General features: G+C 45.2%; 43 protein-coding genes and 1 pseudogene (1 of these 44 running past the window's edge). 11 read left to right on the top strand and 33 right to left on the bottom strand.

Features of this window, described 5'->3' with window-relative positions; genetic code table 11:
• From DWW13_RS12065 to DWW13_RS12035, 7 genes are all read right to left on the bottom strand, one after another.
• On the bottom strand, positions 1 to 392 hold the 5' portion of the coding sequence (locus tag DWW13_RS12065) for an SEC-C metal-binding domain-containing protein (protein ID WP_055221393.1). It extends 115 nt beyond the left edge of the window; the window shows 392 of its 507 coding nt (coding positions 1-392); the start codon lies at positions 390 to 392; its stop codon lies beyond the left edge, outside the window.
• A 110-nt stretch (positions 393 to 502) separates the two neighbouring features.
• Positions 503 to 979, bottom strand: a complete 477-nt coding sequence (locus tag DWW13_RS12060; protein WP_118720195.1) for an Lrp/AsnC family transcriptional regulator — start codon at positions 977 to 979, stop codon at positions 503 to 505.
• Positions 980 to 987: 8 nt separating this feature from the next.
• A complete protein-coding gene (locus tag DWW13_RS12055; RefSeq protein ID WP_179964666.1) occupies positions 988 to 2,337 on the bottom strand; it encodes a hemolysin family protein in 1,350 nt (449 codons plus the stop codon).
• Positions 2,338 to 2,362: 25 nt separating this feature from the next.
• Complete coding sequence (locus DWW13_RS12050; RefSeq protein WP_055221450.1) at positions 2,363 to 3,742, bottom strand: aminopeptidase; 1,380 nt, start codon at positions 3,740 to 3,742, stop codon at positions 2,363 to 2,365.
• Positions 3,743 to 4,030: 288 nt separating this feature from the next.
• Positions 4,031 to 4,738 carry a J domain-containing protein gene (locus DWW13_RS12045; protein ID WP_117805014.1) on the bottom strand — a complete coding sequence of 236 codons (708 nt, stop codon included), beginning with the start codon at positions 4,736 to 4,738 and terminating at the stop codon, positions 4,031 to 4,033.
• A 6-nt stretch (positions 4,739 to 4,744) separates the two neighbouring features.
• On the bottom strand, positions 4,745 to 5,584 hold the full coding sequence (locus tag DWW13_RS12040) for a DUF5685 family protein (RefSeq protein ID WP_022463183.1): 840 nt from the start codon (positions 5,582 to 5,584) through the stop codon (positions 4,745 to 4,747).
• 21 nt (positions 5,585 to 5,605) lie between these two features.
• Positions 5,606 to 6,007: a hypothetical protein gene (locus DWW13_RS12035; protein ID WP_117805015.1), complete on the bottom strand. Its 402-nt coding sequence runs from the start codon at positions 6,005 to 6,007 to the stop codon at positions 5,606 to 5,608.
• A gap of 237 nt (positions 6,008 to 6,244) precedes the next feature.
• Between DWW13_RS12035 and DWW13_RS12030 the strand changes: the two genes are divergently transcribed.
• Together DWW13_RS12030 and DWW13_RS12025 are read left to right on the top strand one after the other, a co-directional pair.
• Positions 6,245 to 6,481, top strand: a complete 237-nt coding sequence (locus tag DWW13_RS12030; protein ID WP_022463181.1) for a hypothetical protein — start codon at positions 6,245 to 6,247, stop codon at positions 6,479 to 6,481.
• Complete coding sequence (locus DWW13_RS12025; RefSeq protein WP_055228500.1) at positions 6,478 to 7,080, top strand: HAD family hydrolase; 603 nt, start codon at positions 6,478 to 6,480, stop codon at positions 7,078 to 7,080. The genes DWW13_RS12030 and DWW13_RS12025 overlap by 4 nt, the downstream gene beginning before the upstream one ends.
• Before the next feature lie 48 nt (positions 7,081 to 7,128).
• Here the strand turns inward: DWW13_RS12025 and DWW13_RS12020 are convergent, their stop codons facing one another.
• The 7 genes from DWW13_RS12020 to DWW13_RS11990 form a co-directional block, all read right to left on the bottom strand.
• Positions 7,129 to 9,666, bottom strand: a complete 2,538-nt coding sequence (locus DWW13_RS12020; RefSeq protein ID WP_118720191.1) for a transglutaminase domain-containing protein — start codon at positions 9,664 to 9,666, stop codon at positions 7,129 to 7,131.
• A 153-nt stretch (positions 9,667 to 9,819) separates the two neighbouring features.
• Positions 9,820 to 10,833, bottom strand: a complete 1,014-nt coding sequence (locus DWW13_RS12015) for a glycoside hydrolase family 18 protein (RefSeq protein ID WP_117510263.1) — start codon at positions 10,831 to 10,833, stop codon at positions 9,820 to 9,822.
• A gap of 27 nt (positions 10,834 to 10,860) precedes the next feature.
• Positions 10,861 to 12,159: an alpha-L-fucosidase gene (locus DWW13_RS12010; protein ID WP_256372493.1), complete on the bottom strand. Its 1,299-nt coding sequence runs from the start codon at positions 12,157 to 12,159 to the stop codon at positions 10,861 to 10,863.
• Between the two features lie 184 nt (positions 12,160 to 12,343).
• On the bottom strand, positions 12,344 to 13,984 hold the full coding sequence (locus DWW13_RS12005; RefSeq protein WP_055264780.1) for an extracellular solute-binding protein: 1,641 nt from the start codon (positions 13,982 to 13,984) through the stop codon (positions 12,344 to 12,346).
• Between the two features lie 138 nt (positions 13,985 to 14,122).
• On the bottom strand, positions 14,123 to 15,052 hold the full coding sequence (locus DWW13_RS12000) for a carbohydrate ABC transporter permease (protein WP_022463175.1): 930 nt from the start codon (positions 15,050 to 15,052) through the stop codon (positions 14,123 to 14,125).
• A gap of 14 nt (positions 15,053 to 15,066) precedes the next feature.
• Positions 15,067 to 16,002: an ABC transporter permease gene (locus tag DWW13_RS11995; protein WP_022463174.1), complete on the bottom strand. Its 936-nt coding sequence runs from the start codon at positions 16,000 to 16,002 to the stop codon at positions 15,067 to 15,069.
• 454 nt (positions 16,003 to 16,456) lie between these two features.
• Complete coding sequence (locus tag DWW13_RS11990; RefSeq protein ID WP_147398117.1) at positions 16,457 to 18,697, bottom strand: glycoside hydrolase family 3 N-terminal domain-containing protein; 2,241 nt, start codon at positions 18,695 to 18,697, stop codon at positions 16,457 to 16,459.
• A 242-nt stretch (positions 18,698 to 18,939) separates the two neighbouring features.
• On the opposite strand from DWW13_RS11990, the gene DWW13_RS11985 reads away from it, so the two are divergent.
• Positions 18,940 to 20,007: a carbohydrate-binding family 9-like protein gene (locus DWW13_RS11985; RefSeq protein ID WP_055221380.1), complete on the top strand. Its 1,068-nt coding sequence runs from the start codon at positions 18,940 to 18,942 to the stop codon at positions 20,005 to 20,007.
• 51 nt (positions 20,008 to 20,058) lie between these two features.
• Entirely contained in the window at positions 20,059 to 21,081 is a 1,023-nt protein-coding gene (locus DWW13_RS11980; protein ID WP_055221378.1) for a LacI family DNA-binding transcriptional regulator, read from the top strand.
• 84 nt (positions 21,082 to 21,165) lie between these two features.
• Here DWW13_RS11980 and DWW13_RS11975 read toward each other — a convergent pair whose 3' ends face one another.
• The 3 genes from DWW13_RS11975 to DWW13_RS11965 all read right to left on the bottom strand — a co-directional run bounded on the left by DWW13_RS11975 (position 21,166) and on the right by DWW13_RS11965 (position 27,469).
• On the bottom strand, positions 21,166 to 24,276 hold the full coding sequence (locus DWW13_RS11975) for an alpha-mannosidase (RefSeq protein WP_118666937.1): 3,111 nt from the start codon (positions 24,274 to 24,276) through the stop codon (positions 21,166 to 21,168).
• 115 nt (positions 24,277 to 24,391) lie between these two features.
• A complete protein-coding gene (locus DWW13_RS11970; RefSeq protein ID WP_055221374.1) occupies positions 24,392 to 25,381 on the bottom strand; it encodes a glycoside hydrolase family 130 protein in 990 nt (329 codons plus the stop codon).
• A gap of 216 nt (positions 25,382 to 25,597) precedes the next feature.
• Complete coding sequence (locus tag DWW13_RS11965) at positions 25,598 to 27,469, bottom strand: beta-N-acetylhexosaminidase (protein WP_117762250.1); 1,872 nt, start codon at positions 27,467 to 27,469, stop codon at positions 25,598 to 25,600.
• A 417-nt stretch (positions 27,470 to 27,886) separates the two neighbouring features.
• Between DWW13_RS11965 and DWW13_RS11960 the strand changes: the two are divergent.
• From DWW13_RS11960 to DWW13_RS11955, 3 genes and pseudogenes are all read left to right on the top strand, one after another.
• Positions 27,887 to 28,180, top strand: a pseudogene (locus DWW13_RS11960) (sensor histidine kinase); the annotation flags it as partial.
• A 77-nt stretch (positions 28,181 to 28,257) separates the two neighbouring features.
• On the top strand, positions 28,258 to 28,386 hold the full coding sequence (locus tag DWW13_RS19885; RefSeq protein ID WP_330418118.1) for a hypothetical protein: 129 nt from the start codon (positions 28,258 to 28,260) through the stop codon (positions 28,384 to 28,386).
• Between the two features lie 147 nt (positions 28,387 to 28,533).
• Complete coding sequence (locus DWW13_RS11955; RefSeq protein WP_022463164.1) at positions 28,534 to 29,424, top strand: LysR family transcriptional regulator; 891 nt, start codon at positions 28,534 to 28,536, stop codon at positions 29,422 to 29,424.
• A 93-nt stretch (positions 29,425 to 29,517) separates the two neighbouring features.
• On the opposite strand, the gene DWW13_RS11950 is transcribed toward DWW13_RS11955, so the two are convergent.
• The 3 genes from DWW13_RS11950 to pflA form a co-directional block, all read right to left on the bottom strand.
• Entirely contained in the window at positions 29,518 to 31,095 is a 1,578-nt protein-coding gene (locus DWW13_RS11950; RefSeq protein ID WP_022463163.1) for a flotillin family protein, read from the bottom strand.
• Between the two features lie 247 nt (positions 31,096 to 31,342).
• Complete coding sequence (locus DWW13_RS11945; protein ID WP_022463162.1) at positions 31,343 to 31,690, bottom strand: HEAT repeat domain-containing protein; 348 nt, start codon at positions 31,688 to 31,690, stop codon at positions 31,343 to 31,345.
• A 235-nt stretch (positions 31,691 to 31,925) separates the two neighbouring features.
• A complete protein-coding gene (pflA, locus tag DWW13_RS11940; protein ID WP_022463161.1) occupies positions 31,926 to 32,705 on the bottom strand; it encodes a pyruvate formate-lyase-activating protein in 780 nt (259 codons plus the stop codon).
• A gap of 213 nt (positions 32,706 to 32,918) precedes the next feature.
• Here pflA and DWW13_RS11935 point away from each other — a divergent pair, with 213 nt between their 5' ends.
• Positions 32,919 to 33,236: a PadR family transcriptional regulator gene (locus DWW13_RS11935; RefSeq protein WP_022463160.1), complete on the top strand. Its 318-nt coding sequence runs from the start codon at positions 32,919 to 32,921 to the stop codon at positions 33,234 to 33,236.
• A 17-nt stretch (positions 33,237 to 33,253) separates the two neighbouring features.
• The gene (locus DWW13_RS11930) at positions 33,254 to 34,309 is read left to right on the top strand and encodes a DUF4097 family beta strand repeat-containing protein (RefSeq protein ID WP_118700592.1); all 1,056 of its coding nucleotides are present in this window, start codon (positions 33,254 to 33,256) and stop codon (positions 34,307 to 34,309) included.
• Positions 34,310 to 34,402: 93 nt separating this feature from the next.
• Here the strand turns inward: DWW13_RS11930 and DWW13_RS11925 are convergent, their stop codons facing one another.
• From DWW13_RS11925 to DWW13_RS11895, 8 genes are all read right to left on the bottom strand, one after another.
• Positions 34,403 to 36,325 (bottom strand): hybrid sensor histidine kinase/response regulator, encoded by a 1,923-nt coding sequence (locus DWW13_RS11925; protein ID WP_055221365.1) that lies wholly within the window; start codon positions 36,323 to 36,325, stop codon positions 34,403 to 34,405.
• A 78-nt stretch (positions 36,326 to 36,403) separates the two neighbouring features.
• A complete protein-coding gene (locus tag DWW13_RS11920) occupies positions 36,404 to 36,607 on the bottom strand; it encodes a hypothetical protein (RefSeq protein ID WP_022462380.1) in 204 nt (67 codons plus the stop codon).
• A gap of 80 nt (positions 36,608 to 36,687) precedes the next feature.
• Complete coding sequence (locus DWW13_RS11915) at positions 36,688 to 39,561, bottom strand: response regulator (protein WP_118720177.1); 2,874 nt, start codon at positions 39,559 to 39,561, stop codon at positions 36,688 to 36,690.
• A gap of 432 nt (positions 39,562 to 39,993) precedes the next feature.
• Entirely contained in the window at positions 39,994 to 40,173 is a 180-nt protein-coding gene (locus tag DWW13_RS11910) for a hypothetical protein (protein WP_028086473.1), read from the bottom strand.
• Between the two features lie 124 nt (positions 40,174 to 40,297).
• Positions 40,298 to 41,305, bottom strand: a complete 1,008-nt coding sequence (locus DWW13_RS11905; protein ID WP_243026125.1) for an ATP-binding protein — start codon at positions 41,303 to 41,305, stop codon at positions 40,298 to 40,300.
• A gap of 30 nt (positions 41,306 to 41,335) precedes the next feature.
• Positions 41,336 to 41,719, bottom strand: a complete 384-nt coding sequence (locus DWW13_RS19415) for an AlbA family DNA-binding domain-containing protein (protein ID WP_243026123.1) — start codon at positions 41,717 to 41,719, stop codon at positions 41,336 to 41,338.
• A gap of 129 nt (positions 41,720 to 41,848) precedes the next feature.
• Positions 41,849 to 42,031, bottom strand: a complete 183-nt coding sequence (locus DWW13_RS11900; protein WP_147398327.1) for a hypothetical protein — start codon at positions 42,029 to 42,031, stop codon at positions 41,849 to 41,851.
• A 23-nt stretch (positions 42,032 to 42,054) separates the two neighbouring features.
• Positions 42,055 to 42,738 (bottom strand): 8-oxo-dGTP diphosphatase, encoded by a 684-nt coding sequence (locus tag DWW13_RS11895; RefSeq protein WP_243026121.1) that lies wholly within the window; start codon positions 42,736 to 42,738, stop codon positions 42,055 to 42,057.
• A 355-nt stretch (positions 42,739 to 43,093) separates the two neighbouring features.
• On the opposite strand from DWW13_RS11895, the gene DWW13_RS11890 reads away from it, so the two are divergent.
• Positions 43,094 to 43,417: a MobC family plasmid mobilization relaxosome protein gene (locus DWW13_RS11890; protein WP_118720171.1), complete on the top strand. Its 324-nt coding sequence runs from the start codon at positions 43,094 to 43,096 to the stop codon at positions 43,415 to 43,417.
• On the top strand, positions 43,384 to 44,754 hold the full coding sequence (locus DWW13_RS11885; RefSeq protein WP_118720169.1) for a relaxase/mobilization nuclease domain-containing protein: 1,371 nt from the start codon (positions 43,384 to 43,386) through the stop codon (positions 44,752 to 44,754). The genes DWW13_RS11890 and DWW13_RS11885 overlap by 34 nt, the downstream gene beginning before the upstream one ends.
• Positions 44,755 to 44,829: 75 nt before the next feature.
• Here DWW13_RS11885 and DWW13_RS11880 read toward each other — a convergent pair whose 3' ends face one another.
• The 5 genes from DWW13_RS11880 to DWW13_RS11860 all read right to left on the bottom strand — a co-directional run.
• Positions 44,830 to 45,561: a hypothetical protein gene (locus DWW13_RS11880; protein ID WP_118720167.1), complete on the bottom strand. Its 732-nt coding sequence runs from the start codon at positions 45,559 to 45,561 to the stop codon at positions 44,830 to 44,832.
• The gene (locus tag DWW13_RS11875; protein WP_117805386.1) at positions 45,546 to 46,427 is read right to left on the bottom strand and encodes a class C sortase; all 882 of its coding nucleotides are present in this window, start codon (positions 46,425 to 46,427) and stop codon (positions 45,546 to 45,548) included. The genes DWW13_RS11880 and DWW13_RS11875 overlap by 16 nt, the downstream gene beginning before the upstream one ends.
• Before the next feature lie 97 nt (positions 46,428 to 46,524).
• Positions 46,525 to 48,111: a SpaH/EbpB family LPXTG-anchored major pilin gene (locus DWW13_RS11870; protein WP_118720165.1), complete on the bottom strand. Its 1,587-nt coding sequence runs from the start codon at positions 48,109 to 48,111 to the stop codon at positions 46,525 to 46,527.
• 33 nt (positions 48,112 to 48,144) lie between these two features.
• The gene (locus DWW13_RS11865; RefSeq protein WP_118720163.1) at positions 48,145 to 56,256 is read right to left on the bottom strand and encodes a Cna B-type domain-containing protein; all 8,112 of its coding nucleotides are present in this window, start codon (positions 56,254 to 56,256) and stop codon (positions 48,145 to 48,147) included.
• Between the two features lie 36 nt (positions 56,257 to 56,292).
• Positions 56,293 to 57,671 (bottom strand): Rrf2 family transcriptional regulator (locus DWW13_RS11860; protein WP_118720161.1); only part of this gene is annotated, 1,379 nt, incomplete at its 5' end.

Raw genomic sequence — 57,671 nt, 5'->3', positions numbered from 1 at the left:
TAAAGCGTTTTCTTCTGCTCTTCTGTGAAGATCTCATCCCACATCGGCAGGTTGTACAGCCAGTCTGCTTTTGCGTCTACCATGTTTTTGTACAGAAGCTCTTTATCGTAAGCCAGTGTAACAACGGTATCCTCTTCCATCTCCTCGATCGGGTTCGGGATCACAAGGCTGTCGTTGATGCCGTCCAGGAAACCAACCATGGTCATAACGTCCACTTTGTATTTCTCTGCCAGCTCTTTTACGGTTCCTTTTACCACTTCATCCGGGTTGGAAAGAAGCTGCTCGTAAATGTTTTTCTCAATCAGGAAATAATTGGTCCAGAACTGCTGGAGCTGTTTTTTGTCTGCTTCCTGATTATAGGCGATATCACGCCAATTCTGTAATAAACTCATGTTATTATCCATCCTTTATCTGTTTCTCTGAGCGCGTTTTTTCGCGCCGTCCCCTAGCGGGATTCCGGTTTTTGTAACACGCTTTAGTATATCGGAAAGTCCGCAGAAAATCAACCTTTTTCTTCTTCCTGCTCCAGAATCGGGATTCTGGTATCGCCGAGCGGAATTCCTCTGTGTTCCACCGATGTAGAGAACACGATCTGCGTCTTCGTTCTTCCAAAATGCTGAAGCTGGCCGATAAACTGATCCAGCTCAGATGTCGTGTGGAACACAACCTCCATCAGCATCGAATAGTCGCCGGTCACGCAGTTGCACTCGATCACATTCGGGCAGTCGGTGATGTACGGATAGAATTCCTTTTTCCGCACCGGCTCAACCTCCAGATTGATGAATGCCTTGATCCGATAGTCGAAAACCTCCGGGTTCACACTCGCGCGGTAGCCGGTGATCACCCTGTCCTTTTCCAGGCGGTCGATTCTCGCCGAAACCGTCGGCGAAGTGAGACTTACCTTGTCTGCAATACTTTTGAGCGGAAGCCTTGCATCTTCCTGCAGCAGTTCCACAATTTTCCGGTCTGCTGTATCCAATTCACGTTTCATTCCCTCTCCTTACGTTCCTCCTGCTCTCCTTTTTCTTTCGGAGGCAGTTTCTTTACCACCGTATTTTCCACGCGGTGTTCTTTGACCCGCATGACCTTGATCCAGAGATCGTCGGTCTCGAGTTCAAACTGGCTGCCGTCATCCGGAACCGCACCGAGTTCGCCGAAAATGTAGCCGCCGAACGTTTCATATTCATCGACCGGCAGTTTGATCTTCAGTTCCTCCGCCACATCATCCAACGAGGCACTTCCCATGATTTTCCAGGTATCTGTGGAAATCAGCTCAATTTCCGATGGCTGCCCGATCTCCGCCTCATCATTCAAGTCCCCGACAAGCTGCTCGATCAGGTTACGCACGGTGATAATTCCATCCATGCCGCCGTACTCATCCAGAACCACGGCAAAATAGTTGCCGGTCTTTTTCATGTTCTGGAACAGCGTGGCAGCCTTGATGTTTTCAGGAACAAAATAAGGCTGTTTGATTGCTTCTTTCATGACATGATCGCGGTCCTTGGTGCGAAGCCGGAAATAATCCTTGGCATCCAGAACGCCGATGATATCGTCCACAGTTTCGCCGCAGACCGGGTAATACGAGTGGCGGCTCTCATGGATGAGCTGTTCCCACTCCTCAATCGAATCCTCCATCCACAGAAGATCCACATCGGTCCTGTGGACGCAGATTTCGTCGATCGTCAGATCATCGAACTCAAATACGTTCTGAATCATATCTTTTTCTTCGTTGTCGATGGTACCTTTTTCGCTGCCGGCATCTACCATCATCCGGATTTCTTCCTCTGTTACCTGATCGTCGTCCTCGTTCGGGTCAATGCCGAAAAGGCGCAGGATACCGTTTGTCGATACCGTTAAAAGTCCGACCAGCGGGGCAAAAATTTTCGAGGCGGCGGTCACAAGACCGGATACGCCAAGTGCGATTTTCTCAGCGTTGTGCATCGCAAGACGCTTTGGCACGAGTTCGCCGAAAATCAGGGTAATATAGGATAAAAGCAGCGTAATCAGCACAACGGCAATGGCATCCAGCGTCTTTTCCGGGATCTGCACGCCCGCATCCACCAGGACCGAGACGAATCTGCCCGAAAAGTTTTCTGCCGCAAAAGCACTTCCTAAAAATCCGGAGAGAGTGATGACAACCTGTATGGTTGCGAGGAAACGCGACGGCTGCTCCGTCAGACGGAACAGCTTTGCCGCTTTCTTGTTTCCCTCCTGTGCCATTTTTTCCAGTTTAGCGTCGTTACAGGAGACCACAGCGATCTCCGCGCAGGCAAATACCGCATTGACCGCTATCAATACGACCTGCAAAAGAATACTGCCGACTATGTCACTGTCCAAACGTTTCAAACCTCCTCAATATTATTTATGCGTTTTTCAAAAATGCCACATAGGCCTTCTTGGCCTCGTAAACATCTGCTTTGCTGGTTACTTCCCATGGAGCATGCATGCTGAGAACCGGTACACCGGAATCAATCACTTCCATACCGTACAGAGACATGATGTAGGCGATGGTTCCGCCGCCTCCGACATCAACTTTACCAAGCTCTGCTGTCTGCCAATTTACTTTTGCATCATCAAAGATAGCGCGAAGAGCTCCGACGTACTCTGCATTGGCATCGTTTGAGCCACTCTTTCCGCCTGCTCCTGTAAATTTGTTAATTACGATACCTTTTCCGAAAAATGCAGCGTTTTTCTTCTCAAATGCTGCTGCATACAACGGATCAAACGCTGCACTTACATCGGAAGAAAGCATTCTGGAAGAAGCCAGACATCTCCGAAGTGCAAGCTCCGTTCCCTCACCTGCAAGTGCAAGTAGCTCTGCCATGGTGTTTTCGAAGAAATGAGACTGCATGCCGGTTGCTCCGACGCTTCCGATCTCCTCTTTGTCTACGAGCAGGCAGCAGGATGTCTTCTCCGGTGCTTCCACCTCGAGCATTGCGACAAGAGAAGTGTATGCGCATACACGGTCATCCTGGCCGTATGCAAGAATCATGCTGGCATCCATACCAAGCTCACGCGCTTTTCCTGCCGGTACAATTTCAAGCTCTGCGGAGAGGAAATCCTCTTCTTCGATGCCATACTTGTCGTTTAAGAGCTTTAAGGTCATGGCTTTCACTGCATCTTTCTCTGTTCCTTCCAGCGGCTGGCTTCCGATCAGAAGATCGAGGTTCTCGCCCTCTACTACCGTACTTGCCGGTTTGGTCTGCTGCTCTCTGGAAAGGTGAATCAGGAGATCTGTCACACAGAATACCGGATCGTTATCATCCTCGCCGATGACTACATCCACTACTTCGCCATCCTTCTTGGCTACAACACCGTGGATTGCAAGCGGAAGCGTTACCCACTGCCATTTTTTGATGCCACCGTAATAATGGGTATCAAGATATGTAAATCCGTTGTCCTCATACAGTGGATTCTGTTTTACGTCAAGACGCGGAGAATCGATGTGCGCACCGAGAATATTCATACCCTCTGTCAGAGGCTTTGTTCCGATCTGGAACAGGGCAATGGCCTTCTTCATGCATACAGCATAAACCTTGTCACCCGGTTTTAACGCACGATTTTCTTTTACATAGGTGTCGAGGCTTACGTATCCGGCCTCTTCTGCCTGACGTACACTTTCCTTTACACACTCGCGCTCCGTTTTTCCGTGATCCAGGAATGCGCGGTAGCCGGCGTTTAATTTTTCCAGCTTTTTCATATCTTTTTTCTTGTACTCATTCCATGCTGTTTTTCGTTCCATAGCTTTTCTCTCTTTCTGTTTTCTTTCTATGATCCGTTCGTATTTTTTTGCTCCGGTCATAATTGCGATCTCTTTCATTATAATCTGTTTTGATGGGAAAAACAAGGACTTTCGGCTGTTAGAAAAAAGCCCCACAGCGAACCGTTTTTTCGGTTGCAGCGGGGCTTTTAAGGGGAGGATAAGTATTTCCTTATTTTTCTTTTGTATCATCGAACAGGGGAATTTCGATGACACTGTTATTCTCCCCTGAATGTTCACTTTTATACATTTCTTGTAATTATTTTTTGATCAACAGCAGAAAAATCCTCTTCCGCCGCAGCAGCAGCAATTGCAGATGGCATTGATTGCCATACATTCACAGCACCATTTTCCGAGATCACCTGCACTTCTCTCGTAGCCGTAGCCGCTTCCCATGTCGGAATACCACTGACCCCCACCCCGGAGTTGGCTTAAAAGCTGCTGGTACTGCAGATTCTGCGGTTCTAATTTGACTGCCATCTCGGCATCCTGCACGGCATTGATGTTGTTGCCGAGGCGCGAATTTGCGATCGCATGCAGGAAATACCATTTTCCGCTGCGGTCGGAAATGTCGTTCAGCACGTTCATCGCCTCGCGGAAGTGGCCGCTGTTGATGTAGTTGGCTGCCGCCTGCAGCCGCATTTCCTGCTCGGAATTTCCATAATCATTCCGTGCGGAGCCGCCGTTTCCGTACGCGCCGCCGAATGGGTCGAAGCCGCCGAACGGGCCATAGCCGCCGTAAGCATCTCCGCCATACGACGAACCTCCGCTCTGGTACGAGGTGCCGTGCTCGCGTTCATCCATGATCTGTTTGTACGCCTGCTGCACCTGTTTGAATTTTTCTTCTGCTTCTGCTTTATTCGGATTATTGATATTGGCATCCGGGTGATACGTCCGGCTGAGTTTTCGGTATGCTTTTTTGATTTCATCGTCCGAAGCCCCGCGGGACACGCCCAGCACCTCATATGGATCTGTCATCAGTCTTTATTTCTCCTCTTTTTGGCGCTCTTTTGCGCTTTTTCGCATTTCGTATTTTTCCCAGATACCAGCATACAATATATTTCGCAGAATGTCTACATTTTCTAGGATCGGAAGTTTTTCAAATGCACGCGACGCTTCCGCCGTCATCATCAGCAGGATTTTTTCTGCGGTTTCCTCGAAGTCCGGCTGATCTGCGATGGACAGAAACGGGTTGTAGTTTCCGCTCTTTTTATCTTTTTCCACGTCATCAAGCGCATCCATCAGGTAAATGAATTTTCCGATGTAAAAGCCGACCTGGCGCAGATCATCGCTCCAGATGTCCTCCTCCGGAATATAGATCTCCGCCATCACCTCTCCGGTATAGCCCGCCGCAAGATCGAGGTCTGGATTGTTTTCCTTCTCGCATGCATGCAGCTTTTCGAGGTAATCCTGCACTGCTTTCGTCTGGCGCGGATACGATGCCTCGATGCGTGTCACAGATTTTTTCAAAGCCTTTGCCACTGTAAACGCCGCGTAGTTTTTCTCGTCCTCCCAGTCATCCAGCAGATTGTAATAGGCGAGCAGCACGTTCATGTCTGCGCAGTATTTTGTGTATTTGTTCCGCAGGCATTTATGTTTTTTGCCGGGATGAAGAAAGCAGTAATGCTCCTCTTCTTTTGTCTCACACTCATAAAGCCCGGTCAGCAGGATGGAAAGAAATGTCATATCAAACGTCAGCATCGCCTGACCCTTTTTTCCATACGCCTCTTTGATATCCTGACACAGACCGCAGTAGTATGCCTGATATTTGTTGTAATCTTTGACTTTCAGGTCATCCTTTCGGATGGTCACATAACCAAACATGAATCGCACTGCTCCTTTTTATCAGGTGTTTTTGATGAATTTTGTTCCGCATTTCGGGCAGCGGATCTCGATATGGCCTTTTCCTTTCGGTACACGCACCTGCTGATGGCAGGACGGGCAGCGGAAGTAGCAGTGCTCTTTATCCTTGAATGCACGGGTTCCGCCTCGGAAGAATCCGGCGACGCGGTTTTTCAGTTCCAGGAATTTCTGGTTTTCCGCATACCGTTTGGAATGGTTCTTGGACATGATGCGCACATCCGCCCAGACGATCAGGACGAGTGCCAGGGTGTAGATAAGGGAGCTCCGTACAACCGCTCCGAAAATCATCATGGCAACTGCCGCCCACATCATAAAATTGCCCAGCTGATCGATGCCGTAGCGGCCGTACATCAGGCGGGAAAGTTTTTCTTTCAGTTTATCCATTTTGTTCTCGTTTCTCCTTTTTCAAAGTATATGCCAATACTCTATCCCTTTTGAGGGAAAAAAGCAATCGAAAGCGCCATTAATTTTTTCTAAAGAATCCTTAAATTTTGCAGTGTCGCATTTTTCAAACACGCTCTGTTTTTTCCTGCAGACAGTTTTTCAATTTTTCATGGATGTTTCAAGGAAGCTGTGCTACACTATACCATGTATTTATTTTTTGATTGGAGAATCCCATCTATGAAACGACTCAAACAGATCGGCGCCCTTCTCGCCATCGCGGTCCTGATCGGATTCGGGCTTGGCGCCATGATTTTTGCGTTTATCGACACGCCGTTTGCACACAAGGCGCTGACGGTCTGCCTCTACTGTGCGATTACCGTACCAGTGCTCATCTATGCCATGATGCTGGTTGCCAAGGTTCTGTCGCACCGCGATGAGAACGACAAATCAGACAAAGGAGAAAAACAGTCATGATTGATACCATTATTTTTGATGTAGGCCGCGTACTCGTCAACTGGGACTACGAGTCCTATCTGAAACGCTTTGCTTTCGGTCCGGAAAAGACGAAAGCAATCGCCGCCGCAACCTTCGAAAGCCCTTACTGGCGCCAGTTCGACCGCGGAATTCTCACACCGGCGGAGATTGTAAAAGGATTCTGCTCCCTCGCCCCGGAATACACCGAAGAAATCAAAGAGGTTTTCGCCCACTGCGAGGAAACCATCACCCCGCTGCCGTATGCAGAAAGCTGGGTACGCTCCTTAAAAGAAAAAGGCTACCGCCTCTACATCCTCTCCAACTACTCCGGAGACCTCTTCGAGCGCACCAAAGAGAAAATGCCCTTCCTCCCCTACATGGACGGAACCCTCTTCTCCTACACCTGCCATTTAACAAAACCGGAACCGGAGATCTACCAGCACCTGATCCAGAAATTCTCCCTCACCCCGGACCGCTGCGTATTCCTTGACGACACCAAAGCAAACGTCGAGGCCGCAGAGCAGGCAGGGATTCATGGAATTCATTTTATGGGATATGAAGATGGCGTAGCACAGTTGAAAAAACTGGGCGTTCTTTAAAAAAACAGGCTGCCGCATTCGTGCGTCAGCCTGTTTTTTAGTATTAACTTACGCTTTCGCCGCCTCTTCCATCAGCCGCAGCATCAGTCCGACGCTGCCGACGTTATATCCGGCATAAGCGCGTCCGCCGATGTTTCCCGGCAATGCGAGGATCAGCAGTGGGAGTTTTTCTGCATCGATTCCCATTTTTTCGGCGATCGCCGGGGCGTCGTCGGATGGGTCGAGGTAGAGGGACATGTTGTGGATTGCTGCGCGGGCTTTCTGGAAAGTCGTGTTTTCCAGGTCGGCTTTCGTGCGGAGCACGGCTGCCATGGCAGTGTCTTTTGCATTCCACTTCTCTGCGATTTCGATCAGCTCATTCAGAACATGCTCGGTCGGCTCCTCTCCGGTTCCGAGGAAGGCCAGAAGGATCGGGCCGTCTTTGGTGAGATCGTTCAGGGTATGCGCCTTTCCATCCAGATCCTCCAGCGTGATCTCCGGCAGTTCGATGTGCTCTAACAGCTCATCCAGCTCTTTTTTCACGGTTTCCAGATAAATCTCTTTTGCTTCTCCCGCCTTCAGTTCAAACACGCGGTATGCGGCATGCTGGTCACCGTTCGGCATACGCATACTTGTAATCAGACGATAGCAGCCCGGCTCCAGGGTCAGAGCCAGTGTTTTGCCATTGAATGCGGTTTCTTCGTAATTCAGCGTCTCAAACACCGTTCCATTCCACTTTCCGATAGTCCACGTCTGATAATACTTCCATACGCTTCCATCCTCCGCATTCAGTGCCAGAACCGCGCTTTCTGTCTCCTCTTCCAAGACAGCAGCTTCTGTTTCCACACTGTGGAAGGCTCCATTATGATAATACTCCGGCTCCAGGGTCACCGGATTCAGTCTTGCCGCTACATTGAGACTCCGGCAGATTGCCACAAACAGAATCTTCTGCGCCAGCGGACTTCCCTGTTTCATCGTAAGGACGCCGACCGGCGTTGCCATGATTGTATCATACTCTTCTTCTGGATGGAAGGTAATATTCTTCTTAAGATAATCCAGGATCCGTTCCGGCTGCTCCGCAAAGCTGCGTTTTGTCTCTTCCTCAAAAAATCCGCGGATCATGCTCCGATATGGCGTCAGCTCCTCGAGGAAAATACGCGGGCAAAGAAGATCCTTCCTGAAAATCTCCTCTGGAAGATCCCCCTGCTCACAGTCGAGATGATCCTCTAAAACGGATGCCTTCAAGTCCTTCGCATCCTTTAATTCCAGCGAAAACAGCAGCTTCTTCCGGTTCGGATTTTCATCTTTGGAAAGGAATGTATAAACCTCCTCAAAATTCTCTCCTGCCCGGTGGAAAATCTCTTCCGCTTCCGGATACGCAGCAGCTTTTTTCTCATCAAAGCATGCTGCAAACCGTGCCTTCCGAAGCCGTTCCGCCTCTGCCATCCGTGCCGCATTGCGCTCCTTCTGCTCCTTTGTGGCAACGACATTCCGTACCGGCACCTCCTTCGGTGCCCGGATTTCCAGCGTCTGCCACGTATCATCCGCTGACGGAACCGCCTCTTCCTGCAGCACCAGTTCCAGCGAATCTTCCTCCTCTATCCTCATCATGGCTTCTGCCCGGCGTATTCCGTCAAATGCCCGTACCCGGATATCGCCAAGGCCAAGTGTCATCTGAACTTCTCCGTCCGCATCCGCAATCATCACTGCAGCCGGGAAAAACTCTGCCATATTCAGGATTTCAACCGCAATATGCGCTCCTGCAGCCGGTTTTCCATTCTCATCCTTCACAAGAATCTTCACCAGCTTCGTTCTGCCATAAAAATCTGTATGGTTAAAGTAGTACAGCGCTCCTTCTTTTCCAAGATACTCCTCGTTACTTTCCTTCACATAATCCGAAAAGTTCCGCGTATGAATCAGAATTGCCCGATTCGCCGGACCGGAAAACCAGCCGGTATCCAGCACCTCTTCCGGCTCGCAGGCGCCGAGAAAATGCCACTCGCCGTCCACAAACACCTCAACCCATGCATGATTGTCATCACAGTGCGCCCATCTTGGTGTATAGACCTGCCGCGCCGCAATACCGACACTCCGATACGCCGTAACTGCAAACGTTGACTCCTCGCCGCAGCGTCCCTTTCCGCTCCGATACATCGTCATCGGAGATGCCGTTCTGCTGTCCGTCGCCTCATACGTTGCATGCTCCGCACACCAGTAATTAATCTCCAGAATTGCCTCCCAAAGACTCATTCCGGCTACACGCCCCATAATCTGCTCGTAAAAAAACGGTCTGCAGTCCGTAATATCCTCGGAATTGATCCGGTCATACAGCACATAATTTACAAACACATCCTCCGGCAGTTCCTTACACCATGCCACCTTCTCCCGCAGCATCAGCGCATGCTTCACGTACGAAAGAAAAAGGTTAAATCCATATTCTCCCGCATCCCTTACCGGCATCGTACCATACAGAAACTTCATCAGCACAACCTCTTCTTCACTGCACTGTTTCAATTTTTCTTCGATAACAGGCATCACCGGAGCCAGAAGCTCTCTCCGTCCCTCAAATTTTTCCGTTGCATATTTTTTCAAATTTTCTGAGATCATGATTCTATCTATCCCTTTCTCTTTTTTCCTATCCGTCTCCACAACGTACATCCGCCCACCGGCGGCAGACGCCATGTGAAAAAGGATTCCTTGCGATTTTTCAGGAACACCGGAGCGAGGAGCCTTTTCACATACCGGCTGTGGGTCACTACGCTACATATTTTTCTTTATAAATGAAAGTAATTCTCCGCTGGGATCGCATTTATACTCCCAGAACATAATGCCCCCCATGCCCTTTTCTTTCAGGTACGCAATTTTCACCCCAAGTGACTCGCAGTCCTCATAGCTGATAAATGTTTCCCCGTCAAACAGATACGGAACCTTTGCCTGCTCATCCCAATACCGGATAAATCCCCTCTTTCCGATCCAGCTCTCTTTGAGCTCGCCATAGTCACCGCCATATCCTCCGACCGTCTCTGCTTCCATTCCAAGCCCGTTGCGGCATCCGGCGCCTTTTACTCCATCCCATTTTCTGGAATAAAACGGTACGCCAAGAATCAGCTTCTCCATTGGAACGCCTGCATTTACAAAACCGTTCACTGCCTTCTGCACACATGCATCAAACAAATTTCCCTCACTGTGATACAGCGCCGCATGATGTCCCGTCACCTTCTGGAAACCGCCCTGCAGATCATACGTCATCAGCTGCACATAATCCAGATACCGGGAGGCCTCCTTCATATCTGTCTGCAGTGCAAAGTAAACATCTCCGCCGACTGCTGTCGTTACAAGCATGCCTTCTCTGTACGCGTCCAGTGTCTTCCGAAGCTCCGCCAGAAGCAGCGTATAATTCTCTTTATCCGATCTGTCCGACGCAATTCCTGCCAGCGATGTGCCCGGATACTCCCAGTCAATGTCAATGCCGTCCAGACCATACTCCTTCACAATTGCAAGTGCACTCGCAGCAAACCGCTCTCTTCCCTCTTTTGTTCTTGCAGCCTGGGAAAAGCCGTCTGCTCCCCAGCCGCCTACGGACAATACAATCTTCAGCTCCGGGTTGCTTTTCCGAATGGATACTATTCCATCCCGTGCATCCTTTGCATCCCATACAACTTCTCCGTCCCGGATCAGACCAAATGCAATATTGATCACGGTAAGTGCCCGCACATCCTCTTCTCGCATATGATTTAAATCCGCCGTATTTACATAGCCAATTATTCTCTTCATCTCATAAGCTCCTCTGTCCGAATCGTTTTACTCATTAAATGTTACGACTTCCCCGTGTCCCAGATTGTAGGTGATCTCATCCTCAAGCTCCACCTTCACAACCGTTGCAAACGGATGAATGCTCATCTCTCCGGCCCAGATCCAGAGCGTTCCCGGAATGCCGCTCCATGGAAGTGAACCTGTGTAGGAGAACCGGAGCTCCTCTCCCGTATGCAGAACCGTCACCCTTTTTACCGGTGTTTTAATGCCTTTCACACACAGTGTCTCCTGCGGCTTATCATAGACGAAAAGATACATCGTCTTCTTATCCGCCGAAATCGTGCTTCCGCCGAGGAAATGATTGTAATCCAGTCCTTTTTCTGTTCCAAATACCGCTTCCTTATGGTCATGAATCCATCCGCCCAGATCCAGAAGAACTTTCTCCTGGCGTTCATCCAGCGTTCCGTCCTCCTTCGGTCCGATATCCAGCAGCATTCTTCCTCCAAGGGTGATACAGTCGCAGAACATGCGCACAATCTGACCGCTGCTCTTGTAATCATTGTCCGATGGACGATATCCCCAGGAATCGTTGATTGTCGTACAGAATTCCCACTCGCCTTTCGGTCCGTACAGCGGAATTCCCTGCTCCGGTGTCTCATAATCTCCATAGCCCTGCATTCTCGAATTCAATACAACGTTCGGATTCAGGGTATGCAGATATTCCCTGAATTCCGGCATCTTCCACTGTGCCGCGCTCCGTTCCCAGTCACCATCAAACCATAAAAGATCCACCGTTCCGTAATTTGACATCAGTTCTTTTAACTGATGATTGTTGAATTCCAGAAACTCCTGCCATTTCTCCGGCTCCTCCTCTTTTCCGGCCGGGGAACCATAGATATCGTTCAGACAGTCTTCTTTTTTCATTCCTTCCGGGTAAACCGTGCGGTACCGCGGATCCGACCAGTCGATCAGCGAATAATAAAGGCCGACCTTCAGACCTGCCTCACGCATGGCAGCTGTATACTCTTTTACAAGGTCGCGCGCTGCCGGTGTTTTCTTCACAACACTTAAATCACTGTATCCGGTATCAAACAGTGCCACGCCGTCATGGTGCTTCGCTGTCATAACCACGTACTGCGCACCTGCTTTTTGAAACAGCTCCGCCCATTTTTTCGCATCAAACTTCGATGCTGTAAAGCCTTCACACTGTTTCATGTAATCTTCATAAGAAATATTTCCGTTGTGGAACGACCATGACTCTGACACATCACCCACCGCATAAATCCCATAATGGATAAAAATGCCCAGCTTCGCGTTCCGAAACCAGTCCTGCATCATCTCTTCCAGCTCCTCCTTTTTTTGTACTCCCGGATTAAAAGACTCCGGGCATAGCTTTTTTATCCGATCTAATTACCCCTTTATTGTTTCTTCCCATTATATCAGTTCTTGCCCAAAAAGAAAGGCATATTACCGTTTTACACTGTAATATGCCTTTTTTCACGCCACAGGAAATATCGTTACCTTTTCCTGTTTATTTCGCGATTTCCTCGATACCCTGAGTTGCTACCCAGTCCTCAAGTCCCAGAGAGTACATACCATCTACATAAGCCTGCCAGTCAGCATCGTTGTCAATGTCAAGCTCGCCGCATACGAACTGCGCCTGCTGCTGCTCAAAGAAATCTTTGATTGCTGTGTTCGTATCAGAGAAGGTATCAATTTTATCCAAGTCAATCCAGTAGGACGGAATAATTTCTTTGGTCAGATTTGCCTCATAAGCTTCCTCTGTTGCTTTTTTCTCATCATACATCGGATGCTCTTCTACAAACTCGAAGTCTACCGGCAGATATTTCGGCAGAGACTGCGGCCACAGATTGCCCCAGGAATATTTTTCCTGATCTTCCTCAGACAGTGTGGTGGTGTCAATCGCATGGTATCCGTCATCCTCTTTGTTTACAATCACACCAACCGGTCCTCTGTTGCAGCCGATGCCGTTCTCCAGTGCGAATGCATTGTCAAACCAGCGGCAGATGATTTCCGGATGCTCTGCCTTGTTTGTGATGACAGCCTGGGTTCTGTATACGCTGAAGCCTTCCGTATCGCGCAGCCAGATTCCGTCTTTGTCTGTGTTCAGAACAGGCATGGAGTCGAAATCGCCTCTTTCCTCTGCAGCCGGGATTCCGGTAAACTCGTTGCTTCCGTATGCGATGGAAACGCCGTACAGGTCCTGATTTCCTTTACCTTCCCATGTGGAGCTGTCCTGTGTGTAAAGCTCTACGTCTACGAGTCCTTCTGCATACAGTTTGTGGAACCAGGAAAGGAACTCACGGTATGTATCGCTGACACCGCCGTAAACAACCTTTTCATTCTGGATTGCAATACCAAGTTTGTTCATCGGAAGTCCGAAGTAACCGGCCATAGCCTCGATATGTTTGTTGTTCGGGTCGGTAGAGAACGGGATTTCATCGGAAGCGTCACCGTTGCCGTTTGCATCCTGCTCTTTGAAGGCTTTCAAGACTGCCTCAAACTCGTCTGTAGTGGTCGGCATGCTCATGCCAACATTCTCCAGCCATTTCGTATTGATGTATGGGCTGTATCCAACGGTTGTATCGGTACATACGTACGGAATTGTGTAGATGTGTCCGTCCGGTGCTGTCATTTTTTCTCTTACACCCGGCAGATCCAGGATCGCAGAAATGTTCGGGCAATATTTCTCAAAATAATCTTCCAGCGGAATGAATACGCCCTGGTTTACACCATAGGTGAGGATTGCATTATCGCTTAAGGTCCATCCGCCGATCACATCCGCGTAATCTCCGGAGTTCAGATCCAGATTCAGTCTCTCCGTTGCTGTTTCGTATGGATAAATTTTCAGGTCAACGTCTACATTGGTCTGTTTTTTGAACTCATCGAGCATGATAAACTCGCCGGATTCGCTGGAATCATCGCAGAAGATGGAGAAGGTGTAATCTCCCTCGTCTACCAGCGGAAGACCTTCCTGATACATAATGCCGTTTACTTTTCCGTCCTCATCCACGGTGTCGTTTGCTGCGGATGCTGCGGATGCTGCAGAAGCACTCTTTGCCGAGCTGCTTCCATTATCACTTCCACATCCGGTAAACATAGATGCCACCATTACTGCAGTTAAAACTGCTGCGACTGCTTTTCTTTTCATGATTTTTCCCTCCTGTGTTGTTCCGGCGGCATTTTCCCGCCGGAAGCGCTTTTGCCTGTCCGTTGTCCGGACTCTTTATTTACATACCGCCGTTTCCCGTGCGGCAGATAAATCGTTAAAAAAACTTCTTCTTGTAAATCAACCCTTCATGGATCCGATCATAACACCCTTTACAAAGTGCTTCTGCACCAGTGGGTACATAACCAGAACCGGGATACTGCTGATGATGATCAGCGAGTATTTCATAACGTCGATCAGCTGCTGTTTTTCCTGCAGTGCTGCTCTTGCTGCCGCAGTTGTTGCTGTCTGGGACAGCGCGGTCTGGTTCGTGATCAGGATGTTACGCAGAACCAGCTGCAACGGATACTTTGCTTTGTCCGAAATATAAACGAGTGCTGAGAAGTATGAGTTCCAGTGACCGACACCATAGTACAGAACCAGAATTGCGATGATCGCTTTGGAAAGCGGAAGTGCAATCTGGAAAAAGAATCTCGCCTGGGTGCAGCCGTCAATTTCAGCTGCCTCATACAGCTCTTCCGAAATGTTCGACTTGAAGAAGGTTCTTGCCACGATCATGTTGTATACGCTTAAGCATCCCGGAAGAATCAGTGCCCAGATCGTGTTCAGCATCTGCAGTCTCTGAATAACCAGATAGGTAGGGATCAGACCGCCGCCGAAGAACATGGTGATCAGGTAAAAAATGGTGATCGGTTTCTTTCCGGAGAAATTGCTTCTGGAAAGTGCATATGATGTCGGAAGCGTTACGATCAGGTTGACCATGACACCGCAGAAGGTGATGATCAGGGAGTTTAAAAAGCCTCTCATAACCTGGTCGTTTTTAAATACTTCTGCGTAGCCCTTCAGGGTAAATCCGATCGGGTGAAGCAGTACTTTACCACTCGATACGGCGCTTGGCGCACTGATGGATGAAATGATAACCCAGTACAGCGGATATGCCACAACAAACAGAACCAGCGTCAGGATAATGAAGCAGGCTGCGTCAAAAACGACGTCCTCTTTGCAGCGTTTTATTTTCTTTTTTGTCACTGCGGTATTTTCTTTACTCATGTTTTTGTTTCCTCCTACCACAGGCTGTTGCCCGAAAGTTTATCAGATATCGTATTGACAATGATCAGCATAACCATGTTTACGATGGTGTTGAACAGACCGATTGCTGAAGAATACGACATATCGTTGTTGATCAGACCGACCTTATAGACGTAGGTGGAAATGATCTCGGATACACTGGCATTCAGGTTGTTCTGCAGAAGGAAGGCTTTTTCGAAGCCGACGGAAAGAATGCTTCCGCAGTTCATAATCAGAAGAATGGTCGCGGTCGGCATGATCAGCGGAAGGTCGATGTGACGGATCAGCTGTAATTTCGTTGCGCCGTCTACCTTTGCCGCCTCATGCAGCTCCGGGCTGATGCCGGCGAGTGCTGCGAAGTAAATAACAGAGCTCCATCCTGTACTCTGCCATACGCCGGTCCACACATAAATGTGTCTCCAGTAGGCTTTTTTCGCCATGAAGTTGACCGCCGGAATTCCGATTGCTTCCAGTACGTGGTTGATAACACCGACGGACGGAGACAGGAACAGAATGATCATACCACACATAACTACGGTGGAAATGAAGTTCGGCGCGTAGGTGACGGTCTGGATCACTTTCCGGTATCTCTTATGGCGGAAGGAGTTCAGCATCAGTGCCAGGATGATCGGAATCGGGAATGATACAACCAGTCCGTACAGACTCAGGATCAATGTGTTCTTGATGGTGGAAGCAAAGTATGGAGAGTTGAAGAATCTCTCAAAGTAGTACATGCCTACCCACGGGCTCTTTGTGATTCCGGCTGTCGCATTAAAGCGGCGGAACGCGATCTGTACACCATACATCGGAATGTAGCTGAAGATGAATGTCAGGATTACGCCCGGAACACAGAAAAGCCAAAGCGAGATGTCTCTCTTAAAGGCGCGGATGGTGCGGCCTTTTTTCTTTGCTTTTGTTGGTTTCTCTTTCATTTCTCTCTTGTCCTCCCTTTTAAAGGTTTCGTGTTTTCCTTGATTGGAGCATCCCTTGTCGTGAACATTTTGAACATTTTGCTTTCGCATCATCCTCGCATGCTGCTTCTTTTTTGTACAACTGCCACAATCAAATCTGTTATTTAAGATTTATCCAACACTGTTTTGATGAATTTATTTTACATTTTGTTTCCTTATTTGTCAATTAATTTTTGAACACAAATATTATTTTGTTACTTTTACGCAATTTAAACCGATACTTTTTAAGCACTTTTCCCATAAATTCTCCTGTTTTTCCCTTTGTTTTTCGTTTCACGGCATCGGAGCATACGATCCATTTATATTTTTATCCATTTTTTGCAAACAAAAAGAAGGAAGCTATGTTTCTTTATTTTGTAATATAGTTTCCTTCTTTGTTCATTTTTATTATATTTTTATGTTTTTTCGTCCGTTCTTACATTTCCGTCACGTTTCCAGTCCACCATTTCTCTGCTCCATCTTCAAGCATCAGCTCGTACTCATGGCAGATGACCTCTGGTTTTCCCGGAATCTGGACAAAATTCAGCTCCTCTTTTGTAAGATGGAACACAGCTTCTTTTTTCTCTCCCGGTGCAAGTGCAATTCTCGTAAAGGCTTTCAGCTCTTTGATTCTTGCCACAACGCCGCCGGAACGTTTCCGCACATACAGGCACGGAACGGAAGTTCCGGCCATATTTCCGGTATTTTCCACGGTAAAGGAAACAGAAATACCATTTTCTTCTTTTGTTACGGAAACATCACTGCCGGTAAACGTTGTGTAGGATCTTCCTTCTCCGAAGGTATGCAGCGGCTGGCTTGTCATATCACAGTACGCCGGGGCAACGGAAGTCCGATAATTGTAGCATACCGGGATCTGTCCCACGTGGCGTGGCATAGAAACCGGAAGACGGCCGGACGGATTGCTGCTTCCATAGAGAAGCTCAGCAACTGCCCTGCCTCCCATCGGTCCCGGGTAGAATGCATATAAAACGGCATCGGAAGCATTTTCGATCTTCTCGATACAGTATGCTCTTCCGGCAATTACAACCGTTACCAGTGGTTTGCCAAGGCGGGCAAGTGCTGCAATCAGTTCTTCCTGCGCGGCCGGAATGTGAACCTTCGCGGTGTCCATTCCCTCGCCGCAGTCCATCGAACGGCTGCCCGTTCCCTTCGAGGCTGCTCCGTTTGCATCGAACACAGCTCCTCCAAACCGTGAGGAGGAACCGCCGACAACGGCCACGATCACATCGCTTTCTTCTGCAAGTGCCATCGCTTTTGCTTTTTCATGCTCATCCGCCTCGGAAAAACCGGACCCCATCGCATAAGAGACTTTCACGCCATCCGGTGCTTCCTGCTTCATGCCCTGCAGAACCGTGACGCACTCGCTTTCCGGCACCGGCGGAGTATAATCGCCGAGCATACAGTAACGGTCTGCCGCATGGTAGCCGATCACTGCTACTTTTTTATATTTCTTTGCAAGCGGAAGCACCGTCTTTTCATTTTTCAGAAGCACAGCAGACTCCCGCGCCAGTGCAAGAGATACCTCCGGGATGCCGGCTTCTTCCGGGGAAAGCATGTTTTCTTCCATATAAGGATGCTCGAACAGACCTTTTTCAAATTTCAGTTTCAGAACGCGGAGCACCGCCTCATCGATCTGGCTCTCCTCCAGAAGTCCCTGATCAACCGCCTCACCGAGACGGCCAAAGGCTTCATCCCACAGGCTCACATCAACACCGGCCTTTCTTGCCGCAACGGCTGCATGCAGCGTATCCCCCTCTGTGTTTTTCAGGAAATCGACAGCCAGTCCGTCTGCCATCACAATGCCGTCAAAGCCCATCTCACCGCGCAGTACATCGCGAAGCAGCCATGCATTTCTGTGGCAGTACACGCCGTCGATCTCGTTATACGCCGCCATGATTCCTTCCACACCGGCTTCGCAGCACGCTTTTGCAGACGGAAAATGGATTTCACGCAGCTCACGCTCCCCGATTCTCGCCGCACTCGCATTCACACCTCCGGTCGTCTCGCCCTGGGCGCAGAAATGTTTTGCCACGCTGCCGACGCCGGTCGACTGCATGCCGGTCACGGCTGCTTTTGCCATTGCGGCTGCAAGGCATGGGTCCTCAGAGTAGCACTCTTCACTTCTTCCCCATCTCGGATCACGCGCCATATCAAGTGCCGACATCAGCGCCAGCTCCACATGACCGCTCTTTAACTGCTTTCCGCATGCCTTGTAGCCTTCCGAAAGAAGCGCCGGATCAAACGTTGCTCCGGCAGCCAGGTTGACCGGAAGCAGACCTCCTCCGAGTGCCTGATGGCCATGGGGGCACTCGCTGCTCATCATCATCGGAATGCCGAGGCGGGAATGTTCCATGACGTAGTGCTGTACCATATTGTAGGCTTTCGCGGAGAGTTCCGGCACGATTCCGGTCTTCTCGTCCTTATCTGCCCACGGGTCGGCACGGTACAGGCCGTACAGAACCCCCAGTCCGCCCATGCGCTCTACTTCTTCTTTGAATTCGTCGGTCAGGGTAAATTCCTCTCCCTGCCGCTCATAGATCCGGAATCCGTACAGACGCTGATTGAGCTGTCCCACTTTTTCCTTTAATGTCATCCTTCCCAGAAGATCCTTTGCTCTCTCTTCCGGTGAAAGGGCTGTATTCTGATATGCTTCCATCTGATTTTCCTCCTTATATGCTTTCTGCCCGGCCGTTTTCTTCCTGCCGGTGTATTTTTGATCTGTTTCCCCCAAAATTCTCTTATGAAACGGCTTTATTGTATCTCATTTTTTTACTTTTGTCCACAATAAGTTATATTTCGTTCATTTTTGTTCATTTTTCATGTTGAAATTTATTACTTTTAGTGTTATGATACCTTTCGCTACTAAATTTTGCAAATTACAAAGGGAGGTTTTTACTTATGAGCAAAAACATCACGATTCCGGTTCCGGCTGTCCCGTTTGCACCGCCAGTTTATACCTGCCACCGCGCAAAAAAAGAGTTCCATCTGGACGGAAATATCAACAAACCATTCTGGGAGGACGCACCGTATACCGATGAATTTCTGGATATCCAGGGCAGCCACATGCCGCTTCCGCGTTTTGTCACCCGCGCAAAAATGCTCTGGGATGATGAAAATCTTTACGTTGCTGCCGACCTTGCCGGCGATGAAATCTGGGGTCATTTAACAGAACGCGATTCTGTCATCTACTTTGACAACGATTTCGAGATCTTCGTTGACCCGGATTCCGATACGTACCATTACTATGAATTTGAAATGAACGTTCTGAACACGGTATGGGATCTGTTTCTCGCAGAGCCGTACCGCGACGGCGGCAGCGGCCTCAATGGCTACGATATGCACGGCCTTCGCACCGCTGTCCATGTGGACGGTTCCATCAACGATCCTTCCGCTGAAAACAAAGGCTGGAGTGTTGAGGTTGTGATTCCGTTCTCCGCTCTCTACGAATACCAGAAAGAGCGCCGCGCACCGAAAAACGGAGAATTTTACCGTATGAACTTCTCCCGTGTGCAGTGGAATGTGGATGTCAAGGACAACACTTACGTAAAACGCACCGATGAAAACGGAAATGTTCTCCCGGAAGACAACTGGGTATGGGCTCCGACCGGCGTCATCAATATTCATTATCCGGAGCTGTGGGCTTTCGTCTTCTTCTCCGAGGACCGCGAGGATGCTCCATGCGACAGCACCATTCCGGAGGACGAGTATCGCAAATGGGAGCTCCGCAAGCTGTATTACGCAGAAAATATTCTGTTTGAGACAACCGGCTCCTACAGCAGCAGCCTCGATGAACTGCAGAAAACGCTGGATGCGTATGCACCGAACGACTGGAATAAATCTGTAAAAGATCTTGGATATACCATTGAAACCACCAGCCGTACGTACCTGATTTCCTGTCCGAGTGCCGATCGTGCACATCTCCTCCTTCTGTATTCCAACGGAAAGGTTGAAAAAATTACACTTTAAGCGTATAATATCGGTTAGTAGTTAAAATTTGTAACAGGATCGGTTGAAACTATGAAAAAAGTCACTTTACAGGAAATTGCAAATTCCCTGGGCATCTCCCGGACCACCGTCTGGAAGGTGTTCAGCGGACACGAAGGTGTCTCCGATTCCCTGCGCACCAAGGTCATCGCCAAAGCCCAGGAGCTTGGCTATGCCATCCCGGAAGATTTTCAATATCCTTCCAGCGCGGAGGAGACCACGCCGGTCAACATTGCAGTTGCCGTCTGCAGACCGGAAACCTCACTTTTCTGGATGACCATCATCCACCAGATTGCAAAAGTATTTTCAACACACAATGTCAATCTCGTTTACACGTATCTTCCGACTTCGGCGGATAAAACGTATTTTCTCCCGCCCACACTTACAAACGGAAGCGTCCACGGCATCATTGTTCTGAACGTGTACAACGAACGTCTTCTGCGTCTGCTCGCAGAGACACAGATTCCCAAAGTGTTCCTGGACACTTCCTCCCTCGTATCCCCGGATGAACTGAACGGCGATCTTCTCCTGATGGAGAGCCGGAACAGCGTCCGCAATATTACCGCCCATCTTCTCGAGAAAGGATGCACTCTTCCGGGCTTCATGGGTGATATCGGCTACGCACAGTCCAACCGCGAACGCTATGAGGGCTTCTGCCAGGCACTGATGGATGCCGGAAAAACACCGAATCCTTCTCTTTGCCTGACCACACCGCTTGGGATTGACTCCTACCGCGAGGAAATCGATTCTTTCCTTTCCTCCCTTTCCCGCATGCCGGACGCTTTTGTCTGCGCCAGCGACTACGTTGCCTGTATTCTGATGCAGCTTCTTGAAAAGCGGGGACTGCGCGTGCCGGAGGACGTTGCCGTATCCGGCTTTGACAACAATATCGAGGATCTTCTGGCAGAAAATCTGACTACCGTTCAGGTCTTCAATGAGGAGCTCGGCTCCCGCCTGGCGCTTCAGATTCTTTACCGGATCAAATATCCGCACACGCCGCATGAAGTCACGTATCTGGAATCCAAAGTTCTGTACCGCGCTTCCACCGGCGACTGATGCATCCGTTTTTTGATTTTGCTTTTTGAAAAGACACCGTATTTCCGTTTTTCGGATACGGTGTCTTTTTTATGTTTCTGTACGTTATTTCTCTGTGCGGATGCGGATCGTACGGATCTCGTACGGTTTGATCGTAAGCGAAATCTCGTTCTCCTTCACATCGATTGCGCCATCTGCCGGCTGCTCCAGCAGATTGGTCTCCTCTGCAGAAAGAATGGATTCTGCGCAGTGCAGTGTCACTTTCGTTCTCGCATTCTCCACCTCGTACAGACGCACAATCATGCCGTCTCCGTCCTCTGCTTTCTTCACGGTCTCAAGCACTACGTTGCGTTTGTCTGCAGACAGGAACTCCATGCGGTCTTTTTCTGCCGCACCAAAAACAGCTTTTGCCGGCACATTCAGATTCAGCGCTTCCTGTACCGTACCTGCCTCACGCCACGTTCCTGCATGCGGATACAAGGAGTACGTAAAGGAATGCTCCTCCTGGTCTGCCGTCAGATTCGGCTCAGTTCCGGATTTAATCAGGGTCTGTGTCATCACGCGATCCTTCATGGAATAGCCGTACTTGCAGTCGTTCATCAGGCTGACACCGTAGCTTCCCTCGGAAAGATCGGCCCATTTGTGGCCACATACCTCGAATTTTGCCTGATCCCAGCTTGTGTTGGTGTGCAGTTTTCTTGTCACGTTACCAAACTGGATATCGTACGTTGCCTCATCGCTGTGAACGTCAACCGGGAAGTGTACTTTGAGCACATGCTCAGCAAATTTCCAGTCAACGTAGGTTTCGAAATCAATTCTGCGGTCTTTTGCGTAGAAGTGGATCTGCTGGCGGATGACGGTATCCATCACTTCGCGCTCGATCTCCAGGGTTGCACGGACCGGACCGTTTTCTGTCCACTCCATGCGGCGCACGCCCTCTACCTTCCAGGATTTCTCGGTATGGAAGATGTCCAGATTCCATGCGCTGTACTGCAGCGGTTTATCCTCATAGATCCGCAGTTCATTTCCTGTTTTTCCGATCTGAAGTACTTCACGGTCATTTTCTTTGTCAAACAGGGAAGTAAATTCGCCGTTTGCATCGATTGCAATGGTGTAAAACGGTGTCTCAAGGGTATATCCCTCTCCTGCTTCTGCTATGGCAAACGGTGTTTTCACAACGGATCCGCTTACCGGGCGCAGTACCTGATATCCCTTGGACGGCAGATTTTCTGCGTAAATAACCGCTCCGTCTTTCGTCTGCTGTACCGGATACACGTTCGTTCCATCGGTCAGTGCCTCAGCGCTGTTTGTGCCCAGCTCTACGATATCGTTTCTTCTGTGGCCCAGCGTATTCCATACGGTCACACTCTCGTCCTTCTTCGCACAGAGTGCATCCAGACGCTCACCGATCAGTTTTGCAGATGTTTCTGCAATTTCCGCATACTCTTTCTTCGTCTGCTCATATACCTCATGGATGGAGGAACCCGGCAGAATATCGTGGAACTGATTTGTCAGGATCATCTCCCACATGCGGTTCAGTTCTTCGGTCGGATATGCTTTTCCGGCCTTTTCTGCCAGAACGGACAGAAGCTCTAATTCCATCATCGCATACTCGCTCTTACGGTTTCCGCGTTTGTTGCGTGCCATCGAAGTATACGTTCCCCGGTGGAACTCGAAATACAGCTCGCCGATCCAGGTTGGAAGGCGTTTGCTGTCTTTTACTTTCTCATGCAGTTCGTCGAAATACGTTCTCGCAAATGCCTGGCGTACTTTCGGCACGCCCTTGATGCCTTTTTCCATTCGTTTGGATGTCTCAAGCATCGTTCTGGTCGGGCCGCCGCCGCCGTCCCCGTAGCCATAACTGATCAGAATATCGTTGTTGATATCCTTATTCTGATAGCGGTCCCAGCCGCCCATGATTGCATCCGGATGCAGCATGCCGTTGTATGTCGTAAAGAAGCTGGTCTCCGGCTGGCCGACGCCGAGCGTTGTGATCATATGCGTGAAAACTTTGCTTCCGTCGATTCCTTCCCAGTTCATGGTATCGTACGGCACTTTGTTAAACTCGTTCCATGCCAGCTTTGTCGTCATGAAGTAATCAATTCCGCATTTTTTCAGAATCTGCGGCATGGCAGCGCTGTATCCGAACACGTCCGGCAGCCACAGAATTTTGTTGTCTACACCGAACTCCTCTTTGAAGAAGCGTTTTCCGAACAGGAACTGACGCACAAGGGACTCTCCTGATGTCAGGTTGCAGTCTGCCTCAACCCACATGCCGCCTTCCGGCTCCCAGCGTCCTTCTTTGACTCTCTGGCGGATTTTCTCGTATACTTCCGGGTGTCTTTCCTTTACAAAGCTGTAGAGCTTCGGCTGGCTTGACATGAAATGATAGTTTGGATACTCATCCATCAGTTTTAATACGGTTGCAAAGCTTCTGCAGGATTTCTGACGCACCTGGTCGATGGTCCACAGCCATGCTACATCGATGTGTGTGTGGCCGATGCACGTTGCCACAACTTCGTCCCAGCCGCCCATTTTTTCATAGATCTCTTCCTGGATGCATTTTTCTGCCTCTTCGATGGAAGCGTAGAACTCTTTACTGTACGGCTTGCGCAGGTCCAGCAGATTGATCGTGTTGGTCAGTGCGGTTTCGAGATCCAGACGCGTTTTATTATCCTCGTCCATACGGTTCAGGCCCTGCATCGGAACGATGAGGTCGTAATAGATCTCCTCGATTTTCGCATCATGCTCCTCAAGGTCTGCCAGCAGACGGAACTCGCTGTGCAGCGTTCCGGTGTAGGACTGCAGGTCAAGCTGGATTTTTTCACCGGCCTTTGCATTTTCTCTTACAAGTACTTCGCGGTGGTTGATATCCATACCCTGGATCACTTCGCCGTTTGCAAACAGCAGGAACTGCGGGTTTCTTCCGTCATCCCATTCGTCCAGTCCTGCATGGACTCTCATCCAGAGATTTTTTCCATCGAAGCTCTCCGGAATGGTGATGGTGGTGCGGAACCAGTAATGTTTGTCCGGTCCGTACCAGCGGTCATTGACCGTATCAAACGATGTCCACGGCTCTTTTGATGCATCGGCCTCTGCCGGTGTGATATAGCATCCATTTTTCACCTGCATATCGGTGATTTTAATTTTCTGTGAAATCGAAAGTCTTGCCAGTTCCTGGCAGATTACGTTCACACGCTCTTTTACAAATTTCATAGTGCCTCCTTATGCTGTCCATGGGGTCATTTTTAAAAAGAAAGTCCGCCGGACCTGCAGGCTTCTTTCACCCGTAAGCCCGGCGGACTTGTCGCTTTTTAAGTTATCTTATAAATCAAAGGCTATTCTCTTTCACATAGTTCAGCAGCTCATCTACGGTTGTGAATGCCATACCGGTTACAGTATCTGCGCATCCGTAGTAGATAGTGATTCTTCCGGTTGCTGCATCGCTTAAGGTTGCGCACGGGAATACTACGTTCGGAACATCACCCATGCACTCGTACTGGGTGATCGGAGCCATAATATAGTCTTTCGTTCTGTATTTTACTTTCCACGGCTCGTCGATATCAAGCAGTGCGCATCCCATACGATATACGTATCCGTTGCAGGTTGTGATAACGCCGTGGTAGATCAGCAGCCATCCCTCATCTGTTTCGATCGGAACCGGGCCGGCACCGATCTTGGTGCACTGCCATGCAGACTCATCGCCGCGGACCGGGCTCATCATGTGACGGTGTCTTCCCCAGAATTCCATATCTTTACTCTGGCTGACAAAGATATCGCCGAACGGTGTATGGCCGTTGTCGCTTGGACGGCTCATCATCATGTAGTAGCCGTTGATCTTTCTCGGGAACAGCACGCCGTTACGGTTGAATGGAAGGAATGCGTTCTCAAGCTGAACGAATTTCTTGAAGTCATAGGTGTAAGCAACACCGATGGTCGGGCCGTGATAGCCGTTGCACCAGGTTACATAGTATTTGTCGTCGATTTTGCAGACACGCGGGTCATAACGGTACTCTCTTGTCAGAATCTCCTCGTCAGCGCCCTCAAATTTGATCGGTTCATCCTCGATCTCCCAGTGGATACCGTCTTTACTTCTTCCAACGAAGATGTCCATGCTGATGGAACGGCTGTCGCAGCGGAATACACCTACGTATCCGTCCTCGAACGGTACGACTGCGCTGTTGAAGATACTGTTGGAACGTTTCTGCTCGTAACGGCCGATGATCGGGTTCTGATCATAGCGCCATACCGGCATGTGCTCTCCTGCTGGTTTTTCCTGCCAAGGCATATCCGGCAGATTGTTTCCGATGATTTTACTCATGATTGTTTCCCTCTGTGAAAATTATTTTTTTCTTTCTCTCTTGTCACGCCATACGGACATTTTTGATCTTTCGATCCGATACTTCTATCTTCGTCCATTTCTGCGCAAAAGTCAAGTGTTTTTGTTCACTTTTATGTAAATTTTCGTTTTCTTTGTTACTTTTATCGTTCATTTATTTTCTATTTGTGTTCATCTTTGTTCACAAATGGATTTTTTCTATTTTTCGTACGGTTTTCTTCCCCGCAGAATGTCGGCATACCAGAATACAATCTCTGAAATGTGGTGCAGATCGCCTTCTTTGCTGATGCTTCTCCAGGACGCTTTATACTTCATAAACCAGGTTTCCAGCCGTCCCGCAAGTGCCGCGCAGGCTGTCTCATCCTTTTCTTTTCCAAGCTCAATGTCACACATTCTCGCGCCCGTCTCATTCCAGATGTCAATCGCTTCCATCGTGAGTTCCAGCACCGGAACCATTGGACGGCAGGATTCTTCCAGAGCACCGGCTGTCTTTTTCAGTTCTTTTTTCAGAGCCGCAATTGTTTCCTTTGCAGCTGCACGCTTCGCCTCATCCTGGATTCTCGCGTCAAACAGCGCATTCCGGTTGTTCGGATGACCGAGCACTTTTTCCTCGTAAACGACGTTGGCATCCCACCAGTCAAAGATGGAGCATTCTGCCGTTTTTGCCATATAGGAAACGAATTTTCCGCTCCGGTCGCCGTAGGCCAGACGGGAAATCTGTTCATTCAGCTCCTCAAAGCTGTCGGTATCGTCTCCCCAGGAGAAGACGGCTCCATAGATCATGCCAGGAAGGGAAAAGTCCGGCTGATTGATGTGGCCGCAGTCACCCCAGTCTGTGTTCAGAACACCTTCCGCATGGTATTTTCTCGCATAGCCGCACATCCGTGCGATATTTTTGTAGCTGTTCTCCACCAGGTTCATCCACTGGTTCCAGCCGCCGACCCCAGGACAGAGATACTGTCTTGCACCAGCTTCCGCCATCACTTTTGCCTCATGCTCTCTCTGCTCGGCTGCATAGCCCCAGGTCAGGCAGACGGTTTCCTCTGGCAGCTCTTTGATCAGCTCCGGCTGTGCGCAGATGATATCGCCCCAGAACATCGGCTTTTTGCCTTTTGCCACGAGAAACTCGCAGAGCTCTTTTACATAGTCGATATACAGGCGGTGAACGCCTTTCTCGTCTGCCAGCGGTTTCGATTTTCCTTTTCCAAGGTCGAACGTTTCGTCCGCGCAGATGTTGAATTTATCCGTGGCAAAAAGCGCCATGTACTCCTCGATCATGGCCTTGATCAGCTCGATCGCTCTGCCGCCGGAGACATCCACCGTGTGATGCTGCATCCGGTCCCAGAAGGAAAACGGCTCTTTCCAGCTGTCTGGGAATTCACAGAGGTCGCCATAGCTCTTTGTGGAGAGCAGCATGTACAGATGGCCGAACGTTGCGATCGACGGCACCAATTCGATATGAAGCTTTGCGCAGTACGCATCCAGCTCGCGGATTTCCTCTGCCGTAAGCGGCGTCTCATCGCGCCACATCTCGGAAAGTCCGGAGAACAGATACGTGTGCTCCACATAGAGCTGCAGCTGGTTCAGCTTGTAGTACGCCATGCGGTCTGCCACCTGTTTTAAATAGGAAAGTGTCAGCACACGGCCTCTCGTCTCATCGAGATAATAGCCGCGCACCGGCAGATCCGGCTCATCCTCGATCCGCACGGCAGGAAGCAGTGCACCGTATTCGTGCATCATCTGGCACAGCGTCTGCACACCGTAGAGCACGCCGGCTCCGTCTCCGCCCTGGATGCGGATTTCCTCCTCTGTCACCTGCAGCACATACTGCTGGCTTTTCCTTGTCTCATCCAGTTCCAGTACAATCGCGCCGGTCTCTTTTCTTCCCGGAACGCCGTATCCGATATCGTACTGCATTCCGGTTTCCTTTTTGATTCCCTTCTGCAGCACTTTCGCATACGTATCCCCATTTCCCAGCAGTCTGCCATCCAGTACAATTCTGCCGTCATAGCAGAGTGCATGTTCCCCCGTCAGGAGTTTTACCTCTTTTGGTTTTGGTAAAAATTTCATTTTCCTTCTCCTCTTGTTTTTTGTTTTCTTTGTAACCATAGAACTTTCACTGAACGTTAAGTAACATTTTGAAACCACTTTTCTCTTCTCCCCCATCCTACCATATTTTTTCCACATATTCCACAATAATTTGTAATTTTCTTCAATTTTTTTCAAAATTTCTTCCTGTTCTGCTCTTTTATATGTAAAGTAACTTTTATTTCTCTTTGTTTCCCATTTCCATTCCGGAACAAAATCTGTTTTTCGGATGCATCGTTCATTCCATTTTTTACTTTTCTTTTACACAAACGCTGGTGAATTTTGTCTGTATCAAGTATAATGAGATATATGTTGGCTTATATTTTCTGCGTTCTGATCACCTCGATGATCTGGATCAGCGCCATTGTCACGAAGCGCTCCGCTGACCGGAGTTACTTCGCACTGAACACGACGGAACACGCCAACCGTGCCAAAACAGCCTTCCTCAACAACATGTCCCACGACATCCGCACTCCGATAAATGCGATCATCGGCTTTACCGCTCTGGCTGCCGCCCACGTCAATCAGCCGGATCAGGTGCAGGAATACCTGAACAAGATTTCCACCTCCGGCCAGCACCTTTTAAGCCTCCTCAACGATGTGCTCGATATGAGCCGGATTGAGAGCGGCCGTGTCAAGATTGAGGAAAAAGAAGTCCATCTGCCGGATGTGATGCACGATCTGCGCGCTATGAGATCATTCCGCAGCTTCAGGGCGTCCGCGTCCTCGTAGCGGATGACGATTCGAACACGGCGATCAGCGTCAGCCATATGGTACAGGAAATCGGCATGGTTGCCGAGTGGACGCTCTCCGGAAAAGAGGCAGTTCTCCGCACCAAAGTTGCTGTCGAGCAGAACCGCGAATTCGGTGCGTACATCATCGCCAAAGTGCTTGGCTGATTCCCCTTTCTTATCTGCAGGAACAGTGAATTTTCTCTTACTCGAAAAAGAGGAGAAAAAGTTCACGGCTCCGGCAGATTTTTTCTTGCATTCTTTCGGGGAAGTGTGCTAGAGTGAAGGTATCATATTTTATAAGAGGTGCTTATTTTGGATATTAATTACGAGTTATATAAGGTTTTCTATTACGTTGCCACCACACTCAGTTTTTCCGAGGCCTCCAAGCTGCTTTTTATCTCGCAGTCGGCGGTCAGCCAGTCGATCAAGGTACTGGAGAAAAAGCTTGGAATCACGCTCTTTATCCGCAGTACAAAGCGCGTGCAGTTAACACCGGAGGGAGAAACGCTGCTGCGCCACGTAGAGCCTGCGATCAACCTGATTGCGCGCGGTGAAGCACAGATTATGGAAGCGGGAACGCTTGGCGGCGGCCAGCTCCGCATCGGCGCGAGCGACACAATCTGCCGCTATTTCCTCGTTCCGTACCTGAACCGTTTCCACCGCTCCTTTCCGAATGTCCACATCAAGGTGACAAACCAGACTTCGACCCAGTGTGTCGATCTGCTGGAATCCGGCCAGGTGGATTTCATCGTGACCAATTATCCAAACTCGCATCTTTCCAGCCGTCTTCACACGATTCCGATTCATTCGTTCCACGATATCTTCATCGCGAACGGCGAATATTACCCGGAACTGGAAAACAGGCCGGTTCACTTAAAAGAGCTGCTGCAGTACCCGATTCTGATGCTCGACCGCAAGAGTACGACGAGTGAGTTCCTGCACAGCCAGTTTCAGCGGTTCCAGCTCGACCTCGTGCCGGAAATTGAGCTTGGCAGCAACGATCTTCTGATCGACCTGGCGAGTATCGGCCTTGGCATCGCGTTTGTGCCGGACTACTGTCTTGTAAAAGAGACGGCGGCCTTCCAGCTCGACCTCGTGGAGGAGCTTCCGCCGCGCCAGCTTGTTGTTGCCCACAGCTCCCATCTGCCGATCCCGCAGGCGGCAAAAGAGTTCATGAGCATGCTGGAAAAAGGCGCCGAATAACTTTTTCCGATCTATACGTCAAAAGAGGCAGGATCCTCAAGAAATTTTTCTGGATCCCTGCCTCTTTTTCTGTTTTTATGATCCGTTCTGGATTTACTGCTCGCTGCCGTCTTTCTGCACCGGTTCGGATGCTTCCGCTTTTTCCGGGCTTTCTGCATCCGCTGCTGCCTTTCCGGCTTCTGCTTTCAGATACTCTTTGAGCTCTTCCGGGCTGGAGATCTGAATGTTGCGGTTTACTTTTGCATCGTATGTATCGGCTCTCATGATTTCGGAGAGATCGACACCGGTCGCCTCTTTCATCGACTCAAACAGCTTTGCCATCACCACCGGCACATTGCCCGCTACGGAGCCGATGCCGTTGTCTTCGCTTCCGCCGCCGATGATCGTAATCTTGTCGATCTGGCTGAGCGGCTCTGCGATCTTTCCGGCGATCTCCGGCAGAACCTTGATCATCATCTCTGCCATTGCGGCTTTGTTGTAGCGCTGGTAAGCCTCAGCTTTCTTCTCCATACCTTCGGCCTCTGCAAGTGCCTGGGCACGGATGGATGCGGCTTCCGCCTCACCTTTTGCCTTGATACCGAGTGCTTCCTGCTCCATCGCATAGCGCTGGGCTTCTGCCTGGGCTTTCTTTGCCTCCGCCTCACGGATTTTTTCGAACTGGTCTGCCTCTGCGTCTTTCTGACGGCGGTACAAATCTGCCTCTGCCTGCTGCTGTTTTGCGTAACGCTCGGCCTCGGCTTTCTTCTTGACTTCTGCCTCGAGGGATTTCTCGGTTACTTCTACTTCTCTGGCACGGAGCTCAACCTCGCGCTCCTGACGGGCGATGTTCGCATTCGCGGAAGTGATTTCCAGCTCTTTTCTCTGCTGCTCTTCCTGAATCTTGTACGCTGCATCTGCCTCTGCCTTTTTGATATCGGACTCTTTTTTCAGCTCTGCCGACTTGATTGCCAGATCATTGTTTTTCTTTGCGATCTCAGTCTCGGCAAGAACGCGCTCATCGTTCGCCTCTTTATTTGCACGCGCCTGGGCAATTTTGATTTCTTTCTCGGAATTGGCACGGGCGATCGCCGCGGATTTCTTGATTTTTACGATATTGTCGATACCGAGGTTTTCAATGACCTGATTGGAATCGACGAAATTCTGTACGTTGAAGCTGATGATGTCAAGTCCCATCGCAGCCAGGTCCGGTTCTGCATTTTCTTTGACCAGCTCCGCAAACTTCTGACGGTCGGAAACCATCTCTTCCAGACGCATCTTTCCAACGATCTCACGCATGTTTCCTTCAAGGACTTCTCTTGCAACCTTGGCAATATATTCGCTGTCGCGGTTCAGGAAGTTCTGGGATGCTTTCTGGAGCTTCTGCGGTTCGTCCCCGACTTTGATGTTGACGGCTGCATCCACCTGAATATTGATGTAGTCAGCGGTCGGAACGGCGTCGCTCGTCTTCACATCGATCGCTACCAGCTTCAGACTCAGCTTGTCCAGCCGCTCAAAGAATGGGAGCTTGATGCCGGCTTTACCGATCAGGATCCGCTGGCCTTTTTTGAAACCGGAAATAATAAATGCGGTATCCGGCGGTGCCTTCACATAACCGCTCGCCAGAATGGCAAGAATGATCACCACAACGGCGATCACGGCAATCATGGTTGCATGTTCGAATACAAATTCCATCTTGTTTCCTCCCTTTTTTCTGCGGATGCTTTTCGCTCCGCGTTCTGCTTTTGTGTCTGTGTTATTTTCACTATAGCATTTTTTGCGGGATAAATACAACTGCATTATTATTACGATTTTGTAAGATTTCTGTTCGGGCAAAAACAATCCGCTGGAGCAGATTCTGATATGCCTTGCAACAAAAAAACGAAGGAGCTTCTTTTTACAGAAACTTCTTCGCCTTTCCTTTTTTTCACTGATCCTGCTCTTATGCTCTTTCGACAATCTTCTCCAGCGCTTTTGTGATCGCTGCTTTCAGCTCCGTCTGATCTGCCGGTGTCTTGACGGCCAGCTGACGGATCAGTGCTGTTACGTGATCGTCTCCAACCTCACCAAGGCTCGTAACGGCCGCGATTTTTACGTCTACATCGTCTACTTCCAGAAGAGAAGTCAGAATATTAACAGAACCATCATTTCTCGAAGCTGCACAGGCTTTTGCAAGCGCTACCTGCGTTGTCTTGTCTGAATCCAGATACTGTTTTCTTAATTTGTCCCATTTTCCTTTTTCCACCATTTTTTTCAGCTTGTCTTCCGATGCCTCTTTTGAACCAAACATTGTAAATCCTTCTTTCTTTTTGCTCTTATTTTTGGTGGATGCAGCAACTGCCGCGGCGAATCAAAAAGGTTCGTAGTGTTTTTGCTGTCGTCCCTGTCATGTCCGCCACATTGCAACCATGCTCTCGTCCATAACAGAAATTATACTCCTTTTCTTCTGGTTTTTGAACAGAAATACTATAAAGTTTTTATAAAAATTGTTACTTTTTCACATTTTTTTCTTGTTGTTCTGCTTTTTATTTCAGATATCCCGTATATTCCGCCGTATGCAGCAGTTTATTGGCGTTTTCCACGCGCTCCTTGGTCGGCGGGTTGATGCCTTCGAGTTTGTATGGGATTCCTAAGGTTTCCCATTTGAATACGCCGAGGGTGTGGTATGGGAGAACCTCTACGCGCTGTACGTTGTGCAGGCTGTGTAAAAACTCATCGAGGCGAATCAGGTATTCATCGTAGTCGCTGCGTTCCGGGACGAGGACGTGGCGGATCCAGACTGGTTTGCCGATCTCGTCAAGGTAGCGCGCCAGGTCGAGGATGTTCTCGTTGGTGCAGCCGGTCAGCTCTCTGTGCGCCTTGTCGTCAATCAACTTGATATCGAGCAGCAGCAGGTCGGTGTATTTCATCAGCTCATTAAATTTGCTGAAATACGGCTCCTCTCTTGTGAACGGATTTCCACTGGTATCCAGCGTTGTGTGAACGCCGTTCTTTTTTGCCTTGCGGAACAGCTCGATCAGGAAGTCGATCTGCAGCAGCGGTTCTCCGCCGCTCACGGTAATGCCGCCTTTTTCTCCCCAATAGTTTTTATAGCGGAGCGCTTTTTTCAGCACCTCGTCTGCGGTCTGCCAGTCGGCATCTTTTGTTGTCCAGGTATCCGGGTTGTGGCAGAACTGGCAGCGCATGTTGCAGCCCTTCACAAAAATCACGTAGCGTACGCCAGGTCCGTCGACGGAACCGAAGCTCTCGATCGAATGGATCGCGCCCTTTACCGGGCCATTGTTGTTCTGATTCATTTCACTCATATTTTTTCCTCTTCTTTCCAACTTACTATCTTTCTATTTTTCTGTATTTTCCGGTCAAATTTCAAGGTTCTGCTTGATTATACGGAAATCCGCGGTTCTTTTCAAGGCTTTTCCATGTACAAAATCGAACACATGGCAGGATAAAAATTTGGTTTGCTATATTGCATTATGATATAGTCTGTGTTATGATCTACTCAACAAGGAGGTGTTCATATGAATCCACAACTCAAAAAGGGCGTCCTCGAGCTCTGTGTCCTCTCCCAGCTGACAAAAGAGGACAAATACGGCTATGAGCTGACAGACGCCATTTCCCGCGAAATGTCCATCGCCGCAGGAACGCTCTATATGATTTTAAAACGACTCAAGGAAGCCGGTTACGTGGAAACGTATCTGCAGGAATCCGCATCCGGCCCTGCCCGGAAATATTACCATCTGACTGAAGCAGGAACAGCTTATCAGCAGGAGAAAAAACAGGAATGGCTGGATTTCACCCAGCAGATCAACCGACTGATTTCAGATGAAACGATCTGACGATAGAAAGGAAAATCATGATGAATACAACGTATGAAACTTATATGAATGCATTGAAACAGGGCCTTGCATCCTTTGATTCTGCCGCCGCAGAGGAAATTTTAAACGATTTCGAATCCCATTTCGCCGACGCCCGCAGCCAGGGTCTCTCCGATGAGGAAATCTGTGCGGAACTCGGCAATGTCGACGATGTCCTCGAATTTTTCCGTCAGGAATATGCCACAACGGAGCAGCCTGTTGCAAACGTGCTGCCACAGGAGAAAATCCACTCCAATTCTGAAGAAACACATCCGAACTACCCGTACGCCCCTTCCACCGCCATCACCGCTATGGAAATCTCCCTGCGGAACGCTTCTGCCGACTTTGCTCCGGGCACTTCCGCTTCGGTTGAGTTTGACTTTTCCGGCGACTTCGATCCGGACCGCTTCGAAGCAGGCATTGAGGGCAATACGTTCTGTCTGCGAGAGAAAAAGCTCATCCCTTCCGTATTCTGGAAACATCTTTTCTGCAATAATCACCAGAAAGAGGTGTTCTCCTTCCAGGTGCCGTCCACCGTACAGAAGCTGACGCTCCGCTCTTTGAACGGCGCGACCGGGCTTGATACCCTCTCCCTTACTACGCTCGAAATTTCCGCCACAAACGGCAAAATCACCGGCGATTCCCTTTCCGCATCCAGCTGCCGCATACAGGCTGCGAACGGAAAGATCGTCCTGACCCGTCTGCGCACAGACAGCCTCGATGTTTCCGCCACAAACGGCAGACTTGAAATCACCGGCGGCTGCTCCCGCGCATCCTTAAACAGTGTCAACGGCAAAGTCCTCTTCGAGGGAACCTGTTCCGAGTACCTGACAGCAAAATCCGTCAACGGTTCCGTAAAACTCCATCTCCCGCACGATCTTGCCGATGCGTCCATTCATGCATCCACGACAACCGGAAAAATCCGCCTCGTCTCCAATGGAAGAACGGAATCCTACACAAAAACATTCACCCGCTCCGGTATTTCTGCATTCACCATTCAGGCAAGTACCGTCAACGGAAATGTCCTGCTCTCTGACTTGCCGGCAGAAAACTGACAAAAAAGAATGGACTGGATAAAATGTTTTTCTTTAGTCGACTGATATGTAAGAAGAACACTGACTACAAAATCAGTGTCCTTCTTTCTTCCTTTACATATATTTCATAATAGTCGGCAATAATACATTCATATCTATTGGTTTTGCAACATGATCATTCATGCCACTTGCCAAAGCCATCTTCTTATCTTCTTCAAACGCATTTGCTGTCATTGCAACAATTGGAATCTGCGATTTGTTACCGTCTTTCAGTTCTCGAATTCTCCTGGATGCTTCATATCCGTTCATAATCGGCATCTGAATATCCATCAGAATCAGACTGTAGTAATTTTGCTTTGCTTTGTTAAACATATCAATACATGCAACGCCGTTCTCCGCTCTTTCTATCATGATTCCCTCTTCCGTCAAAAGTTCCGTTGCAATTTCTGCATTCAAGTCATTATCTTCTACCAGAAGAACCCTTTTTCCTTCCAGTTTTTTGATATTCAACTGACCATCTGCATGTTTCGGATTCCTTTCTTCCGCATTTGCTATTTTTAATGGAAGCGTGATTGTAAAAGTAGAACCTGCTCCCGGTTTGCTCTGAACTGTGATCTTGCCATTCATTAAATCCACCAGTTTCTTCACGATTCCCATGCCAAGTCCGCTACCTTCTATTCCGCTGTCTGACGAAGATCGTTCCTGTGAAAATGATTCAAAAATATGTTTTTGGAATTCTTCTGACATTCCGATTCCGTTGTCTGCTATGATAAGCTCTAATACACTCCAACCTTCTTTTTCGCCGGGATATTGGTTCAATGTACAGCTTATGTTACCGCCTTCACCCGTGTATTTCACAGCATTACTCAAAATGTTAATCGTAATTTCAGATGATCTTGCATCATCCATATGCAGGTATGGATATCGAATGTTCTTATTGACTTTCAGTGTTTGATGTTTTTCTTCTATCGGTTTTCTAAACATATCAATACATAAATCAAAGTTTTTAGAAACATCTGTTATTGTTTCATCCAGCGTTGCTTGGTTGTTTTCGATTCGTGCTAATTCAAGAATGTTATCAATCAAATGCAGCATTTTCTTTCCGCACAATAATATTTTTTCAAAGTAATCCTCTAATATAGTTGGCTCCTTTAAATGTTTCTCTCCCAATTCTGCATATCCAATGATTGCATTCATAGGGGTACGAATATCATGAGACATATTAAATAGAAATGTTGATTTTGCTTTATTAGCTGAATCGGCCAGTCTTGCAGCTTCCTGCAACAGTTTTTGCTGTTTCTGCTCATTTTCTTTTTGCTTCTTATATACAGAATATCCACAGGTACATAATATTACCAAAATACACGCTGTAATGCATCCCAGTACAATACTTAACTTATTCGTCTTCTCAACCATTCCATACGCTTTCTGCATATCCATTTCTATGCAGAAAGCACCTATCACTTCATTAGATTCATCTTCCGCTGTCACAGGATAACAGGCTGTAAAAATAGGTCCCCATGTTGTATCAACAATATCCTGAGAATATACTGTTTTTCCAGAAAGTGCTTTTTCTATATAAGGAACCATCTCCTTTTCAATCGGATCTCCTGGATGTCTGACGTCACCAGCCGATGGATCCAGTCCGTCTACAACGTAAATCAATCTACCGTCTTCATTTCTGGTTGCTGTGTAAATATATCTCGTAGAATTCAGCGTTCTGATTTCATTCATATATGTCGACATATTCTTGAATAGTTCTGTATTCTCATCAGCTTTACTTTTTATTTCATTAAAATCTTTTCGTCCCAGTCTGTCATTTACCAGCTTATGAACCGCATCTGCACTGGAAATATCTCGTTCAATTTCTGTTTTCAGAGCAGTTTTGGTATATGCTTGTTGTAAAATAAAAGTATATGCGACAACAGCCAAAATCACCATTGCCAGAAGGAATACCAACCGTCCCTCAAAAATTTTCCAATGATTTACCGGATTTTGATCTTTTCTTTTTTGTTTTATATAGTTATTTTTCATCATCGTATTTCACATGCCTTTTATCTAATTTTAATTTAATACAAAAACGTCTCAACTCTTCACGTATTTTACAAACATGGGTTACATTTCCAGACTCATCCCTTTTTTTACAGTAAAAAGCATTCTGTGCCAACTGCCATCACACATACGGTATTCTGTGGAAATGCATTCTTCCGCCTTCAATCTTGCTGAAAGTGTAGAGATATCCAGAAATGGACGGATCAGCGAGCGGTATTCAGATGCAGCCATTGTATCACAAAACTGATACAGTTTCTGTTCTGTCATAACAAAATCCTCTCTCTATGTTTCCTGTCTGCTTATCCCATGCACCTAGAAGGCTCCTGATTGCTGCGGTTGCCTCATAATCATTCATGACAGGCATTTTGCTTTCTCAACTCTTCGCTTATGGTCTGCTTAATTTTTTCATCATCCAACGGCTTTGCAAGATGTGCGTTCATTCCTGCTTCCATACACCTTTCGGCATCTTCCCTGAATGCATTTGCAGTCATAGCAATGATAGGAATTGTTTTTGCATCCTGCCGATCCAGAGCTCTTATTGTTCTTGCAGCAGTAAGACCATCCATCACCGGCATCATAACATCCATTAAAATAACATCGTATGTTCCCGGTTCGGAAGCTTCAAAATGCTGAACAGCTTCTAACCCATTGTTCACTGTTTCTACTTTAGCTCCATTTTCCGTCAGCATAAATTCTGCTATTTCCACATTCAGCTCATTATCTTCAACCAGCAATACCCGGATATCTGATATATCTGCATCAAAATCTTCTTTTTCTTCTGGCCGTGCATTCGTATCAATTTTAAATGGAAGTATTACAGTAAAACAGCTTCCTTCACCAAGCTTGCTTTCAACGGTTATGGTTCCGCCCATCTTTTCTACAAGTTGTTTCACAATAGGCATTCCCAGACCTGTCCCATTATAATCAGAACGTGGGGAATTATCTGCCTGTACAAATGGAGTAAACAATTCATTTTTTATAAATTCTTCTGACATTCCAATTCCATTATCTTTTATTTTAAATTCACATGTCATGTGATCTTCTGATCTTTCAATCGTTCTCATACTCATGTAAATAAAACCATTCACCTTATTGTACTTCATACTGTTTGTAAACAGATTCATCAATATTTTTTTCAGATGAACTGCATTGCTCCAAACATATATACCACTGTAATCATCATGTTCTCCTATAACATGAAGTCCTTTTTCTTCTGCCTGAAAGTATAGCGACTCCGTGATTTCTTTACATACCTGATCCAGATTGATGGATTCATCACCAAAAACCACGGTATCCGATTCTAACTTTGCCATATCCAAAACATCATTTACCAATGATAATAGCAGTTTCGAAGACTCATTTATTTTATTCAGGCAATCTTTTGCCCGCTCACCATCATTTCCGCTTTTTTCAAGAATTGTAAGCATGCCCATAATGCCATTGATCGGTGTCCTGATGTCATGAGACATGTTATTTAAAAAGGAAGTCTTAGCCTTATTGGCACTCTGTGCTTCTACAAGTGCATTTTGTAATTCCTGCCGTTTTTCTTCCAGTTCCTGATTCAGTTTTAATGCCTGTTCAGCAGATTTCTTGAATCTTTCCTCCGCACGTTTTGACTTCTTCCAAGAACGAAGAATGATACACAGAACAACGAAAAAAGAAATTCCAACGATAAGTGAAACTGTCAGTAAATTATCCTGAATAAAATCCCTCACTGTAACTTTTCGTGAGGAAGCATTATACGAAACTACTGCACCCGAAAATTGAGCTGTAGGCATAGATGTCAGTGTTTTATTCAGAATGGACAAAAGAACCGGTTCTCCCTGCCGAACAGCAAATGGAACATCGGCTTCTTTTGTCAGGAAAACACTATGAAGCTTATTATTTTTCAAATAGTCAGAAACAGTACCTGAACTGCTTACAATGCAATCTGCCTCCCCTTTCTGCATCGCTTTTACTGCTGCATCTGATGTCCCATATTCTATAATCTCCCATTTTGGATAATTGTATGAAAGATATGCCTTCAATGAAAAATTATCTTTTTCAACGGCAACTGTATTCTCTTTATTTTCATCAAAAGAATCCTTTACCGTAATTGCTGCCATATTGAGAGTCAATAGCGTATCCGACAAAGCAACTCCTTTTGTTTCTGCAAAGTATGGATTCTGGTTTGTATGAAAAATCAGGTCTATTTTTCCATCCTGCAATGCCTGAAGCAGTTCACTTCTTGTATCATACCCCTTTAATTCAAATTCCAGAGTCTGACCTTGCAGACAATTTTCTGCAAGATCCACATAATCTGTAATAACACCTGTCAATTTGCCTGTTGATGGATCTACACTACTGATACCTCCATCCTGATTCAGATACCCTATCCTGATTGCTCCATGCTGCCCGATCCACTCCCTTTCTTCTTTTGAAAGAAACGAGCTGCTCTGTGCAGAAAGATAACGCCTGTAGAGATCATCAGTGTAAAATGGGTTGTCATCCTTGATTCTGCGCATAGCACTATCCAATGCTTCTTTGATATCCGGACGTTCTGGATTTATAGCGAAATAGATTTCTGTCTCTCCAATACTTGTAAGCGGTGAAATATCCGATTCTTCCCAACGGGATTCTTCTACCGAAACGAAGCAGTCAATTTCATGTTTCGACAGTTTGTCCATAATTTCTGTGGTTGTAGAAACATTGATATGCTTCGTATGCAGACCATATTTTGATTCCCATTCATTAAGCACATCCTCCACTATATTATCTTTAGACACACCAATATTTTTTCCCTCAAAAGAATCCAAATTTCCTGCTGTAAGATCCATATTGGATGCATCCGTATAGATGTAGTATTTCTCTTCCCCCATAGGCATATCGGAAAAAAGCATATTTTCAGCACGTTCGTCTGTATAGGAAATGCCACCAAGAATATCAATTTCTCCATTTTCCAACTGTGTAAAGCAGTTTTTCCAATCACTTGTTATGTATTTATATGTCCATCCTGCATAACCTGCAATATCTTGAAGATACTCATAACCATAGCCGCTTCTTTCTCCCTTTTCATTGACTACATTATAAGTTTCCTCAAAAGATCCTACCCGAATAACATGATCAGAATTTTCTTGGGCAGATGTGGAAACAGGAAAAACAACCAAACATATCATTATGCAAAATATAAAATAACAAAATTTGAAATTTCTTATATTCTGTACTAATTTGCACTTCTTCATCTTTCTCCCACCCTCCAGGCTACAGTCGCTTGCTTGCTTGCAGATTTTAATTTTACATTCATTAATGTTCAATACCTCCACAACATTTTTATAAATATCTTTGCGACAGCTTCTGCTGTACTTTTACTATAATTATACTCTACAGCCAACTTGTGTCAATTTACTAACAGAGTAATTACATTCTTTTACTCCTTAATCTTGCTATTACTCTCCCCACAAATAGAGCCGAACTAGAGCCATTCGATAAAACAAATGCCGAAAACCCGCATAAATACAGGCTTTCGGCATTTTAGTCCGTTACTCGAACTCCTTTGCGGACTGCGTTTCATGACACGCAAAGGCTGTTATTAGAGGTTTATGTTTCAAACACGCGTTCTGATTTTTCGTTTTTCGCACCGCTTATGAAGAAATAAACTCCAAAATAACTCCATTTTACTCTTTATTATTTTGTTGTTCTTCTCTTGCGTACAGGAGATCCAATGCCTGACATACAACACCACTCATGCTCTGATAGTGTCTTTCTGCATACTCAACAAGTCTCTGTTTTTGTTCTGGAGTCACCCGTACTCGTATGTTTTCTTCTTTGCCATCTTTTGGTGTTTTTCTAGCCAAACATATCACTTCCCTTCCACAAGTACAGTTTACTACTGATTACTACAAAATGTCAATCTATTTTTGTTATTTATATATATATTCTCTTGGACTAATCTTGAGTTATCTTGGACTAATTTACTTCTCACTCCTGTAGATCTTTATCTACAATCTCCCAGTAACCATTCTTTGGAGATCCATGTCTTATAAGAATACCATACTCTTTTAACTTCTTAATATTGTTCTCAATATTTCGACTGGCAACCCCAATTTTTTCAGCTAACTTAACTGCTGATAATTGATGATCTTCTGAAAGTAACTTTATAATCTTTTGCTGTGTATCGTTGAGGTCTGTTCTCCACACTACCTCCGATGCTTCTCCGATGTTTTCTTTTCCATTTGTCATCGGAAATGAACTACGGAACAGCTCTACCCGAAACATATTATCGAATTCCTGAAATCTCGGCTTCGAAAGTCCATACTCTTCTGCAGCATTAAGGATTCTTTTTATTCCGCTTCCCCATGCTTCTACAAGTCCCATCTGACTGAATATATTGGCAATGCCTTTATTCCGGATCTTCGAATGACCATTCATGACTTCCTCATAAGTTAATCCGTTATATAATCCACCCGGAGAAGTCACCTCCAGTCTTTCATCATAAACTGCGACCTGAATACAAGATTCATCCAACAGGTTACGGTGACAATGGGCGTTAATGATCATTTCCCTGATTGCTTCCGGTGGTAGCTCATATTTCTCTTTTCGCACCAAACCGTCAATTGTTGCTCCAAGTCGAATATTTCTCAATACAAAATCTACTGCTTCTTCGATTTGTGTATAGATTGGTCCTATAAATTCTCTCTTATCAAGAAATACTGCGCGATCTATTCCCTTGAATACCGCACATTGGGTTTTAGAAAATGAGAAATAATCTGATGTCAGCAACGCATAGGCATTCGTTGCCAGAAGCTGTCCCTCACTCTGCTTTAAGATCTTCCAGTTTATCAGCTGCTCTTTCTTCACAGAATGCTCTGACATTCCTGCTTTTTTCCGGAACTTTTCAATATCCTGGCAAAGTTTCTCTGTAGCTTCTTCTGAAACTGGATATCCTACACAGGTAAGTTCATCCCAGGAGATTCTGTCTCCTTCCATCTCCAGTTCTTTTATTTTCTCTGAAAATGCCTACCTTGATGTACCTGCAACACGGATATAAGTACCATTATCTTTTCCCTTTGATTTTAGATAATATGGTCTATTCTTTCCTGCTTCTACTGATACAACAATAACTGTTTTCCCGTTTACCGTCTGCGGCTCAATATCAGGAATGATCTGTGGCACACAGGAATCAGAAACTGCATTGGCAATTCCATCCATCAGCTGAAACAACACATCATTTTCCACACCAACAATCTGGTGTGTTTTATCATCTACTCCAACAATCAGCTTGCCACCTTGTGTATTGGCAAAAGCTACGATTGTCTTCATGTACTTTCCACTTTTATCAGGTAAGGATACCTTGTACTCAATATTTTTCGATTCCCCGGAAAACATAGTATCTTCTACCATCCTTTCACTCCTAATCTATACTCGCACCATTGGTGCGAATAATTCTATTTCCAGAGTAAACCTCTCTGGATCATTAACACTATTATACGTTCTATCCTTCTTTTCTAGCAAGCAAGAAAACAAAACAGTTCATTTTTTCTTACCATTTTCTTCTGTTCTTTTAGATGCCAGATAAAGTCTCGTCATCTCATCCATGAAAGTAGTTTTGTCCTCATTGTTCATAGTTCCACTGGCAAATAAAGCAGCTGCCTGTTCAAGAATCTTCCTTGCCTGTTTAGCACCAGAATATTCACTTGGCTCATCATTACCCAAGCACACATTTCTCATGTAATTCTTTAATACAAGTCTCCCACATATCCATCTGCTTCCAGATGCATATAGCACTCATCCACCTTCTCTGATTCCAGAATCCGCAAAACGTGTTCCATACCTATAGCAAGTTCTTTTGTTTTTAACTCTTCCAGCGGAATCCAATAAACTCTTCCTTCCTCAGAACTCTTTAATTCTCCGGTAAACTTATCCGCTTTATACAAGGTAATAACATAGTGCACTCCGCTCTTATGCCAATGATATAATCCTCCAAGCTTCGGTGCTTCAACCGTAAGTCCTGTTTCTTCCCAGACTTCCCGAATCATAGATTTCTGAAAAATCTCATTTGCTTCTACGTGACCGCCTGGAAAAGTTGTACCGGTATAGCTATCATTTACTTTATCCAGAGCCAGTACATTCCCTTTATGATCCTGAATCATACACATATTCATAAAACAGACCTTCTCAATCCGACTCTCTTCTTTTTCATTCAGAGATTTTCTGACACGTTTGTTGATATCCGATCGTTTGGATTTATAATGCTTGAAGACCTCTCCATACGGAATCCAGATTTCTGCATCTTCAATTTTTTCATAAACAGAATCCACCACTTCTTCCAGATGTTTGTCACTCGGAAAAGTACATTTTTTCATATAATAATCTCTGGTTGCCTGAAACATCCATTCCGCAATCTTTTCTTTCTGCTTCATTTTTAACTGTGAATACTTCTTATTCGTTTGCAGTAGTCTCCCATCTATCATCTTATGGTTTTTCCGTGACATCGGTTTGACCTCTTTTCTTCTTTTTCGTTCAGATTTTACTATACCACAGAATCATGCCTGCGTCATACTTCTGAACTTCGATGTCCTCTTTTTCTTCTCTCAGTACCTTATTTATAGAGGGATCTTTTTTAAGGACTCTCTTCCGGCGGCTGTGCCACCGGTAAATAGCAAGGACAGGAAGTGTATATACACTTCCGAAAAACCAACAATTTAGGGAATCCTGCCCTAAATTAAAAACTCAGAAGTCACTACTTCGAAGAACCAATGAAAGGAGAATCTGCCTATGGCAAAGAGAAAAAGAAATATACAAATTTTGTTTTGTGTTTCCCCGGAAGAAAAGAAGCTGATTCGCAGAAAGATGATTGAATCAAAAACAAAAAATATGGGAGCTTACCTTCGTAAAATGGCAATCGACGGTTACATCGTCAACACCGATACTCCTCCACTGAAGAAACAGTATGAGGAAATGCATAAGATTGGTGTGAATATTAATCAGATTGCGAAAAAAGTAAACAGCACCGGAGATCTGTATCCGGAAGAAATGCAAGAATTGAAAGAGATGGTGAAAGAATTATGGCATATCTTAAGATCTTCCCCATCAAAGTAACAGACAAGAAAGCTCTGGACTACATCACGAATCCAGATAAAACAGATGAAAAACTGTTAGTTTCCAGTTTTGGCTGTTCCCCGGAAACTGCAGATCTTGAATTTTCCATGACAAGAGAAATGGCAAAAAAGAATGGAATGGACAAAGGCGATAATCTGGCATTTCATCTAATCCAGTCATTTAAACCTGGAGAAGTTGATGCCGAAACTGCCCATCGCTTAGGACAGCAATTTGCAAACGAAGTACTGAAAGGAAAATATGAATATGTGATCAGCACCCATGTTGACAAAAACCACATTCATAACCACATCATCTTTAATGCAGCAAGTTTTGTTGATCATCACAAGTATGTTTCCAATAAGCGGAGCTACCATAAAATCTGCCAGATCAGTAATCATATCTGCCATGAAAATGGACTTGCCACCAGTATGCCAACCGGAGAAAAAAGTAAAAGCTATAAAGAGAACATGGAATATCATCGTGGCACCAGTTGGAAAGCCAAGCTACGTGTCGCAGTTGATAAAGCAATCTGGACTTCCATCAACTATGAGGAATTTCTACAAAAAATGCAGTTAGCCGGATACGAAGTCCGCCAAGGAAAGCACTTATCCTTCCGTGCACCGGAGCAGAAGAACTTCACTTATATGAAATCTCTCGGAAGCTATTATTCCGAAGAAAATGTCCGCATCCGTTTGGCAAAAAATCGTAACAAAGTAAAAGCTCCAAGGCATCTGTCCAGAGAAGCTCGCCTGTATATCAATATCTCCACGTATGTTACAACCAGCAATCGAGAAGGATTTGAACGTTGGGCAAAACTCAATAATCTGAAAGAAGCGGCACGCACCTTCAACTATCTTTCCGAAAATAACCTGCTGAATTATGAAGATTTCCAACAGCATCTTTCTGATGTTGATGCTTCTGTTAAAGCGGCTGATCAGAGAATAACGCAAATCAACAATGAGCTGAGTACACAGAAAGTCATTCAGAAACACTGTGATTCTTACCGGCTCTGCCGAAAAGTGATTGAAGATTGCAAATCTGCAAAAAATCCAAAAGCATACCGCACCAAGCATCAGGCAGAATACCAGCCCCACGATTCACTAAAAAAAGAGCTTCAGGATCTCGGTGTTACCAAAATCCCAAGCTCCAATAAAATCCAGAAGCGGAGTGAACATCTTGAATCTGAACAGGCTGCTACTGTCCGAGAAAAACAGGAATTGCGAAAAAAGCAGAAGACACTGGATATCATTAGACAGAATTTCACAGCACTGCTCTATGCTCCTCAAATATCAAACAACGATATCAATCGTACCGTTGCATCAACACTTCAACATTAATGTCCGAAACGTTTTAAACCATATAACACAAGAAAACTGATTCCACCGCAATGGATCAGTTTTCTTTAATAATAGCTACTTCATTTTTCTCTTTTTATAGAATCCTACAATCAAACCAAGACTAACAATCTCTATTAAAAACCATGCACCTATATTTGTTGTATCTCCGGTTTTTACCGTATTTATTATTTTCTGAATAGTATTTGGTTTATCCGGTTTTGAAGGTGTCGGATCCTTTGGCTTGTCTGGATTGTTCGGTGGTGTTTCTGGTGAAACCCATTCAGCTTTTGGCTCTATCGTTACATTATATTCTATATTCCCATTGATTTCAGATGGAATATTAACAAGGAATGGAGCAGATTCAAATTTATCTGTACCACTTTCCACATTTCCAATCTGTGCAACCAGATAGATTCCTTCATCCAGTTCTCCAAAACTCGTGCGTCCAGAAGTATCTGTTTCTTGCGTTAAGCCAGAAATATTATTTTCCTTCGCAAATGCAAACAATTGTCTTGCTTGTTTTTCTCTTGCTTCTGCACTGGTATCTTGTAACGATATACCTGAATCTTTAAAATCATCTTCCCAGATCAGCTCATCATTTTTCATATATTGAATTGGAAATATCGAGAACTTTGCTCCGGAAAGAGTCACTTCTTTATCCGAACTATTTCTCCCCTTGCAAATAATTTGAATGCTTCCTATTCTACTTCCTGCTTCAGCATGGATTGTTGAAATATCTATAAAACTACCGACAAGAAAAAGCATAACGAATAAAATAATGTGAATACTTCTTATCTTCTTTCGCACCTTGCTTTCCTCCTTTTTCTATCTCGTATACTATAAATTACAGCTATCATCAGCCCTATGAAGATTACTATAATTGTTGCAATTAGCACTTTAGCAGTAAAAGATAACTCCGGTTTTATATTTGTATCCGGCTCTTGCTTCGTTGCCTCTTCATAAGGTATTCTCTCTCCACGTACTAAAAGTCTGTGTGTGTTAATTGCAAATGGTGTACAAGTAACAAGTGTTGCATAATCCTTACCAGGTTCAATAGACAAGCTATCTGTCTCTTGTGGCAAAACCGTTAATATCTGATCAATCTGATATGCCAGGGTTTCATCTAAAACTTTAATGTAAAAAATATCCCCTACTTCCAGTTTATCCATATTGGTAAATAGTGTTTTTGTCGGAAGACCTCTATGTCCGGTCAGAACTGTATGTGTACTTTCTCCACCAACCGGAAGAGATGTACCCCAGAAATGTCCGACACCTGCCTGTAACACAGTTTCACTTGTTCCATGATAGATTGGAAGTTCTATATTAATCTTAGGAATACGAATGTATCCCATCATTCCAGAACCATCTACGTTCAACAGTCCCTCATAGCGAGCATCTATTTCCACATCTTCCTGCGAAAATGGATCAATCAAATCAATATTCCCCAGCATTTCCTGATTGTATGCTCTCGCATCTTCCAGCATTTGCTCTTTTTCTGCCTTACTTAACTTTACGCTTTCCTCATCATAATAGGATACAACTTTGGAACCATTCTTTTCATTCAAATAACTACTAAACGTTGGATACAACAATACGGAGAATGCAACCAAAAGCACGATCAAACGAATAATATCTTTTATTGTTATCTTCTTTTTTTTCTTCTTACTCTTCATTCCATTCTCCCTGTTGTTATACTTGGAATTGCGGTTACCTTCCATGGAAGATAACCGCCCATTCCTTAAATATTATCTTGTATCTCTAGTAAAATTATTATGCTTCTTTTCTTTTGTCACGGATGAAGCTTACTGCTACACCGAATACAAGAAGAGCTGCGATTACAGCAAATGCGATTGCTCCACGTCCACCTGTGGATGGAAGGAGGGAACCAGTGCTGTTCTCGACTTTGACAATTTTGCCATCTACTGTTCCTTTATCTACAGTAAGAGTCCAGTCATTCTCATCCGCAGTAGTGCTCTTTGTGATGGTAACTTTAATAGCATCTGTCAGTTTATTGTAACCCTCTGGAGCCTTTGTCTCTTTCAGATAATAAGTTCCTGCTGCCAGACCATTAATGTGTAAGTTGTATCCGGTTCCTTCAAATTTGGTTGCAACTGTTACCATATCAGTAATCACACTAGGATCTGTTGATGCCTGATCAGCTGCATAAGAATATTTACCATCTTCATCTTTTGTTACTTTAATAGGTTTGCTTTCATCAATGGTACCTTCTGTAGTTGAAGCGTACAAAGTAAAATGTGCACCCGCTAAGATTTCTTCTGGATTACTATCTTTTTTAACCTTTAAGATATCTAACGGATAGGTCGGTGTCTTCACTTCACTCGGTGTTGTAGTTGTTGTTTCACCTGGTTTATTACCATACTCTAACTGAGCCTTGTTCTTTTCTGTTACAACTGCGGCTTTATTTACTTTTGCATAATATGTAACAGTAAATTCTTTTCCCTTGTTTGCCTGGTTAGCTCTTACCCATTCTGACAGGTCAAGAGACATTTTTCTATTGTTTGCTGCATCAAGTGTTGCTGTTGTAGGTGCTGTACTAGCATCTGTAACTCCTGCATCTTTAAATGCTACTTTTACATTAACTGTTGTAGCACCTGCTTCAAGAGCTGTTCCATTTGCATCGTTTACAAAATCAAGACCTTTAGTTAATTCATCATGGATTTTATATACATATTCAGAGTATCCTGTTGTATCCGGGATTGCACCTGTTACTGTATATGTTACGACATCACCGATATTTACTGTTGTTTTATCAGCTGTTTTATCAATGCTTGGTGCTTCTGTTTTTAAGTCTACTGTAGTTGTATCAGCATCTACAGTAACTAAAGAAGACTGAATCTCTTTTCCACCTGTTACATATACAAGATAGTAACCAGCTGCTAAATTATTAAATGTATAAGATGTTTTATTTTCTTCTGTGATTTTTCCAGAAGTTGTTGTTGCTTCTAACTTTCCTTCCAAAGCTTTTGTAGTAAAAGTATTTGCAAAATTCTGTACTTCAGTAGCGTTATCAGATCCAAGTTTAGTAACTGCAGCTGCAAAATCTTCATCTTTAGAAGTTTCAGCGATATTTAATACAGTTGCCAATGTTTTCTTATAAGTCTCATTTACTGTATAAGCATAGTTCTTGTTCTGTCCTTCGCCTGACTCTGTTACATCAAATAATTTGTACAGATTAATTGTCTGACCTTTCAGATTCTGTGCTGGTTCTGTTGTTTTTACATTAACTGTAAGTGTGTGTGTTCCTGTTGCTCCTTCTGCGGCAAATGCTGTGACAGACATAGCCATCATCATAATCGCCGCCAGCATTAATGCCATGATTTTTTTCATTCTCTTCATAACAATTGTCTCCTTTTCTTGAGAATTTTTCTTTTATAGTTTTTCTGCTTTTTTATTTTCCTTGCATTTTTTATATCTCATTATGAAATATACCAGGAAAAGCAGAACAGCTATCAGGTAAATCAAATAGCTTCCGTATCCTCCGGTATCCGGAAGACTTGGGAAATGTTTATTAGTTATTGTGAAGGTAAATCCATCTTGCGATTTATTTATCGTTGTTGTATAACCATCCACTTCTGCTTCTGTGATGGAATACGTATAATAATAAATTTCATCTCCATCTGTCTTGTATGCCGGGAGTTCCTTTATCACCTCCTGCCATTTAGATTTATCGATGGAACCTTCTATTTTGTAACTCTCGTAACCTGGTACTGGTTCTGTCATTTCATTTCCTGCCTTATCTTTCCAGGTACGTGATATTGTTACCGTAATACTGTTTGGTCTTGACTTATCAAAATTGTTTAAATCCTTCCAAACTTTATTGATTGTCAGCTTGATATGTTCATCACATGGATCCTGTGACTCGGATGGCTCCGGAGTACCACTTTCTCCTGTGTTCAATGTTGTTTTAGTATCTGCCATCAATACTGCTTTTGCCGACGATTCATATGCTTTCAGTTCTGCTGTCGTTGACGATGTATCATCTGTCAGCTTTGCATTTTTCAAAGTATCATAGCTTTTTACCGAATTCATATGGCCCAGTGTGTAAATATCCCATCCACTGGAAGCGTCTTTTTCATAGCTGAGATTCAACCTGTCTGAATTCTTTTTGATCTGATCCAGTGTCTTCTCCAGCTTTCTATAAATACGGTAATTGTTGTCCTCACCTTCCACTTTTTCCAATGTGTTGAACTTATATTGTGAATCTAATTTACTTATTCCGCTAAATGGTCCGACAAGATCTTTTGTTCCACGAACCACATCACAGTAATACATGTTGTTATTCTTCAAAAGTCCTTCATCGTTGAATCCAACAAAGCCACCACTTCGTCCGTCTTTAGCATCACCATCATTGTTATTTCCGGCACCACCGGCATAGACATCATATCCATGACTGACACCGTAGACATTACTATCTGTAATTCTTGTTCGATTGGCCTTGATCAGACTCACACTGATATTGGATTTGGCATCATTATCATCCAAAAGTCCATTTTCATTACATGGAAGTTTGATGGATGAATCTCCGATCGTAATAATTGCAAGGTCTGTCTGTTGGTCGTTATCCGTTGACTTCTTTGAAAGTCCTACAGAGATATCCAATCCAAGCAGATTTACGTGAAGTAGTTTGCCATCATACAGTGCATCCACTTTAATAATTCCAAGATTAATCTTCAGAAGATTGGAGTCCTGGATTTTATCCAGATACAATGCCTTTATAAGTTCATTAACAAGTGAGAATATTACATTCACTGCTCCAGAATCCAACTTCAAATCTGCAAGATAAGCGAAACTTGTTCGTCCTGCAAAGCCGCCGGCTGTTCCACCTGACGCTACCTGTTTCAGTCCAATTTTCTGGTTCGTCTTGTCACCTGCTGTACAATTCGACATTCTTGCAAGATTTGCATATCCGATAAATCCTCCGGCAATCTGCTCATCTCCATTTGTACTCTGCACGGTGTAACCGTCATCCGTTCCTGTAACTGCACAGTCATCAATGTGAGAACCAAAAATGTCCATAACTCCAAGTGCTCCACCGAGCAACTGTCCTTTATTATTTCCAAGAACGTCAATCTTATCTGCCTTAACCACTCCACTCTTTCCAGAATAGCCAACAAATCCACCGACACTATTTAAACCTCTTACATTACTTAAGCTCGTTACTTTGCTGTTTTTTACAGAACCATTTAACAGCGATCCACCAAATCCTCCGGCCGTTCCGCTATATGTAACCTGATTGTTCTGTCCGGATTTTATTGCTGTGTTTGCGCTGACACTTAAGCCAGCATCTTTACTTCCGTTTACAGTTCCGTAATATACGTAACTTCTAAACGCATCCAACACATCGGTTCTACCAAGCTGCAAAAGTTTATCCAAAAGAGATGTTTCACTTCCTGCACTGATATTGGCAACTCCGGCTACATCAGCAACACCGAAGCATCCTCCGGCATATTCACCTGCGACTACGGAACGGATATTCTGTACAGAAACTCCTGCCTCTTCCGTATCCTTCTTGCCGAGTACCGTTCCTTCCAGATTTCCGGCAAATCCTCCGGCTGCTTTTGCATAAGAAGTGTTATTTCTTCCACTTGCATAAGCACCATTTACGATGATTCCCCAGTCATCCCAGGCTTCCACATCTGCATAACGGATAGTTGCGACTGTGGCATTTAATACTTTTATCAAATCTGCCGGTTTACTTAACAGTTTGTTCAGAAGCTGGCTAAGTAATCCTTCTCCGGCAGTAGGATCCACTGTTGCTACACTTCCTGGTCTTGAGCTTCCGACGAATCCACCAACATAGCTTCTTCCTTCAACTCGTCTTAGCTTTGTGACCTTGCAGCGTGCATCATTTTCGCCCCAGATCTGCCCACCGATCAGTTTTCCTACATAACCTCCGGCATAACCACAGGTATCCTTGTCATCTACACCTTCTGACTGGACAATCAGTCCACTCTGATAACCATCTACCGAAGATTTCTTGATTACTGGCACAAAGACATTAAGTACCTGCAGCATTTGTCCTAATTGCAGATTAAGACCGAGGATATCAACTCCTCCAAGCTTTGCTGCTCCGCCGTTTATCATTTCACCTGCAAAACCGCCGGCGCATCGAAGCCCTTTAATTGTCTTCGCCTGATAAGCCTGTCCATTTGTAATAGTTCCGGTCTGCATTGATCCGACATAGCCACCGGCTGCTCCGCCATTTGCCAGTTTTGTCTCATCTCGGTAATTGACTCTTCCTGCTACAACATTGTATCCGTAAGCATACTTTCCGATGATTGCATCCAGTTCAGCCTGATTCCTTACTGTTCCATGCTCCGCAAGATCACTTCCGTAACCACCCTTTTTTCCGACAAACTCCACCCATTTATTCCAGGTTTCATAATCCATCAAGGCAAGTGGTCCGTAAACTGCCGTATTTTCTTCTGTCGGATAAACAACGCTAAGTGCTCCCAGGATGTTATCTACCTTTACCAATCCCCATAATAAGGACAGGTTTCCGGTGCTTGCAGTATCTGCTGACTCCATAAGTCCTGTAAAACCACCGGCAATTTCTTCTCCGTATACAGATCGGATCCGGACTGCTTTGCAGACACTTGTTGGTCCAGTATAATCTTTACCTTTCCAATTCTTTGTATTGTTTCCCCAGATATGACCGCCTTCATTATGCCCTGCATACCCTCCGGCCATACCTCGTTGTACTTGTGTTGTTGAATCCGCATCCGCACGAACTGCACCACCACAAGGAACACAAGTCGTAGAGCTGTTTCTGATTGTCGGCACAAAGTCCTCCGCCAATGATGCCAATGTATCTGACACATCAACAAGACCACCTAAGATACCCGTATCGCCAAGAACATTTGCCACATTTCCTGGTTCCAGATCTCCCACATAACCACCAGCCGTAATCTGTCCAATGATATATGAGAAGTTATTTGCGTTGGAATCCTGAATGTGTCCACCGGAAATCTTTCCGGCAAATCCTCCTGCATCACCAAGTATGTCATTTGCCGATGCATCAGATGCTGTATTTTTCCAGGTCGCTTTTACTGCAAAACCGCCAACATTTCCTGTAACATTCGAATGTTCTATTGTAGAAACAACAACATTCAATGCATCCAGCACATGATTGATTTCTATCGAGTTGCCAAGTACACTCAAACCTTTTCCAACGGAAGCTGCAGAACCGATATCCATATATCCGATATATCCACCTGCATATCTGGCACCAGTTACTGCATATGTGCTTTCATTTTCATCATAGTATGTTGGTGCTTCATCTGCTTCCAGATCCTTCGGTTCCTTTACAGTAGTGTGCTTCAGATTCGTAACATCACAGTAGCTTACCTGTACACCGCTTCCGTAACCGATAAATCCTCCGGCACTTCCGGAATGACTGTCCTCTGATTTCGTCTTGTTGGCAGTAACATTAAATCCGTTGTCTGACTTGACTCCGGCATACTGCACATATGGAATGTAGGCATTGATCAGATTAAGCAGATCTCCAACATTTATATTCAGACCTTTGATTCCTCCGAGAATGCTGATTCCACCTCCAGCATCTGCCAATGCTCCGGAGTAAACATTTCCGCCAAAGCCTCCGGCATAAGATTGCCCATTTACATGATCCAGATTATATACAGAATAATAGTTACCTTTTCCTGCATCCTGGTTGTTAACCGTTCCACTCTGGAAGTTTCCGGCAAAACCGCCTGCTGTATCTGCAGCAACTCCGCCTTTATCAACATAAGTAACCGTGCACTCTGTATAAGAAGGAAGCAAGTACTTGACAGCACCTAACAACTTATTTACATTTAACAAAGCTTTGACATCCGCTTCACCAGCTACATCTGCAAGACCTCCGGTCTGTGAGGAACCTACAAATCCTCCGGCAAAACCGTCTTTATCATTTGCTGTTACTTCTTTTAAATTTTTCACATCGGACTTAATGATCTCACAGCTGTTACTTTTTCCGATGAAACCACCAGCTGTATAATCCACTACTTCGCCGTTGGAATTTGTACCTATTGCTTCTGCAGTCATGCCTCCTGCGATGCCATTTACATGAGCTTCGTTGATTTTAACTCTGACACCTTCTGCCACCGAAAGCAGATTTTCAACTTTCAGCAAGTTGTTCAGTCCTAACAGATTCAAAGTCAGTCCGTTTCCACCTGCCAGATCTCCCGGACCTGCACAACCGATAAAACCACCGACTCTGTTTTTTGCTGTAACAGATTTTACCTGATTCAATGTTACAGTATCCACATCTCCACCAACAGCCTCGCCAATCGCTCCGCCGGCATAATTTTCTTTTGCTTCAACTGTATATCCATCATTTACTCCCGTCACCGTTACATGATGCACAGTAAATCCAAGGAAGTTTCCTATTCCAAGCGTATTATTTAAAAGCCCTGTAACATTTGCTGTTGTTACGCTTCCGGCAATACCTCCGGCACGATTTTCACCTGCCGTAACTGTTTTTAATCCTGTGAGCACATTATCTCTTTGGGCTACACTGCTCACATCCCCTACGCCATGTTTCCAGTACGGAAGTTTATTTAAATATTCTGGACTGGATTCTGCAATATAGACGCCATCACCACCACCAAGAATACCACCGGAATAACTCTTGCCAGCCTCAACTGAAACTGATGAACAATTCATGTTACATCCCAGGATTGCTGATGGTGCAATTCCTACAAGTGACAAAAGCATGCCCGCTTTTTCCGGATTACTGGACAAGAGTCTTGTCAATAAGTCTTTTACTGTTGTTAAAAGGCTTGCATCCTTGACTTCTTTATTTCCAAGGTTTGTAATCCAGCCAACTGTTGAAATACCGCTCACACCGCCGGCATAACTTCCGCTTGCATTAACTGCAATGCTTCCGCTCGCTCCGCAGTTGACCGCATAACTGTTTGCCTGTGCTCCTACGATACCGCCTTGATAATTTTCACCAGATACTGAGACATTGCATCCTGTCAGATTGCAATTTAACAGTATACTCTGGGGCTGCATTACTCGAATAAGTTCAACACCTACATCACTTAACAAGCCACGGATTTCCGCATCTCTGCTGATTCCTGCAAAACCTCCGCCGTATTCTTTTGCGGTTACAGAATAACTACTGTTTTTCACGGAGCAGTCAAAGATTCTTGTTCCTACCTGCTGTCCTACAAAACCACCAGCATAATCTTTACCGGCAGCTCCGATAGTTCCTGCCAGATTCTCTACATGACAGTTTTTAATATTTACATTTTTGTATCCAGTAGGAATTAAACTACCAACCGGCAATGCCTTGTCCAGAAGAATTGTGATCAAATCTCCAAGTCCAAGTCCCGGAATTGCATTTAACAATGATGATAATGCATTCACCGTTACTCCAAGAGCTTTCGACAATCCGTCATACTCTGTTACACCTTCTGTATAACCAACAAACCCACCAGTGCGATCATTAATGTTCGAAACACTGACCTTTCCTGTCACATCACAGTTTTCAATGGAAACATCTCCCACTAGCCTTCCGGCAAATGCACCTGTTGCATAAATCGTCGGATCCTTTGCTCTTGCATTTAAAAGTGCTGATAATGTATCTTTCAAATTCAGGTTTACGTTTCCAAATGTTAAAACTCCTACTAATAAATCAACTACACCACCTACAAGCCATCCAAGTCCTGATGTGAGTCCACTTATTATGGTCTGAGTGTTTTTATGTTCATTCGTGTTATTTTGTACGTTTACATTTTGTAATTCTAGGTTTGATACAGAGACCGTTCCGGCACTGACACCAATATTGTTTACATTAACCTCATTCGTAACTGTTCCAAAAAAACCAATTCCTATGTACTTAGATCCATCCATTGCATCTGCCTGGTTCACATTCACATTAGAAATTACAGGTTTTCCAGTTGCCAGAATAGTGTTTCCATCCGTAATCATTGTTTGTCCATCTGCTAACTTTGCACCTTTGATATCCCCCGATACCATAAGTGGTGTCCAAAGATCATCTTCTTGATTTGAGTTCACACCATCCTTTGATAAGTCAATATCTCGGAAAATGATGTAATTTGCATTGGATGAATATTTTAAACCACCATATTCTTGCTTTAACTTCGTCAGACTCGCTGTTTTATTGTCAGGCAACCCCTGGTCGTTAACGCCACATAAACTACCAGTTCCTACTGTAAGACCACCCAATAAAGACCCTAACAGTCCGCCTACTCCATTCAGTAGACCCGTAACAATATCATCGCTTGTCAAATCGACATCTGCCAGCTTATACTTACCATTATCTTTATAATATAAATAAGAGTTATCACCGTTCACTGTATCTGGCTTTTGTTGAAATCCAGAAAGATGGGTAGTTGCCCCTTCTGCAGCAACAGCATCAAGCCCAAGATCCGCATCGCCTGGATAGTATGGTGTGTAGGAAGGCTTTCCACCAAGTAATCCACTTACTAACCCCTGACTATAATAAACATATAGTCTTGGAGTTACGCTCTTATTGCTTCCAATTGCCCGCAGCTGTGACTCATTTCCGATCAGAATATATTTCTTCCCGGAAACTTCTACATATAACTGCCCTGGTTTTGTTCTTCCATCTGCATGCTCACCATCTAGCCATTGAACTCCATCCGCCGCTTTTTCTGTCAATTGATCTGCAACTAATTCCGGCTTATCTGAATTAAACTTCTGCGATAACACATAATTATGAGACTTACTATAAGTCAGATACTCCTGATCATCTCCATCCGGATAAATCATCTGCCCCATACCAAACTGTGGTGCATCATAATCCAATGACATAACTGGTTCCGTTTCAGATTCTTCCTGTGCAAGCACCATTAACTGATATGGGTTATAAATGTAGATGGTGTCCGTTTCTTTGTCATAGAGAGTCGGTGTTTCATTTTCTTCTATTTCCGTACCCGTGATAGTTCCGGTAAAGGAATCCGGCACTGACCACATCTGTTCCAAGTTCATCTGGATGTCATTCATCAAAATGTATTGGGCATCTGCACCGTATTTCAGCTCTGTGCCTTCACTCTTTACTACATCTCCAGAACCAATCCTTCCATCCTTATCACCTGTGTAAATATAAGCATCTGAACCAATCTGTTTTAATTGTTCAAAATTATAAATGCATATTTTACTATCCTTATAATAAGCCTCTATATTATCTGTTGATTCCGCTTTAACATTTTCACCGGAAGATTCCGATTCGTTATTCTTTGAGTTTTCATTTGTTTCCTCCGATATCTTAGATTCGGATTCCATGGTGCCATTTATTTCATCTGAAACTGTGGATTCGGTTGATGCTTCATCATTGCTCATATTGGTTTCATCAGAAAGGTCCACTTGGCTCGTGTTGGTACCTGATGGATTCAGATCTGCTGCATCCGCAATATTCACTTGAGAAAATAAGATAGCCATACATAGTATGACTGCGATAATTCTGTTCTCTATCCTTCTTTTTTTCTTCATATCTGGACCTCTAATCTTTTGCCTTCACTTGTTACTTTAATTTTGCCTCTTTAACCAGTTTTGCTGCTTTGCCGCCTCCTGAAAGCATTGCATCAGCTGATTGGAAAACGCTCCGCATTCACCATTTGAAATCATCCGTATCGCTTCTTCATGTTCATATTTTCTTTTGTATGGTCGATCATTGATCAATGCATCGTAAGCATCAACAATCCCAACGACCTGTGCGCACATCGGAATCGCATTCCCTTTTAAACCGTCTGGATATCCTGATCCATCATATCTTTCATGGTGGTGTCTGCATATTTCATAGCTATATTTGTTCAGCTTTTCCGTTGTTATCCCCTCTGGGAATCTCTGGGTCATCGCCGCACCTACTAATGGATGTTGTTTTACTACATTCATTTCTTCATCTGTCAACTTTCCATTTTTATTCAAAATTTCAATTGGTACTTTTATCTTTCCAATATCATGAATCGGTGCCAAATGGGCTACTGAAGCAATTTCTTCATCCGTAATTCCGTATTCCGGATAATTCTTCTGCAATTGAAGATATACCTGTTTCGTATAGAAACTGATATCATCTTGATACCCTGATTCAACTATCTGATTATGATTCAATACAGTAGTTAAAAGTGATACCATATCCCAATACTGCTTTGCCAAATCCTGTTCTTTCTTTACGAGTTCCTGTTCCATTCTTATAACTGTGTTCTGGACAATCGTCTCATTATGTAATGTAATAATTGCAGTATTCTCATTTGCATCTATATATTTTTTTGCTTCCATCCAAACATATTCATTCTTATCTTTTCCCGTAATTCTGCGATATGGAAGATCTTTTTCCATACATCCATCAACCAGGTTTTCTTCTAATCCTTCACTTGATAAGAAACCATGAACCATTTTTTTATCAGAAACATACACATATCTTTCTACATACTGGCTTATGAACTCTTCATAGCTTTCTGTATTTCTTACTTTCTCATACACTTCACGGATATGTGAGTACACACACTCGTAGTTTTTATCCTTCAAGTTCAGTTTTAACACAACATAAAATCGTCCAAAATATTCATCTTCTCCAGGGCGGATAACATCTGAAACTTTTACGCTCTCTAATTTATTATTGTATGTATTCTGCAAACTCAACAATATTTTATGTATCTTGCAGGTATCTTCTAAATTTCTTGAGCAAAAACGATCTTCTTCCAAACAACGATTAATTGCCATTGTTTCCTCTACACACGATATAATTTTCATCAGAGAAATATTCTCCGGTTGTTTTGCCAGCATATAGCCACCATTTGTACCTTCACAGGCTTTTATGATTCCTGCTTGCTTTAACTTTTTTGTTATTTTTGGAATATAACTGGATGGAACACTTAGTTCCTGAGATAATTCTGATGTAGAGATCA

Origin of the sequence: Blautia sp. AF14-40 (assembly GCF_003479665.1) — a bacterium.
Taxonomy (GTDB): domain Bacteria; phylum Bacillota; class Clostridia; order Lachnospirales; family Lachnospiraceae; genus Fusicatenibacter; species Fusicatenibacter saccharivorans.
The sequence above is the reverse complement of the archived record's forward strand: the minus strand, read 5'-3'. Positions and strand labels throughout refer to the sequence as shown.

What these genes read in the sequence shown, in the direction of transcription:
- DWW13_RS12050 (WP_055221450.1), bottom strand. Translation starts at nt 3,742, where the DNA reads ATGGAACGAAAAACAGCATGGAATGAGTACAAGAAAAAAGATATGAAA.
- DWW13_RS12045 (WP_117805014.1), bottom strand. Translation starts at nt 4,738, where the DNA reads ATGACAGATCCATATGAGGTGCTGGGCGTGTCCCGCGGGGCTTCGGAC.
- DWW13_RS12040 (WP_022463183.1), bottom strand. Translation starts at nt 5,584, where the DNA reads ATGTTTGGTTATGTGACCATCCGAAAGGATGACCTGAAAGTCAAAGAT.
- DWW13_RS12035 (WP_117805015.1), bottom strand. Translation starts at nt 6,007, where the DNA reads ATGGATAAACTGAAAGAAAAACTTTCCCGCCTGATGTACGGCCGCTAC.
- DWW13_RS12030 (WP_022463181.1), top strand. Translation starts at nt 6,245, where the DNA reads ATGAAACGACTCAAACAGATCGGCGCCCTTCTCGCCATCGCGGTCCTG.
- DWW13_RS12025 (WP_055228500.1), top strand. Translation starts at nt 6,478, where the DNA reads ATGATTGATACCATTATTTTTGATGTAGGCCGCGTACTCGTCAACTGG.
- DWW13_RS12020 (WP_118720191.1), bottom strand. Translation starts at nt 9,666, where the DNA reads ATGATCTCAGAAAATTTGAAAAAATATGCAACGGAAAAATTTGAGGGA.
- DWW13_RS12015 (WP_117510263.1), bottom strand. Translation starts at nt 10,833, where the DNA reads ATGAAGAGAATAATTGGCTATGTAAATACGGCGGATTTAAATCATATG.
- DWW13_RS12005 (WP_055264780.1), bottom strand. Translation starts at nt 13,984, where the DNA reads ATGAAAAGAAAAGCAGTCGCAGCAGTTTTAACTGCAGTAATGGTGGCA.
- DWW13_RS12000 (WP_022463175.1), bottom strand. Translation starts at nt 15,052, where the DNA reads ATGAGTAAAGAAAATACCGCAGTGACAAAAAAGAAAATAAAACGCTGC.
- DWW13_RS11995 (WP_022463174.1), bottom strand. Translation starts at nt 16,002, where the DNA reads ATGAAAGAGAAACCAACAAAAGCAAAGAAAAAAGGCCGCACCATCCGC.
- DWW13_RS11990 (WP_147398117.1), bottom strand. Translation starts at nt 18,697, where the DNA reads ATGGAAGCATATCAGAATACAGCCCTTTCACCGGAAGAGAGAGCAAAG.
- DWW13_RS11985 (WP_055221380.1), top strand. Translation starts at nt 18,940, where the DNA reads ATGAGCAAAAACATCACGATTCCGGTTCCGGCTGTCCCGTTTGCACCG.
- DWW13_RS11980 (WP_055221378.1), top strand. Translation starts at nt 20,059, where the DNA reads ATGAAAAAAGTCACTTTACAGGAAATTGCAAATTCCCTGGGCATCTCC.
- DWW13_RS11975 (WP_118666937.1), bottom strand. Translation starts at nt 24,276, where the DNA reads ATGAAATTTGTAAAAGAGCGTGTGAACGTAATCTGCCAGGAACTGGCA.
- DWW13_RS11970 (WP_055221374.1), bottom strand. Translation starts at nt 25,381, where the DNA reads ATGAGTAAAATCATCGGAAACAATCTGCCGGATATGCCTTGGCAGGAA.
- DWW13_RS11965 (WP_117762250.1), bottom strand. Translation starts at nt 27,469, where the DNA reads ATGAAATTTTTACCAAAACCAAAAGAGGTAAAACTCCTGACGGGGGAA.
- DWW13_RS19885 (WP_330418118.1), top strand. Translation starts at nt 28,258, where the DNA reads ATGGTACAGGAAATCGGCATGGTTGCCGAGTGGACGCTCTCCGGAAAA.
- DWW13_RS11950 (WP_022463163.1), bottom strand. Translation starts at nt 31,095, where the DNA reads ATGGAATTTGTATTCGAACATGCAACCATGATTGCCGTGATCGCCGTT.
- DWW13_RS11945 (WP_022463162.1), bottom strand. Translation starts at nt 31,690, where the DNA reads ATGTTTGGTTCAAAAGAGGCATCGGAAGACAAGCTGAAAAAAATGGTG.
- pflA (WP_022463161.1), bottom strand. Translation starts at nt 32,705, where the DNA reads ATGAGTGAAATGAATCAGAACAACAATGGCCCGGTAAAGGGCGCGATC.
- DWW13_RS11935 (WP_022463160.1), top strand. Translation starts at nt 32,919, where the DNA reads ATGAATCCACAACTCAAAAAGGGCGTCCTCGAGCTCTGTGTCCTCTCC.
- DWW13_RS11930 (WP_118700592.1), top strand. Translation starts at nt 33,254, where the DNA reads ATGATGAATACAACGTATGAAACTTATATGAATGCATTGAAACAGGGC.
- DWW13_RS11925 (WP_055221365.1), bottom strand. Translation starts at nt 36,325, where the DNA reads ATGATGAAAAATAACTATATAAAACAAAAAAGAAAAGATCAAAATCCG.
- DWW13_RS11920 (WP_022462380.1), bottom strand. Translation starts at nt 36,607, where the DNA reads ATGACAGAACAGAAACTGTATCAGTTTTGTGATACAATGGCTGCATCT.
- DWW13_RS11915 (WP_118720177.1), bottom strand. Translation starts at nt 39,561, where the DNA reads ATGAAGAAGTGCAAATTAGTACAGAATATAAGAAATTTCAAATTTTGT.
- DWW13_RS11905 (WP_243026125.1), bottom strand. Translation starts at nt 41,305, where the DNA reads ATGGAAGGAGACAGAATCTCCTGGGATGAACTTACCTGTGTAGGATAT.
- DWW13_RS19415 (WP_243026123.1), bottom strand. Translation starts at nt 41,719, where the DNA reads ATGGTAGAAGATACTATGTTTTCCGGGGAATCGAAAAATATTGAGTAC.
- DWW13_RS11895 (WP_243026121.1), bottom strand. Translation starts at nt 42,738, where the DNA reads ATGAAGCAGAAAGAAAAGATTGCGGAATGGATGTTTCAGGCAACCAGA.
- DWW13_RS11890 (WP_118720171.1), top strand. Translation starts at nt 43,094, where the DNA reads ATGGCAAAGAGAAAAAGAAATATACAAATTTTGTTTTGTGTTTCCCCG.
- DWW13_RS11885 (WP_118720169.1), top strand. Translation starts at nt 43,384, where the DNA reads ATGGCATATCTTAAGATCTTCCCCATCAAAGTAACAGACAAGAAAGCT.
- DWW13_RS11875 (WP_117805386.1), bottom strand. Translation starts at nt 46,427, where the DNA reads ATGAAGAGTAAGAAGAAAAAAAAGAAGATAACAATAAAAGATATTATT.
- DWW13_RS11870 (WP_118720165.1), bottom strand. Translation starts at nt 48,111, where the DNA reads ATGAAGAGAATGAAAAAAATCATGGCATTAATGCTGGCGGCGATTATG.
- DWW13_RS11865 (WP_118720163.1), bottom strand. Translation starts at nt 56,256, where the DNA reads ATGAAGAAAAAAAGAAGGATAGAGAACAGAATTATCGCAGTCATACTA.